Genomic DNA, 57671 nt, shown 5'->3' on the forward strand with positions numbered 1-57671 from the left:
GCTGTCAAGTGTATTTTATATTACGATGGTGCAGATTATTTATGTGGTAGATAAATTTTTACATTAAAATTTTGAATTACGATATGTGATTTTTGGTTAACTAATTTTTAACAATTATCTTTAAAATAAAATTCAACTCTTAAACATTAAAAAATTTCATGAAACAAACTTTAGACCAGGAATACAAACAAGCCAAAAGAAAGTCGGCAAAACCTATGTTATGGGTTTCAATGGTAAGCATGACTATGATGTTTGCCGGACTCACAAGTGCTTATGTGGTGAGTCGGAAACGCAGCGATTGGGTTTCCTTTGATTTGCCACAGGCTTTCTATATTAGTACCTTATTAATCATATTAAGCAGCATCACTTTTATACTGGCCAAATATTTTATCAAACAAAATAACCGACAATTCACAAGTGCCTTTTTGTTGTCAACCTTATTTTTGGGAATTGGTTTTATGTTTTTTCAGCTTCAAGGGTTTAAAGAATTAATTTATGCAGGATTGTTTTTTGCAGGTGAGCAAAGCACCGTAAAATCATCTTTTATTTATGGCATTAGCATCGCCCATTTATTGCATGTTGCGGCAGGAATTTTGGTATTACTGGTGGTGATTTTTAATCACTTCAATAAAAAATATTCTGCTAATGAGACACTTGGGATGGAATTAGGAGCTATTTTCTGGCATTTTGTGGATATTCTTTGGATATATTTGTTTTTATTTTTCTATTTTATTAGATAATAAAAAATATGTACTTTTGGCAACACTATAACTAAAAATCAAAACAAACTTTTATGGAAGTAACTATTCCTACTGAAAATAATGGATCATCTTGGGGCGGTGGAAACAATAATCCATTAGGCGCAAGTTATGGAAAAATGATGATGTGGTTTTTCATTTTATCCGATGCGCTAACTTTTTCCGGTTTTCTGGGCGCTTATGGTCTCATGCGTTTTAAATTTCATGATTCCTGGCCAATAGCAGATGAAGTTTTTACCCACTTTCCTTTTTTACACGGCGTACATGCACCAATGTACTACGTGGCATTAATGACTTTTATTTTGATATTTTCATCGGTAACTATGGTGTTGGCGGTTGACGCAGGCCATCAGATGAATAAAAAGAAAGTAACTTTTTATATGTTGCTTACCATTGTTGGCGGTGCTATTTTCTTGGGTTCACAAGCCTGGGAATGGAAAAACTTTATAAATGGTTCTTATGGTGCCGTGCAATTAAACGACGGAAAAATTATTCAGTTTGTTGATGCTACAGGAGAACAGATTACTTTAGAAAGTTTCGTGAAATCACAGCACTCAGAAAGAACGCAACTTGCCAGAAATAAAGGCCTATGGTATATGAAAGAAGCTGAAATAGCCCCTTTTACCCTAAGCGAAGTTGTTGAAAGTTTTAAAGCAAATCCGGCAATTTCCATAAGAACTGAGCAAATTAATCCGGAATTAAAAACAAAAATCATTGTTCCGCATCATGAAGCCTTAGGTTTTTTAAACGAAGCAAAAACAGTGGTTATGGGTGCCAATTTGCAGGTTAATGAGTACGGAAAAACATTATTTGCCAATTTCTTTTTCTTTATCACAGGTTTCCACGGATTCCACGTTTTATCGGGAGTTATTATCAATATCATCATCTTTTTTAATGTAATTGTTGGGACATATGAGCGAAGAGGACATTATGAAATGGTTGAAAAAGTGGGACTTTATTGGCACTTTGTAGATTTAGTTTGGGTATTTGTATTCACTTTCTTCTACTTGATTTAATTCATAAAACGATATTAAAATGACACAAGAACATATTTCACACACAAAATTAATTTGGAAAGTATTCGCAATACTTTCGGTAATTACTATTGCTGAAGTTGCTTTGGGAATTATAAAACCCGACGCGCTTTATTTAACCAAATTTTTGGGAACAAGTCCGCTAAATATTATTTTCTTGATTTTAACGCTGGTAAAAGCCTATTACATCACATGGTTTTTCATGCACATGGCCGATGAAAAAAAGGGTTTAAGAAGAGCTGTGGTTTGGACCGCAGTTTTCTTAATCATTTATTTAGCCACCTTATTGTTAATTGAAGGAAGCTATATCAATGATATTTTAGGTCCGCTTACAAAGTGGAACTACTAATATTTTAAATTAAAAAAGGTGGTTTTTAACCGCCTTTTTTGTTTAACTTTAATCACATGAAAAAATTCTGGGTTCTTTTTAGCCTATTCATATTGCCATTGGTATTTTACATATTTCTTTCGAAAGGAATCTACAAATATTCAAATTTACCAATTTTAACGGAAAAAGTAATTGACCTAAAACAGGCTGCTCCATCCACTGCGGCTTCTTTCTCTGAAAAACTTTCGATAGTTTGTTTTTTGGGAAGTGACATTAATAATGCCAAAGCAAGTCTTTTCAATTTAAACCAAACGATTTATAAAAGATATTATTCCAAACCATTTTTTCAGATGGTTGCCATTCTTCCGCAGGGATTGGAAAATGAATACAATGAAACCATCAAAGAGCTTTCTGCCTTTACCGATATCAGTAAATGGCATTTTATTTACGCCAGTCCAAAAAATAGCAACTTACTTTTTAATAGCTTTGAAACGCCTTTTACATTAAATGAAAATGGATATTCAGAATATGCATATATTGTGGATATGGAGTTGCGCTTGCGCGGAAGAAAAGATGACGAAGATACCAAAGGCGGAAAATTATATGGCTATAATATGAAGTCTGTTTCAATTTTGAAGAATAAAATGAAAGACGATATTGACATTATTTATTACCAATTGAAAAAATCAGCTGAAAAACAAGAAAGAAGAAAAAGGGAAATCTAATTACATGAAAAAATATTCATACATAGGCATTGCATTTATCATTTTAATCTTCGGAATTTACGCAATTCCAAAAATTGTAAATAAACTTAAAACTCCCAAATTGGTCACCATTGCCAAAGTTCCTGCATTTGAATTTACCAACCAGGACGGCAAACTAATTTCAAATTCTTTTTATGAGGAAAAAGTTTGGGTAGTGGAATTTTTCTTCACCACCTGCCCTACCATTTGTCCGATAATGACGGAAAGCATGCTGAAAATACAAAATGAATTTTATGGAAATGCCTATTTTGGCATTGCATCTTTCAGTATCAACCCAAAAAATGATACGCCCAAAATTTTAAAGGAATATGCCAAAACACATGGCGCAACTTTAAAAAATTGGAATTATTTAACTGGAGAACAAGCTAAAATTTATGAATTGGCAAATACCGGATTTACTTTATATGCCGGAGAAGACAGCAATGCCGAGGGCGGATTTGAACATTCTGGCATGTTTGCTTTGGTAGATAAAAAGGGAAACATTCGCTCGAGATTGGATGAGTATGGAAATCCGATTGCCTTTTACGACGGACTTGACCCTAAAGGAGTGCAACAAATTAAAGAGGACATTAAAATACTTTTAAAAGAATAATGGCTACAGCTTCAAAAAAATACAATACGTGGATCATCATTTTATCCATAGCAATTCCGCTGGTGGTTGCAGCTTTGTTCAGCGTTAAAATTGACGTGCAGCTTCCTGTTTTTTTACCTCCAATTTACGCAACAATAAATGCTTTTACCGCAGTATTTCTTATGCTGGCATTTTGGGCAATCAAAAACAAAAAAGTGAGATTACATGAAAACCTGATGAAAACTGCCATCATTTTTTCCGTATTGTTTTTAGTGCTTTACGTAGCTTACCATATGACCTCAAATTCCACTAAATTTGGAGGTGAAGGCGCCATAAAAACCGTTTATTTTGTAATTTTAATTACCCACATTTTATTATCGGTGGCGGTAATCCCCTTTGTGCTAATTACCTATGTAAGAGCCATCACATACCAAGTGGAACTGCATAAAAAAATAGCCCATTTTACTTTTCCGTTGTGGCTTTATGTTGCCGTATCCGGCGTGGTTGTTTATTTAATGATCTCACCATATTATATAATATGAAAAAGTTAACACTGCTCCTGTTTCTGTTTTTTACGCATTTTGTAAATGCACAATGCGCTATGTGCAGAGCAGTTGTAGAAAGCGGAAATCCTACTGAAGCTGAAGGCTTAAATTCAGGAATTTTATACTTAATGATCTTCCCTTATATTTTAATAGGTGTTTTATTTTTTTTCATTATTAAGTATAAAATAACAAAAAATAAAAACGAAGAAGTTTAACAGTTCCATAAGTGGATAAAAGTGTAACAAATGTTAATTTTAGTCGTCATATACAAAAGTTAACATCACTAATAAAACTCAGTCTTATATAATGAGAACAAAAATTGTTACTATTTTGGTATTCGTGCTATTTATAAACGCAAATGCGCAAGATAAAAAATGGACACTTCAAGAATGTGTCAGCTACGCTTTAGACCACAATATTTCAGTAAAACAACAGGAGTTAAGCAAAGAATTGGTTCAAGAAGACATAACCATGGCCAAAGGTAATTTTTATCCTTCACTAAACTCTTCGGCTTCACAAAGCTGGAATTTCGGTTCCTATATAGATAACTATGGCGGTCGGGTTTCCAGAGACAGCCGTTCCAATAGTTTCGGATTAAATTCAAATGTAATGCTGTACAACGGGAACAGAAATAAAAATAATTTATTGCAGGTTCAAAAAAGCCTGGAAACAGCCGGCTTTGATTTAGAAGAAAACAAAAATGGCATCATGTTATATGTTGTTAATTTTTATTTAAATGTTTTGCTGAACAAAGAAAGTTTAATCATTACCCAAGACCAGGTTGACATCAGCAAAAAACAGGTTGAAAAAGCAAAGACTTTGGTTGAAGCCGGCTCACAGCCAAAAGCAACACTTTTGGAAGCCGAAGCTACTTTGGCCAGCAATGAGCAACAATTAACCACGGCCCAGAATACGCTGGACCTTTCATTATTGAGTTTAGCGCAATTACTGCAGGTTTCTCATAAAGGATTTGACGTTCAGGATGTGGATTTAACCATTGATTCCAAGTCCTTAGTTTATAACGATACTGATGTTATTTATGAAACAGCGGTCTCTAATTTACCTGAAATTAAAAGCGCAGAAATAGCCGTTGAACGCTCCGGAATTGCCATTGAAATAGCAAAAGGCGCTTATTACCCATCGCTTTCTTTTGGCGCCGGAATAGGCACTTCATACCAGCACAATCAAGGAGATAAAGATGTTAGGCCAATTATAGATTCAAATAACAATGTTGTTTACGTACCTAACGGATTTGGAAAACAACTGGAAGACAATTTGGGATACAACTTCGGTTTCTCATTAAATATTCCGATTTTTAACCGATTTCAAACAAAATCAAGTGTAGCAAAAGCCCAGATAAACCAAGAAATAGCCACCCTGCAATTGCAAGACAAACAGGTCAAATTAAGGGAAACTATTGAAAAAGCCAATGCCGATGCAAAAGCAGCATTAAATCAATATATTTCAGCACAAAAATCGTTACTGGCCCAAAATGAATCCTTTAAAAACGCCCAGGTAAGTTATGACTCGGGTGTCATGACTTCATTTGATTTTGACCAAGTAAGAAACAGACAAGTGAATGCGCAATCGTCGTTGGCAAATGCAAAATACAATTTTGTTTTCAGAACTAAATTGTTAGAATATTATTTAGGAATTCCAATTGTCCTGGAATGATAATTGTTAATTTTTAATTCACGCAAACATCCAACGCAAAACGTTGGATGTTTTTTTATAAAAATGAAACGAGCATCATAAATTTTGATACACAAAGGAATGATTCATGGCGAACAGCATCTGTTACCACTAAAAAAATAAAATTTAAACAGATGAAATGAAGTATCTTTGTCTTTAAAAATCAAGAAATTGGCACTTATATTAAACATAGAAACTGCAACAAAAAATTGCTCTGTAAGCATCTCCGAAAATGGCGAAACCATTGCGTTAAAGGAATTAAATGACGGTAATTATTCGCATGCCGAAAAATTGCATGAGCTCATTAAGCAAGTTGTTTTAGAAGCAGGAATTGAATTATCAAATTTAAACGCCATAGCGGTAAGCAAGGGTCCTGGATCTTATACAGGATTGCGCATAGGCGTTTCAGCAGCAAAAGGACTCTGTTTTGCACTTGATCTTCCGTTAATTTCTGTTAATACGTTACAATCCTTAGCGCTTTCCGTTAACATTAACAAAGGCTATAAAATTCCGCTTTTAGATGCGAGAAGAATGGAAGTTTACAGCCAGGTTTTTAATGAAAAAACAGCAAAAATAAGGGAAGTCTATGCTGAAATTATTGATTCCAATTCCTTTTCTGATTATTTAAATGACCAAAAAGTTTATTTTTTGGGTGATGGTGCCGAAAAATGCAAGGAAATGATTGCCCATAAAAACGCTGTTTTTATCGACGGAAAATTTCCTTCAGCAAACGAAATGTCGGTTATTTCTTATGAAAAATATCTTAAAAACGATTTTGAGGATGTTGCCTATTTTGAGCCGTTTTATTTGAAAGAATTTATAGGAGGAATCTCAAAAAAGTAATTTAGTTTAAGGTATTATAATACCTAAATATCTGGATTAAATCTTCCTTTTTGTTTTTAAAACTAAGTTTATTTCTTTTAACAAAAGATTCAACTTCATTTGATTTGCTTGAGAATAATTTAAAGAAGTCTTTTTTATTTCTCGGCAACTCGGTTGAAGTATTGTTTTTGTAGCCAATAAAAAACGTGTCGATTGTGCGTTTTAAAGTAGGGGGCTTGTATTTATCTAATTCACTTTTAGCCTTTACTTCTTCATAAAAATTTATTTTTTCTTTTAACAGTAAAGAAATGTTTTTGCCCTTATTTAAAATCACAAAAAAACCAGAAGTAGTTTTATTATTTTCCTCATATGAAAATACTTGATATACTTTTTTGTCGCCAACAAAAGTAACGGGATATTCGAATTCTTTTGGCAAATAATAAAAAATTTCACCATCTCTTTCTACCTCAAACACATCTTTATATGCATTATATCTCATAGAATAAATTTCCTCACCATCTATGAGTTTAGCCGGAAGAAAATCATCATTAATATAACTTGTTCCAACTAAGCCTTCTGATTGTAGATTATATGAATTAATGGTTGTTCGTTCTAATATTTGATTAGAACCGGTTTGACTGAAACCTATAAAACTTACAAAAAATAGTAATGCTAACATGCAATTTTTAAAAGTTGTTTTCATTTGTTATAAAATTAGATTGAAAAGATAGTTTATTAAAATTAATTAATTGTTATATAAGTAAAGTGAGTTATAAAATTAGATTGAAAAGATAGTTTATTAAAATTAATTAATTGTTATATAAGTAAAGTGAGTTAGAAAAAGACTGAATCATTTAGACTTCAACTTGTGTTAAAATTAATAACAGTCCCATAATTGCCGGTACAGCCTGAACATAAAAAAGTTTTATTTTACGAGTGGTATAAGCCCCAAAAATACCTGCAATCATAATACAACTTAAAAAGAAAACAGCCAATTGCTCAAAATTAGTTTTATTGACAATGGCCCAAATAAGTCAGGCTGCCAAAAAACCATTATACAAACCCTGATTTTTAGCAAGTGTTTTACTGATTTTCGCTTCTTCTAACTTCATTTCAAATATTTTTAATCCTTTTGGTTTGTCCCAATAATACATCTCCAATATCATAAAATAAATATGTTCAAATGCCACCAAAGCAACCAAGAAAATTTGAATTGCTTTCATCTGTTAAAATTTTATTTTATAGCGGTAACAGCTGCTGTTCGCCATTAATCATTCCTTTGTGTATCAAAATTTGTAATGCTCGTTTCATTATTAGAATTTGATTTTTAATTGTGATAATGCGTTTTTGGTATTATTTTCCGGCAGCTGGCAAGCACCATCAACACAAACATAAATAAGCGTTTCATTTTCGTTAAAACGTCCTTCCATTAAGGGAATATTACTTTTTTTGGTACTTCCCGCAATTAATTTGTTAGGGATATAGTGCTGATTAATTTCTTTAAGTTGGTTTAAGGCATCTTTGCCGGAAATGGCAATTTCATAATAATCCCCAACAAAATTTGAAAGCAATTGTAACCAATTAGAATATCCAGAACCATTTTGTTGGGTTTTATCTTTTACATTCCGCAACATTTGTTCACTAACTTTCAGGTAATAACTATTGGAATAATAATGGCTCAGTTTAAATAAATTATTTGCCATAATAGAGTTTGAAGCCGGCATTACATTGTCTTCAATTTCCATTTTACGTGCAATTAAATTGGCATCCTGATTTGAAGCAAAGTAAAACATAGAACTTTCAATATCAAAAAAATGATCAAAAGTATAATCTGTTAATTGTTTGGCCATATTTAGCCAAGTTTCATTAAAAGTAGCTTCATACAAAGAAATATAGGCATCAATTACCGTGGCATAATCTTCCAAATATCCGTTTATCGTACTTTTGTCATTTTTATAACTGTGGTTTAAATTCCCCTCTTCCTGTAATTGTCTGGTATAAATAAATGTCGCATTTTTTATGGCAGCCTCTAAAAAACGAGGTTCATTAAAAACAGTGTAGGCGTCAACGTATCCTTTTAACATCAAGGCATTCCAGGAAGTTAATGATTTGTCATCGAGTCTTGGCCGTTCTTTTTTTGCGCGTTCCATCAGCAATATTTTTTGCCAGGAAACGACTTTATTTTCGAGTTCAGCTATTGAAATCACATGTTTTTTTGCAATTTCATCATCGCTGTTTTTTCTAATCAACACATAATTATCATGTTCCCAAAGTCCGTAGTAATTTACATTGTAATAGTCCGCAAACAAGTCATAATCCTTTCCTAAAATGGTTTTTAATTCATTTTGGGTCCAAACATAAAAAGCACCTTCTTCCAATTTGCCTTCGGAATTCAAGCTGTCGGCATCCAATGAAGAGTAAAAAGCACCTTCTTTGGTGGTAAGTTCCCTTTCAATAAATTCAAGTGTGTGGTATACCGTTTTTTTATACAATTCATTTTTGGTGGCTTGATAAGCTTCGGCATACAAACTCACCAATTGTCCGTTATCGTACAACATTTTCTCAAAATGCGGCACGTGCCATTTTGCATCAACCGAATATCGTGAAAATCCGCCCCCAATTTGATCGTAAATTCCACCATAAGCCATTTTTGTGAGGGAAGTATTCACATAATTTAAAATTTCATCATTCCCGGAACGAACCGCATAATTGAGTAAAAATTGGTAATTGTTTGGCATCGGGAATTTAGGCGCGCCTCTTCTTCCGCCCAAATCAACATCCATATATTGTTGCCATTCCTTTACTGATTTGTCTAAATCAACCAATGTAAAAGCTTCTTTTTTGGTGTTAAACGCCACCAAATCAGAATTTTTTACGCCTTCCGTTAATTTTTCGGCATATTCTATGGCTTTTCCCGGTGTTTCTTCATATAATTTTGCCAATTGCTCCAGTGCATTGATCCAATTGTCTTTGGGAAAATAAGTGCCGCCCCAAATTGGCCTCCCGTCTGGCAAAGCCACGCAGTTTAATGGCCACCCACCTCTGCCTGTAATTAATTGTATGGCATTCATGTACACCTGATCTATATCAGGACGTTCTTCTCTATCAACTTTAACACTGATGAAATATTTATTCATGACCGCAGCCACTTCCTCGTTTTCAAAACTTTCATGCTCCATCACATGGCACCAATGGCAGGAAGAATACCCAATGGAAATTAACAGCAATTTGTTTTCTTTTTTGGCAAGCGCGAGTGTTTCTTTATTCCAAGCGTGCCAATCTACAGGATTGTGTGCGTGTTGCAACAAGTACGGGCTTGTTTCATTAATAAGGCTATTGGTGAATTTATGTACAGGCATTTTAGTCGCGGTTTTATGATTACAATTCGTTAAAATGAGTAAAAAAAGAAAGTATATTCTATACATTCATTAATTTTTTTTATAAATATACTAAATTGTCAATTCATTAAGAAGCACCCAATTTTTGATATGGTTAAATTTAAGTCTTTTAGTAGTTAAATAAAAGGCAATACATGATATAGAAATACCGATAACCAGGTTTAAAATTGCTCCTCTATAAAATCAAATTTACTATATTTACATTGAAGCATCTTAAAGCATGAACTTCCTAATTTATTGTGAAAAGCTCCTTCCTTTTTTTATTTTTTTAATTCTCCTTTCAAATCACAAACCTAATATAAATGGACAACATTGAAATCAGAAAAGCTAACCAAACAGATATAGAACTCCTTCAAAATATTGGCAGACAAACTTTTTTTGAAAAATTTAAAGAAAACAATACTGAGGAAAATATGAACAAATATGCTGCGGAAGCATATAGTTTTGAAAAAACGGCAATTGAAATAAACAATGTGAACTCCCAATTTTATTTGGCAATTTTAAACACAAAAACAATCGGGTATCTGAAAATCAATTTTGGTGATGCCCAAACGGAATTGCAAGACCCAAAAGCGCTCGAATTAGAACGAATTTATGTACTCAAAGAATTTCAGGGGAAAAAGATTGGCCAGACACTTTTTGAGAAAACGCTTGAAATAGCAAAAAAGGCACAGGTTAGCTATGTTTGGTTAGGTGTTTGGGAAGAAAATTACAGAGCCATTAAATTTTATGAAAAAAATGGGTTGAAAGCATTTAGTAAACATATTTTTATGTTAGGTGACGATCCTCAAACTGACATTATGATGAAAATTGAACTCAACAGACCTAAAACAGTCTAAAAAAATATATTTTGGCATTCCCTGAAAGAAGTCCTTTTATATCTGTTAATCTCCTATATTTACCCCAAATTTAGGCAGGTCAGAGATATTAATAAGAATAACGGATGACAGATTTTTTTAACAATTTAATGCACGAATTTGAATTGCCGCTGGGAAATCCCGTGTTGGTATTCTCTTTAATTCTGCTTATAATTCTGCTTTCGCCTATTCTTCTAAGAAAATTAAATATTCCAGGAATTATTGGGTTAATTATCTCCGGAGTGATTGTGGGTCCTTATGGCTTAAATATCCTTGAAAAAAATTCGGCTGTCGACCTCTTTTCAACCATCGGTTTGCTTTATATCATGTTTATTGCCGGACTTGAACTGGACATGAACCAATTTAAAGCGAACAGAAACAAAAGTATTTTATTTGGTTTTTTTACGTTTATTTTTCCGTTAACCATCGGCTTCCCTGTTTGTTTTTATCTTTTGGGATATAACTTTAATGCAAGCTTGCTCACCGCCAGTATGTTTGCAACACATACGTTGGTTGCCTATCCTATTGTGAGCAGGTTAGGAATTTCTAAAAATCAGGCGGTTGCCATAACAGTTGGAGGAACCATCCTTACAGATACTGCCGTGCTAATTATTTTGGCGGTAATTGTTGGCAATAACGCCGGAAATTTGAACCAGGAATTTTGGATTAAATTAGGCGTTTCTCTGGCTATTTTTTCGGTCATTATGTTTTTTGTGATTCCTAAAATAGCAAAATGGTTTTTCAGCAAAATGGAAAGTGAAAAACATTCGCATTATATTTTTGTATTGGCTGTTGTTTTCTTTGCCGCATTTTTGGCCGAAGTTGCTGGAGTTGAACCCATCATAGGCGCTTTTGTTGCCGGATTGGCACTCAACAAATTGATTCCACATTCTTCGGCATTGATGAACAGAATTGAGTTTATAGGAAATTCACTTTTTATACCGTTTTTTCTGATTTCCGTTGGAATGATCGTTGATGTGAGTGTCATCACCAAAGGCACGGAAGCATTGATTGTGGCTGGAACGCTATCGGTTGTCGCCTTGTTTGGAAAATGGTTTGCTGCATTTTTTACGCAACAGGTTTTCAAATATTCAGCAGCGCAACGCCAACTTATTTTTGGGCTGAGCAGTTCTCATGCCGCTGCAACGCTTGCGGTGATATTGGTGGGTTTCAAAGCAGAAATTTTGGATGAAAATATCCTTAACGGAACCATCATTCTTATCTTAATCACCTGTATTGTGGCTTCTTTTGCAACGGAAAAGGCCGGCAAAAAAATCGTGATTGAAATGGACAATGATCCCTCCGATTTTAAAAGCACAAACAGCTTTAACAATGAACATATTCTCATTCCAATCGCCAATACAGAAAGTATAGAAAAGCTGCTCGAATTTTCAATTTTCATCAAAGAAAAAAAAGCAGCCAATCCTGTGTCCATTCTTTCCGTGGTTTCCAATAATGACGAAGCGGAAATTAACATTCTAAAAGCAAGAAAAATACTCGAAGAATTTGTGAAACAGGCTTCGGCATCAGAAACTAAAATTAATATCATAACCACCATAGACCATAATCCGGCAAGTGGCATCTCCCGCATTTCAAGAGAAATCATGGCAGATATCATTGTTTTGGGATGGCCAAAACATGCAGAATTGATAGATAAACTGATTGGCGAAAAAGTGGACAGTATCTTAAACAACACCAATAAAACCACCTTTATTTGCCATTTTGAAAAGCCTTTGGTTTGGCATAAAAGAATTGCGATTGTGGTGCCGCCTTTGGCTGAACATGAAAACGGATTTGATCTTTGGTTCACAAAAATGGCGAAACTGGCACAGGAACTCAGTATTCCCATTTTATTTTGTTGTAATGAAACGACCCAAAATTACACCTTTAAACTATTGAAAAAAGCGAAGTTAACGGTGTCAATTGCACCTTATTTATTTGAAAATTGGGACGACTTCTTTGTGATTTCCAAAACCATTCGCCAAGATGATTTGTTGGTCTTGGTTTGTGCACGAAAAGGAGCCGCTTCTTATATGAACCTGCTCGAAAACCTTCCGTCGAAACTAGAAACGCATTTTGAAAAAAACAGCCGTATCGTTATTTATCCGCAACAATTCAGCCAGCGCTTCAGCAATGTGCGTTATAATAATATTACGCCAGAACCATTGAGTAAGGGCATTGAAACCGTGCAAAAAATAGGACGCGGCATCGGAAACATATTTAAAAAAGATGACCACGGTGAAAGTTTGTAATCTGCTGGAAGTTAAATATTAAACAAAACATTAAAATGATAAAAAAAATATCACCCTTAAAAAAACAACTGGTTAAATTTACGCTTATTGGCCTTTTGGCAGTATCGATAGATTTATTGTTCTATTTCATTTTGTTGCACATGCTACCAGAAAAACTACTCCAAGTCGTAAGCAACGAAGCTGTTTCCAAAAGCATTTCGTTTATGTGTGGGATGACCGTAACCTATTTTCTCAATAAATTTTGGACCTGGAAAAAAAAGGACCGATCTGGAAAAAGAGTTTTTAAGTTTGCCGTTTTGTATGGCATCGCATTGCTTATAAACGTTGGCTCCAACTCGGCATTGTTATATGTTTTGTACCAATATAGAAATCTGGTCGATTTGCCTTTTAAATACTTTATTGCTTTTGTAGGCGCATCCGGCCTCAGTGCTTCAGTAAGTTTTATGGGACAAAAATTTTGGGTGTTTAAAACTTCCAATGCCATTTTAGTGCATTAAACCATTAAAGTAATTTTCTTAAAAACAAAAAAGCCAGGCAATTTGTCTGGCTTTTTGATATAAAATATAATAAGTTTTTAACTTAATGCATCTTTTATTCTTTTGATTGCTTCACGCAATTGCGCTTCTGAAGCGGCGTAAGATATTCTAATGCAAGTTGGAGCGCCAAAAGCATCACCTGTTACGGTTGCAACATTTGCTTCCGCCAACAAAAACATAGAAAAATCTGCGGCATTTGCTATTTTATAACCTTTTATTTCTCTTCCAAAGAAAGCAGAGACATCAGGAAACACATAAAACGCGCCTCCGGGTACATTTAATTTAAAACCATCAATTTCCTTAAGCAATGCAACAACAATATCTCTACGGTCACGAAATTCATCAACCATATATTTAATTTTAGAAACTGGCGCCTGTAAAGCGGCAATCGTTGCGCGTTGTGCAATGCTGTTAGCTCCAGAAGTAATTTGTCCTTGCATTTTTGTACATGCTTTGGCTATCCAATCTGGTGCTCCGATATAGCCAATTCGCCATCCGGTCATGGCAAACGCTTTTGCAACGCCATTAACGGTAATAGTCCTATCGTACATGTTCTCTATGGCCGCAAAACTAAAATTGGGCTCTCCGTAATTAATGTGTTCGTAAATTTCATCGGAAAGAATATAAATATTTGGGTGTTTTTCCAACACTTTTGCCAAAGCCCTGTACTCAGCTTCACTATAAATAGTGCCGCTTGGATTATTTGGCGAGTTGAAAAATATCATTTTTGTTTTAGGCGTAATAGCAGCTTCCAACTGTGTAGGCGTAATTTTAAAATCCGTTTCAACGGTGGAAGGGATTTCTACATAAGTCGCTTCCGCCAAAATAGAAATTGCCGAATAACTAACCCAATATGGCGCAGGCAACAATACCTCATCACCCGGATTTAACAACACCATGGCCACATTGGCAATAGATTGTTTCGCCCCGGTTGAAACCACAATTTGATTGGGCTGATAAGTTAAATGATTATCTCGTTTAAATTTTTCGCAAATCGCCATTTTTAAATCTACATAACCATCAACAGGACTATAAGAACTGTAATTGTCATGAATAGCCTGAATCGCGGCTTCCTTTATAAAATCGGGTGTATTGAAGTCGGGTTCTCCCAAACTTAAACTGATAATGTCTTTTCCTTGTTCTTTTAACTCTCTGGCTTTGGCAGCCATAGCTAAAGTTTCTGAAACCGGTAAGTTGTTAATTCTGTCTGATAGTTGGTTAGTCATAAAGAAAAATTTATGCGTACGCAGGTTTTTTACCCAGCGTTTTTAATTGATTAAAATGTTCTATAATTGCCTTTTGAAAAGTTTTATATTCGTTGTAAGGTAAATTAAATTCCAATGTGGTTTCCTTTACTATTTTTGCAATTTTTCCATAGTGAATATGGGAAATATGAGGGAAAATATGGTGTTCAACCTGATGATTTAACCCTCCTGTGTACCAAGAAATAAATTTATTTGTCGGCGCAAAGTTTGAAGTTGTGTACAATTGATGTACCGCCCAGGTATGCTCCAAATTACCTTCTTTATCGGGCAATGGCATTTCAGTTTTTGGAACCACATGCGCCAATTGAAAAACGACGCTTAAAATCATTCCTGCAGTGTAATGCATTACAAAAAACCCGATTAATACTTTCCACCAAGAAATGTCCAAAACCAATAGAGGCAAAACAATCCAGAGTAAATAATAAACCAGTTTGGTCACGATTAACGTGGTCCATTCCGCAGCTGGATTTGGAAATTTACCATAAGAAAGCTTGCGTTTCAAATATTTGCGCATTTGTTTAAAATCGGTTGTAATTGCCCAGTTAATGGTTAATAAACCATATAAAAAAATGGAATAATATTTTTGAAATTGATGTATTTTAAGCCATTTGGCATGTTTGGTAAAACGGATAATTCTGCCGGCATCAATGTCCTCATCGTGTCCTTGAATATTGGTAAACGAATGATGTAAAACATTGTGTTGCACTTTCCAATTGTAAACATTCCCAGCCAAAATGTAAATGCTGCTTCCCATTAATTTATTAACCCATTTTTTATTTGAAAAAGATTCGTGATTGCTATCGTGCATCACGTTCATTCCAACGCCAGCCATCCCAATTCCAATAACAACGGTTAATAAAAGTAGTGCCCATTGTGGCATGGAAACCGTTAATATTAAAATTAAAGGCACCAAAAATACACTAAACATGATGATGGCTTTGGTGTATAACCTCCAATTACCAGTACGTTGAATCTTATTTTCTTTAAAATAAGCATTCACTCTTTTATTTAGTGTCCTGAAAAAATTCGCGTTATCTGTTCGTGAAAAGCTGATAGTATTATTTGTCATAATTATATTTATCTGTCAATATATCTATTACATCTCCAAAATTACGCCATTTATGTTTTGTAAAAGAATTATTGTGAAAAATATAACATTTTTTCAAAAGATGTTAATTTAATTTTGGAAATAGTAATTTTGCACTCGCAATAGCACAAATATGGATATCATTTTAAAATATTTCCCCGAATTATCTGAAAATCAAATCTCACAATTTTCAAAATTGGAGGAATTGTATGCTTTTTGGAACGCCCAAATAAATGTAATCTCAAGAAAAGATATTGAGGAACTACATGTTCGGCACGTATTGCATTCCCTTGGAATTGCAAAAGTTCAGCCTTTTAAATCAGGCGCACAAATTTTAGATGTTGGAACAGGGGGTGGATTTCCCGGAATTCCATTGGCCATATTATTTCCTGAAGCCCGTTTCCATTTGGTTGACTCCATCGGAAAAAAAATTAAAGTGGTTAAGGAAGTTGCTGCTTCACTCGAATTAAAAAATGTAAAAGCTGAAGCTATTAGGGCTGAAGAAGTGAAAGGGGAATTCGATTTTATCGTGAGCCGAGCGGTTACCAATATGGATGAATTTGTAAAATGGACAAGAAATAAAATAGCAAAAAAACATCAACACGAACTTAAAAACGGAATTTTGTATTTAAAAGGAGGCGATTTAACGGAAGAGTTACAAAATTTCCCAAATGCCAAGCTATTTGATTTAACTAATTTCTTTGAAGATGATTTTTTTGAAACCAAAAAAGTGGTACATATTCCCTTAAAAAAGAAATGAGTTAATTAGCCAATTTGGCAATAAGCCAATGAGACGTTTTTTATTTTCAATTATAAAGATGACAAATGTTATGATTTATCCAAATAATAAAAGGTAAATTTGTCTGATATTAAATCGTAAAATTATGAGTCAAGAAAAAGCATGTTTGGTATGTAAAAAACCATCAACGGAAGTCCCGGTAACAAAATTTTATTATCAGGAAAGTGAATTTTACATCTGCCCGCAACACATCCCTATTTTAATACACCATCCTGAACAATTAAATGGTTTATTGGCTGGAGCCGACAAACTTCAGGGCGGATAAATCAAGGATTATTATAAATTATTACAAAAAAAAAAACGCGCCAATCGGCGCGTTTTTTTATTTAAAATTTATTACTTTTTAAATTTTGTGGAAATTTCCTTTCCAAATTCTCTCAATTTTTCAATGGCTGTTTCCACTTCTTTTTCCACAGTTTCAATCGTGCTTTCTTTCAAAAACGGATACTTGTAGTCTGTTGGCGGCACAAAAGTTTCTTTAATGGTACGGGTATTTACCCAACGCAATAAATTCCAAACAGAACCTGCTTTGTCATTTGTTCCCGATCCACGAGCGCCTCCAAAAGGCTGTTGTCCAACAACTGCACCTGTTGGTTTGTCGTTGATATAGAAATTTCCTGCGGCATTTTCCAATTTGTCGGTGGCAATGTCAATAACATATCGGTCACCACTAAAAATGGCGCCCGTTAATGCGTATTCACTGGTACTGTCAATAATATCCAAAGTTTCTTCCCATTTCTCATCTTCATAAATATAAATGGTCATTATTGGTCCGAACAACTCATTACACATTGTTTTGTATTTCGGGTTGGTGGTCACAATTACTGTTGGTTCAATAAAATAGCCAATTTCATCGCTATAACCGCCGCCAATGATAATTTCTGCGTCTGTATCTGCTTTCGCTTCTTCAATATAACCCGATAATTTTTTGAACGCTCGGTTATCGATTACTGCATTTATAAAGTTTGTAGTGTCCTCCGGAGATCCCATTTTAAAGGATTTTATATCTTTTTCGATGGAAGTTCTTATACTTCCCCACAAACTTTTTGGTAAATAAGCACGTGATGCGGCGGAACATTTTTGGCCTTGGTATTCAAAAGCACCTCTTGAAATTGCCGTGGCAACTTCTTGCGGATTCGAAGTTGGATGTGCCCAAATAAAATCTTTTCCTCCTGTTTCTCCAACAATTCTCGGATAAGATTTATAATTGCCAACATTCTTTCCTATGGTTTCCCAGAAACTATTAAATACAGGTGTAGAACCTGTAAAGTGAACACCCGCAAAATCGCGATTGTTTAAAACAACATCAGTAATCATCGCTGAATTGCCGGTTACCATATTGATAACTCCGTCTGGTAAACCTGCAGCTTTAAACAATTCCATAATTACCTGTGCAGAATATACTTGTGAACTTGCCGGTTTCCAAATCACCACATTTCCCATCAATGCCGGAGCCGAAGGTAAATTTCCTGCAATAGCCGTAAAGTTGAAAGGCGTAATTGCATATACAAAGCCTTCCAGCGCACGATATTCCATACGATTCCATATTCCTGTTGAAGATGTTGGCTGATTGCTGTAAATCTCTGTCATAAATTTTACGTTAAAACGTAAAAAATCGATCAATTCACAAGCGGCATCAATTTCAGCCTGAAACACATTTTTAGATTGCGCAATCATGGTTGCTGCATTCATTTTGTATCGAAAAGGCCCAGCCAATAAATCAGCGGCTTTTAAGAAAATGGCCGCTCTGTGTTCCCAGCTTGTTGCTGCCCATTTTACGCGTGCTTCCGCAGCTTTTTTAATGGCCAGTTCAATATGTTCTTTTTCGGCAGTATGGTATTTCCCCACACAGTGTTTGTGATCATGAGGAGGGTGAATATCTACAGTATTTCCTGTTCTGTATTCTTTTCCTCCAATATAAAACGGAATGTCAACCTGTTCGTTGAACATTTTTTTATAAGTGTCTATTAACGCTTTGCGTTCTGGAGTTCCTGGAGCATATGAATTTATAGGCTCATTAACTGTTTTTGGCACATTGTAAAATCCTGAAGCCATAGTGTCTGTTTTTAAGGTTTTTTAATTTAAATTTGTTTTGCAAAGTTACAAAATTGAATTTACTTTTTATATTAAGGCCTAATACTCAATAATCAAATTTTAATACCATGTGTACCGTTACTTTTTTGCCTTTATCCAACACCGATTTCATGCTGACTTCAAACAGGGATGAACAAAGGCTAAGAGAAACTTTACCTCCAAAAACATATAAAGAAAATGGCATTGAAATGCTGTTTCCAAAAGACAAAATTGCAGGTGGAACATGGATTGGAGTGAGTTCAAAAAAACGATTGGTTTGTGTATTGAATGGAGGTTTTACAAAACACAAAAGAAAGGACAGTTACAGCAAAAGCAGAGGATTGATTGCAAAAGAAATATTAAAAGAAAATGCCATTCAGCCTTACATTGAAAAACTTGATTTATTGGGCGTTGAGCCTTTTACCATAATTATTGCGGATTGGAATAACAATGAATTGAATTTGGTTGAACTGGTTTGGGATGAAAACCAAAAGCACATAACAAAACACAAAAACGAACCAAAAATATGGTCTTCCTCTTCTTTGTATACCGATGAAATTAAGAAATTACGCGAAAAACTGTTTCAAGAGTGGATTGCAGAAAATGATTTTACTTCATCTGCTGTTTTAAAATTTCATCATTCTGAAAATGGCGACAAAGAACAATCTATTTTAATGAAACGCGCTTATGTGGAAACCGTTAGTATCACATCAGTAAAAAAATCAGAAAATAAAATTGAAATGATTTACGAAGATTTAGCACATTCTCAAAAAACTTTAATCCGTTTTTAACCAACATTAAAAGACAATAAAACTTTTCTAAATAAAACTAAAATGCAAATTAATTTTTGTGATTTGGCAGCCATCTATAGTTTCCGCCATTGCGGATTTGGCTTTTAAAACCAATTGTGGTTTAATTATGGATACTGGAAACCATTAATTGAAAAGTGGGAATATAAACCTTAAAAGCGCTTGAGGTAGAAAAGTTTACCATATTGTAAAAACCTTTCATGGCACCAATAGGAGATGTTAGAAAGCAATTTGATTTATAGGTGTATTTTTCTGCCGGTTTTAATATTGGTTTTTTACCAATAACACCTGAGCCTTCAACAACTTCGTTATGGTTTAAAGAATCAAAAATTGTCCATTGACGTTCTAAAAGCTGAACGGTATCATTGCTTTGGTTCTCAATGGTAACTTCGTAGCTAAAAGCAAAATACAGTCTGAAATTTCGATAGCTTGTGCCTTCAAAATTAGAGGTTACTGAAATTTTAATGCCGTTTGTTACTTGTTGTACCATAGATACTTACTTTAATTTAAAAATTCAAAGATACTGAATTTTTAAAACAAATACTAGTTGTTTATTTTTTCTGAATTTCCAAAACCAACACCAATTACTTTTGTGTACCTGCTTCCAAATTTTTTAAAGTACACCAAAACTGTGTAATCATTTTCAGTTTGGTAAAAAGATCCGTCAATATCATGGTTGCTTATTGTTCCGTCAATTGATTTGGTTACGTATTGGTAATTGTAAAACCCCTGTTTCAAAAGGAGTTTGGTTTCATACAAGCCCAAAGTTTCATTGTATTCAAGTTTATTTGCATCGTTTAACTGCCAGTTGTTAAAATTTCCACTCACATAAATAGCCTTTCCATCAAGATTGTTAGAACATTTTAATGAAAAATATACCCAGCTGTAATCGGCATCCGTGTTATTATTTTCACCGGTTAATGTTCTAATTACAAAATTTCCGTTTACATCGGGATATAAAGTATAAGGCTGGTTTCTTTTTTCTTCATCAGTAAACAAATAGGTGTGGTATAATTCTTCGCCCAATTCAACATTGGCAATATTTAAGGAGGTATTTCTGATGGATTTGGAATCGAAATATAAAAATTCATTTCCTCCCCAAAAACTTGTTTCCTTATTGTATTTGTAAAGCAATTGGTTTCCTCTATAAAATTGGGGCTTTAAGCCTGTAATGGTATTTTGCCAATTGTTATTTTGAAGAATTACCGGAATAATTTCTTCACTAGGATTGTTAATCAGCATATTTGGTGTATTGATGGTAAATTCAACAGATTGTTTTGTGTCGATATAAAAAATATCCCTGCTTTTGTAAACAGCAACGCCAACGGTGACCTTGGGTTCATAAACCACAAAAAGACGTTTAAAAACCACTTCTTCCTCTTCATTTAAAACAGCAATTTCATAATTTCCCGAAATTTTAAGTTTCGTAGTTTCATTTGGGATTGCTAACCTGTAATTGGTATAGGGTTGCAAGGTGTTAAATGAATTTTCATAATCCCTAATTCTGTCTTCAGCGAACCCATCAATAAATTCGGATTCTACTAAGTTAGAGCTGCTCCAATCCAATTCACAATGCTCAATTTTATAGGAATATGTATGTTCATCGGCATTTAAATCGTCAAATGTCAACATTAATTTTTCTCCCAGCCGAACTATTGGCGCATAGGAATTTATGGCCGCCGGTTTTAATATGATGGTTTTAATATGTTCAGCATCCTTAAACTCATTTTGAGAAAACCCGAATTGGATCGAACACAAAAAATAAAAAAATATAAAGCTATTTTTAACCATAAAAATAAATTTTAACACAACCATTTTTACAAAATTGGTATTGTAAATTTAGTGCTAAAAGTACTAAAACTATACCATAATTGCCATGAACAAGTTTTTATATGAAAATATGATAAAAAACATAGAATACTAATGTATAAATTGTATTTTTGCTCCGTTTTTTAAAGACTATTAAATAAACTTAAGATATATGTCAAAGGACATTCATATTAAAAAAGGTCTAGATATTAAGCTAAAAGGTGAGGCTCAAAAAGTTACCGAAAAAGCAATAACTAGTGATGTTTACACATTAAAACCTGAAGATTTCCACAGTATTATCCCTAAATTATCCGTAAAAATTGGCGCAATTCTAAAAGCTGGAGAAGCCGTGTTTTATAATAAAGCTAATGAGGAAATGAAATTTCCATCACCGGTTAGCGGAGAAGTGGTGGATATTATTCGCGGGGAAAAAAGAAAAATATTGGCCATTAAAATTAAAGCCGATTTGGAGCAACAATTTGTTGATTTTGGCGTAAAAGATGCTAAAGCCATGGAAGCCGAAGAGATTAAAAGTCATTTATTGGCATCCGGTTGTTGGCCTTTTATCAAACAAAGACCTTATGACGTAATTGCGAATACGGCAAATACACCAAAAGCCATTTTTGTTTCTGCTTACGCCAGCGCTCCTTTAGCGGCCGATTACGATTATGTTTTGGCCGGAAAAGAAAAAGAGTTACAGGCAGCTATTACTGCCTTAAGCAAATTAACCACCGGTGAAGTCCATGTTTCTGTAGGTAAAAATGCAAACTCACCTTTGGCAGGACTGAATAATATAAACTTGCATAAAGTTTCAGGCCCGCATCCTTCCGGAAATGTAGGTACGCAAATTGCTAAAATCGATCCCATAAATAAAGGGGAAACAGTTTGGACAATCAATCCACAAGATTTAGTAATTATTGGAGAATTGCTTTTAACAGGTAAATTTAATGCCGAACGCACCATTGCATTGGCAGGTTCTTCCGTTGAAACGCCTAAATACTACAAAACAAAAATTGGCGCAACAATTACTTCTTTAGTTGACAAAAAACTAAAAGGAAATAACAACAGAATTATCAGTGGCAATGTTTTAACGGGCAAAGCCAAAAATATTAAAGAAAATTTAGGGTATTATGATAATCTAATAACCGTAATCCCTGAAGGAAACGACTACGAGTTATTTGGTTGGTCACTACCGGTATTCAATAAAATATCTACCTCAAGAGCCCTAACTTTTTCATGGTTATTCCCAAATAAAAAGTTTGATTTAAATACCAATACAAATGGCGAACACAGAGCCTTTGTAGTTACCGGAGCTTATGAAGAAGTTTTTCCGTTAGATATTTATCCTATGCAAATTTTAAAATCCTGTTTATATCAGGATTTAGACGAAATGGAACAATTGGGAATGTATGAAGTGGCGCCTGAAGATTTTGCCCTAACAGAATTTGTTTGTGTTTCTAAACAACCACATCAGGAAATTATAAGAAAAGGGTTAGACTTAATGTTAAAAGAAATAGGATAAGGTTATGGGATTAAAAGAAAAATTACATAATATAAAAGTAAAAGGTGAAGGCAAAAAGTGGTTGCCCGCTTTTGAAGCTGTTCATACTTTTTTATATACACCCAATGAGACTACGCACTCAGGTGGGCACATAAAAGGAGCCGATGATTTGAAGAGAACAATGAGCATGGTAGTGTTGGCACTAATACCTTGTTTGATATTTGGAATGTTCAATACAGGTTTTCAACACTTCAAAGCATTTGGCGAACCGGTAGCTTTTTTATCTATTGATGCCTTTTGGTTTGGTTTTTTAAAAGTACTGCCACTTGTTGTGGTTTCTTATGTTGTTGGGCTTGGAATTGAGGTTCTTTTTGCAATAATTAAAGGACATGAAGTTGAAGAAGGCTATTTTGTAACGGGAATGTTAGTTCCATTAATTGTTCCTATAGATATACCACTTTGGATGCTTTCTGTAGCTGTTATTTTTGGTGTAGTCATAGGAAAAGAAATATTCGGGGGAACCGGAATGAATATTTTAAATCCGGCATTAACCATTCGTGCATTTTTATTCTTCGCCTATCCAACTTGGATGAGTGGCGATAAAGTTTGGGTTTCAGGGGCTGTAGAAAGGGCTAATGAAATTATGGAAGGTGCAAATCTCGACGCTATCTCCGGTGAAACCATTTTGGGAAGTTTGGCACAAGGCAAAGAAGTTGTGTATTCTGTTTATGATATGTTTTTCGGATTTATTCCTGGTTCTGTAGGCGAAACTTCAACATTCTTAATATTATTGGCTGGTTTATTCTTGATTTTTACAAAAATTGCAAGTTGGAGAATTATGTTATCAGCTGCTTTAGGAGCTTTGGTAATGGGGCTTATTTTTAATACTGTTGTTGATACAGGGATTATTTCAGAAGGAAGTAAATTTTATGGATTAATGAGTACTGAATTTTGGCGCCACTTACTAATTGGTGGATTTGCATTTGGAGTTGTATTTATGGCTACAGATCCTGTTACAGGATCTCAAACAAACAAAGGAAAATGGATTTATGGATTTTTAATTGGTTTTATTTCTATTTTAATCCGTGTATTCAACCCTGCGTATCCAGAAGGTGTGATGTTAGCAATCTTATTAATGAACGTATTTGCACCTACCATTGATCACTATATTGTGCAAGGGAATATGAAGAGAAGATTAAAACGTTTAAAAGTAAAAACAGCATAACAAAATGGCAATAAATACAGATAAAAACTCGTATACAGTGCTTTTCGCAACAGCAATGGTAATTGTTGTTGGAACGTTACTTGCTTTTGTAGCTTCTTATTTTAAAGAGCAAATTACAGAAAATAAGCGTATTGAAAAGCAACAAAATATTTTATATGCCATGGGTGTAAATGAAAATGATGAAACTAGTGTTGAATTTGTTTCAAAAAGTGTTGTTGGACAAGAATTTTCAAAATATATAACCAAACAATATGTTGTAATAGGAACAGAAGCTGTTGAAGATTCAAAAGCATATTTAATAGATATTAAAAAAGAAGCAGCAGCGGCAAAAAACCCTACATACAAAAGAAGACTTCCTTTATTTGTTGGAGAAAAGGACAATGCTACATTTTACATTATTCCTGTTCGTGGGAAAGGTTTGTGGGATGCTATTTGGGGTTATGTTGCAATAGATAATCAATTGGTTGTACAAGGTGTGTTTTTTGACCACGCCGGTGAAACTCCTGGTTTAGGATCAAACATTAAGGAACGTTTTTTTATGGATGATTTTAAAGGCGAGCATTTTTTAGATGGTGAAACATTTAAAGGAATTACAGCTTCTAAAGGAAATTCTGATCCAAAAAACAAAGACAAGCTAGATTTTGAAGTTGATGCTATTGCAGGAGCTACAATTACTGGTGATGGAATTTCAGCAATGCTTAAAAAAGATTTGCAGTTGTATTTGCCATATTTAAAAACATTAAAACAATAATTTATGGGACTTTTATCAAAAAAAGACGCAAAATTAATTACCGACCCATTAGCAGATAATAACCCAATTACTATTCAGGTATTAGGTATTTGTTCTGCTTTAGCAATTACGGCCGATTTAAAAGCTTCAATTGTAATGTCAATTGCTGTATTATTTGTTCTTGCAATGGGAAATGTGTTAATTTCATTAATGAGAAATATTATACCCTCAAAAATCAGAATTATTGTTCAGTTAATTGTTGTTGCAACATTGGTAATTATAGTTGATTTAATTTTGAAAGCTTTTGCGTATGAATTAAGTAAAACATTATCGGTATTCGTTGGGTTAATTATTACAAACTGTATAATTATGGGGCGTTTTGAGGCGTTCGCATTAGCAAACGGTCCTTGGAGATCTTTTTTAGATGGAATTGGAAACTCGTTAGGTTATGGGGTGATATTAGTAATTGTAGGTTTCTTTAGAGAATTATTAGGTTCTGGAACTTTACTTGGAATTAAAGTTTTAGGTGATCCAATTGAAAAAACAGGTGTTTATGCTTATGGTTATGAAAATAACGGATTTATGTTATTGGCACCAATGGCTTTAATTACATTAGGAGTGATCATTTGGGTTCAACGTTCAAGAAACACTGCATTAATAGAAAATTAATATAATTAGTTTTCTGTATTAATAAAACAGGAACTAAATACTAAAATATATGGAACATTTAGAATTATTTTTTAAAGCAATATTCATAGACAATATGGTATTTGCAACATTCTTAGGAATGTGTTCGTACTTAGCCGTTTCTAAAAAAGTAGCAACAGCTGTTGGTTTAGGTGCTGCTGTAATTTTTGTAATGGCTATAACTGTGCCGTTAAACTGGTTATTGGATCAATATTTATTACAAGAAGGTGCTTTAAGTTGGTTAGGTGAAGAGTATGCTGAGTACGACTTAAGTTTCTTATCATTTATCATGTTTATTGCAACAATAGCAACAATGGTACAACTGGTTGAAATCATTGTTGAGAAATTTTCTCCTGCATTGTACAATTCTTTGGGAATCTTTTTGCCTTTAATTGCTGTAAACTGTGCCATTTTGGGAGGTTCATTATTTATGCAATCTCGTGAAATTGAAACCTTAGGATTGGCTTTTAATTACGGTATAAGTTCAGGTATTGGTTGGTTTCTAGCAATTTTAGCTATTGCAGCAATTCGTGAAAAAATTAGATACTCAAATGTACCAGGACCATTAAGAGGTTTGGGAATTACCTTTATTATTACTGGTTTAATGGCCATTGGATTTATGAGTTTTGGAGGAATGTTAACTGGAGGTGATGAAGTGGAACAAACTACAGAACAAACAGCGGTTGTTGCACCTAGTATAAATAAGGTAGAGGTTACAAAAGAAGCTATTGACATAGCTAAGAACGAAAAAGAAATTATAGAATAATGATCATATTAGCAGTAAATACAGTAAATACAATTTTAGCAACAGTAATAGCTTTTTTAGTTATAACACTATTATTGGTTGCATTATTATTGTTTGTAAAACAAAAGTTATCGCCTTCAGGCCCCGTAAAAATTAGAATTAACGGCGAAAAAGAAATTGAAGTAGCTTCAGGAAGTTCATTATTATCAACTTTAGGAAACGCTAAAATTTTTTTACCATCAGCTTGTGGAGGTGGTGGAACTTGTGTTCAATGTGAATGTCACGTTCATTCTGGGGGAGGTGAAGCTTTACCAACTGAAACACCACATTTTACCCGAAAAGAATTAAAGGACGGAATCCGTTTAGCTTGTCAAGTAAAAGTTAAACAGGATATGGATATTTCAATTCCTGAAGAAGTATTTGGGATTAAAAAATGGGAAGGAACGGTTGTCCGTAATTATAACGTTGCATCATTTATAAAAGAATTTGTTGTTGAAATCCCGGAAGATATGGGCTATAAAGCCGGCGGATATATTCAAATTGAAATTCCTCCTTGCGAAGTCAATTTTTCAGACATGGACATTACAGCGCATCCGGAAGAACATGAAACACCGGATAAGTTTAAAGAGGAATGGGACAAATTTGCCCTATGGCCTTTAAAAATGGTAAATAAAGAAACTGTTATTCGCGCCTATTCCATGGCTTCTTACCCTGCAGAAGGAAAAGAAATTATGTTGAATGTGCGTATAGCCACACCCCCTTTTGACAGGGCTAAAAATGGATGGATGACTGTAAACCCAGGTATTGCATCATCTTATATTTTCTCTCGTAAAGCAGGTGATAAAGTAGTGATTTCAGGACCTTATGGTGAGTTCTTTATCAATGAATCTGATTCTGAAATGTTATATGTGGGCGGTGGTGCCGGTATGGCCCCAATGCGTTCCCATTTATATCACCTTTTCAAAACACTTAGAACAGGAAGAAAAGTAACTTATTGGTATGGAGGTAGATCCAAACGTGAATTATTCTACACAAATCACTTTCGTGAACTAGAAAAAGAGTTCCCTAACTTTAAATTTTATCTGGTACTTTCTGAACCAATGCCAGTAGACAATTGGGTGACTAAAAAAGACATAAACGATCTTGAAGGAGACGGTTTTACAGGTTTCGTGCACAATGCGGTTATCAATGAATACTTATCTAAACATGAGTCGCCTGAAGATATTGAATTGTATTTTTGCGGACCGCCATTAATGAATCAGGCAGTTCAAAAAATGGGTCAGGATTTCGGTTTGGCTGATGAAAATATTAGATTTGACGACTTTGGAGGTTAATCCAAGAAATCAAAAAATAAGAAAACTAAATCCGATACCTTTGTGTCGGATTTTTTTATGTTACCCGTTTTAAAAATGAGCAGACCACTTACAACTCAGGAATTACATAATTTGGGAATGAATATCGTTGGAAAAGATTTAGAAGCAAAAGGATACGAATTTATAGCCATTAACAGCCAATTAAAAATGAACCCACAGTTTGTGTGCATTGATAAAAATAGCGTCCGTTATTTTGTGGTTATAAAAGTAGTTGCCATTTCTCAATACCACATCCCCTATGACGTTATTTGGATGGAAACCATAAAACTCCACGCGCAAAAAAATAAGGCGAAAGTGCTGTTTGCAAATGTAGGATTGGGGAACGCAACCAATAAAGAGGAAACGCCTCATTTAAATTCAGCGTACTTGATGCAATATGAAGGTTTACAACTATTGGATGTGGAATTAAACTAAACTTCTCCATTAAAAATTAAACAAAAAAAACACGCCATCGGCGTGTTTTTAGTAAAAGTTTATATAATCAATTACTCAACTTTATTTTCCAATAATTTAAAGAATTGATCTAATTTAGGCATTAAAACAATACGAGTTCTTCTGTTTCTGGCTCTTCCATCAACAGTGGCGTTAGATTCTAATGGCATATATTCACTTCTACCTGCAGCAATTAAACGACTTGGTTTAATATTAAAATCATTTTGTAAAACTCTAATAACAGAAGTTGAACGTTTAACACTCAAATCCCAGTTGTCTTTCATATCTGAAGTGCTGATTGGCATGTTGTCGGTATATCCTTCAACCATAACCTCTAAATCAGGTTGGGCAGCAATAACATCAGCAACTTTTTTCAAGACTCTTTTTGCATCATTAGAAATCACATGGCTTCCACTTTTAAATAACAATCTGTCGGCAATTGAAATATATACCACAGTTTTTTCTACATCAATTTGAATGTCTTCATCAGTAAAACCATCTTTAAGAACACTTTTCAATTTAAATCCTAATGCCAAATTCAAAGAGTCTCTTTTGGTAATCGCTTTCTGAATATATTGGATATATTCATCTTTTTTTCCCATTTGGGTTAAAGTTTCTTTAATGTTATCTGAAGCTGATTTAGATAAAACAGTTAAATTTTCAACATATTCCAATGTTTTTTCTTTGTCCTTTCTCAAATCCGCTACTTGCTGATTTAAAGCAGAAATTCTGCTTTCACTTTCAATTCTGCATTTCATCAAATCAGCTTTGGTGTCAACCAATTCTGAACTTGTTTTGTTGTAGTTGTTTTCCAAATCAGTGTATTTCTTTTGCGAAACACAAGAAGTTAAAAAAATGGATGCTACAAGCATCAAAATTCCAATTTTCTTCATAATTTATATTGTTTTTAGTGTGAAACAAAAGTAAATAAAACTAAGTACCGTTTCTTAAATTATAGTTAATTTGTGATATTTTTAAGAAAAAATAAAACTTTATATTTACCATTCACTTTCGTTAATAATCTAATAACAACTGAAGTTATGAAAAATTGTCTGCTTACCCTATTTTTATTGATATTTCTTTCTTGTGGGAATCATGAAAGCGACCTAAAAATAATAACAGGAAACGCCATAGGAACCACCTTCACAGTTCGTTATCTTGATGCTGGAGGCAACAATTATGAAACCAAAATCGACAGTTTAATTGCCGTAATTAACAAATCTGCTTCCACTTATATTCCAACTTCGGATCTTTCAAAAATAAATAAAGGAGACACCACTGTTTTGGTTGATGCCAATTTAAAGGAGGTTTTTACAAAATCAGAAAAAATTTTTAAAGAAACTGAAGGTGCTTTTGATCCAACCATTGGTATATTAGTGAATGCTTGGGGATTTGGCCCTGAAAAACCAATTGAAAATCTGGATTCCCTAAAAGTTACAGCACTTTTAAAATATGTTGGTTATGAAAAAGTTCAGCTCGAAAACGGTAAAATAAAAAAATTATACCCCGAAATTTATCTGGATTTCAATGCGATTGCCAAAGGCTATTTGGTTGATATGGTTAGTCGAATGTTTGAAAAAAACGGTGTTGCAAATTATATGGTTGAAATTGGCGGTGAAATTAGGGCAAGAGGCCAAAATGAAAAAGGAACACTTTGGAAAATAGCCATTGAAAATCCAAATACCGACGGAAGTCGTTCTTTTGCAACCGTTATTGAACTTAGAGATGAATCCATTGCTACTTCAGGAAATTACAGAAAATTCAAGATTAAAGAAGACGGAACTAAATATGTGCACACTATAAATCCAAAAACAGGGTACGCCAAAGAAAGCAATTTGCTGAGTGCATCAGTAATTTCAAAATCGGATTGTGCAGATGTTGATGGCTATGCCACTGCTTTTCTGGAAATGGGGTTTTATAAATCGAAAGATTTTTTAAAAAACCATCCTGAATTAAAAGCGTTTCTGATTTTTATTAACGAAAAAGGAGAAATGCAAACTTACAAAACCGACAATTTTGAGAATTAACTTATTTAAAGCAAACGGGTAAAATTTCACCTTTTGTTAAACAATATTTCTCTACGAGTTCTGAAGAAATTTTTTCTGAATAATTCACTTCGTCAACATTAAACCCAACAGCCCGTAAGCGATCAAAATAATCTTTTCCATAAACACGAACGTGATCATATTGTCCAAAATGTTTGGTGCGCTCTTCAGGATTAGTGATTGAAAAATCTTCGTAGGTTTTTTCTCGTTCCAAATCTTGCGGAATTTGAAAAATGCCCAATCCGCCAGGTTTTAAAACCCTGAATAATTCACTCATTGCCTTTTTATCATCTTCAATATGCTCTAATACATGATTGCAAAAAACAACATCAAAAGAATTTTCTTCAAAAGGCAAATCGCATATATCTGCTTTTATATCAGCAATTGGGGAATATAAATCGGCTGTTAAATAATCTAAATTTTTAAGGTTTTTAAACCGTTTTAAAAAACATTGTTCAGGAGCAATATGCAATACTTTTTTAGAAGCCGTAAAAAAATCGGTTTCATTTTTTAAATACAACCAAAGCAATCTATGTCTCTCCAAGGAAAGTGTGCCTGGCGCTAAAGCGTTTTTTCGCTGCTTTCCATAGCCATAAGGCAAGAAACTTCTAAAACCTTTGCCGTCAATCGGGTCAGTATAGCGAGAGCCCCGCAAATATCTTGACAATAACGGACTAACCCAATAACTAACTTTAATGAGTATTGGGCGAGGTATTTTGTTGAGTATTAATTTGAATAATCCTTCCACTTATTTAAAATCTTCTCTGGTTGGGGAAAATACATCTGTTACTTTACAATTTGTTAACGCCTTTCCACTATGAATAACATTTGAAGGAATATTGGCAATCATTCCGGGTGCCAAAATTGTTGAAATATTGCCAATAACCATTTCCAATTTTCCTTCAATCACTTGAGTCGATTGTTCATGGATATGTGAATGTTCAGGTAAAATGGCACCTTCTTCAATCTCCCAAAAAGCAATTGTAAAACTATTGGTGTGAAAAAATCGGCCTTTAAAACCTTTTTGAATTTCTTTCTGTTCAATGTTGGAAATATTCTGAATCATTTTTTTATGGTTTACTGTCTGAATTCCTTTTCTTCATCACTTACTATTCCCAAGGCTTCATAAATATAGCTAAATGTCGAAAGTAATTCGGGTTTTCCGTTTACAATGGCAACATCATGCTCAAAATGCGCACTTGGTTTGCCGTCTTTTGTTAAAATAGTCCAGCCATCATTCAGTTGATTAATTTGATGCGTCCCTAAATTTACCATAGGCTCAATGGCAACCACCATTCCTTCAGTAAATTTTTTTCCTCTTCCTCTGAACCCATAATTTGGCATCTCAGGATCTTCATGCATTTCCTTTCCCAAACCGTGCCCAACCAATTCACGAACAATTCCAAAGCCCTGTTTTTCACAATAACGCTGAATGGCATAACCAACATCTCCAACCCTATTGCCTGCTCTAAACTCTCGGATTCCCACATATAGGCTTTCTTTGGTGACTTTCAACAATTTTTTGATTTCCTCATCAACTTCCCCAACTTCAAAAGTATAGGCATGATCTCCATAAAATCCGTTTTTTAAAGCACCGCAATCGATCGAAATAATATCGCCTTCCTGCAAAGGTTTGTTGTTTGGAATGCCGTGAACAATTTGAGCGTTCGGGCTCATACACAAGGTATTTGGAAAATCATACAATCCCAAAAAGCCCGGTATAGCACCTTGATCTCTAATAAATTCTTCTGCCAATTTATCTAAATACAACGTAGTAACACCTGGTTTTACTTCTTTCGCAATAACCCCTAAAGTTTTTGAAACAATTAGGGCACTTTCGCGCATCAATTCAATTTCAGCTCTCGTTTTAAGTTTAATCATTCTATCATAAAATTTATGTTGCAAAGGTACTTCAAAAAAATATTTTTTAGGCTTGCTTTTTCTGAAAATACCCTTCGTTAAAAAATAGCCCAAAAAATGATTTAAAACAGTTTTTTTGCCCAAAATCAGTTGTACATTTGAAAAATAATTATTTGATTGATATCTATGTATAAAGCAGTTAGTGCAGCAGAGGCTGTGAAAATTATTAAATCGCACGACCGAATATATATTCAGGCAGCAGCAGCAGCACCCCAAGAATTGATAAACGCCATGTCTGCGCGTCACGAAGAACTCAGGGGCGTAGAAGTTTGCCATTTACACACCGAAGGAGATGCTCCTTATTCCGATCCAAAGTACAGAGACAGTTTTCATGTTAATTCGCTGTTTATTGGTAAAAACGTGCGTCATACGCTTAAAGCCGGAAACGGTTCATATACACCGGTATTTTTAAGTGAAGTGCCCAATTTATTTAAACGAAATATTCTTCCTGTTGATGTTGCCCTTATTCAGGTTTCTACGCCCGATAAGCACGGCTATTGTTCTCTTGGCGTTTCCGTAGAAGCCATTTTGGCGGTCATAGACAATGCAAAGCACGTAATTGCGCAAATAAACGAGCAAATGCCTAGGGTTCACGGTGAAGGTATTATTCATATTTCTGAACTGGATACTTTTGTTGAAGTGAATATGCCCATTCATGAACATTCTATGGCAGAACCAACACCTATAGAAAATAAAATTGGTGGTTTTATTGCTGAATTAATTGAAGACAGAAGTACATTGCAAATGGGCATTGGAAACATTCCAAATGCTGTTTTGCACCAGTTAGGCAATCATAAAGATTTAGGGTTGCACACCGAAATGTTTTCTGACGGAGTCATTGATTTAATTTTAAAAGATGTGATTAACGGGAATTATAAAGGTGTAAATGCCGGTAGGGCTTTAGCTACATTTTTAATGGGGTCAAAACGCTTGTATGATTATGTAGATGACAATCCGTTTGTTGAATTGCGGTCTTGTGATTATGTGAATGATGTTTCTGTTATCAGACAAAACCCCAAAATGATCTCTATAAATTCAGCTATTCAAGTTGATTTAACCGGACAGGTTTGTGCGGATTCTATTGGAACAAGATTGTATTCGGGCGTTGGCGGACAAATGGATTTTATTAGAGGTGCCGGTTTAAGTGAAGGTGGAAAAGCCATTATTGCCATACCTTCAGTCACTGAAAAAGGAATCAGCAGAATTGTGCCTTTTTTAAATAAAGGCGCAGGAGTTGTAACCACAAGAGCTCATGTTGAATATATTGTTACCGAATATGGTGTTGCCAATTTATATGGAAAAACAATTAAACAAAGAATAAGTGAACTGGTTAAAATAGCGCATCCTTCGCATAGAGAGGCAATTGACAGAGAATATTTTGAAGCAACAAGAATATAAAAAATAACCCAAAGATGAAAAAGTCGGAATTTCAACAGTTGAAATTCCGACTTTTATTTTAGTTGAAATGAGATTTTAAATCACGCTAAAAATCGAAATACCAATTGAAAACATCGGTTTTTAAACCGAAGGATATCCAAGTTGAATTTGATTTTAGAAAACCATTAGCCGGCGCTATCGGATCAAACTTTCGATAAATTAAACCGCCAAATAATTTTAAATTGGTAGCTGGATTAACCAAATAACCCAATTGAAAATCTCCTATAAAAACATTGGCAGTATTTCCCTGACCTATTTTATTTCCGTAATCCGAAACTCTGTTATCATTGTCTGCATAAACATCCCCGCCGTAACTTTTAGTATCTGTTACATCAGCGAAATCAAATCCTTTTTTTCCGATTACTATTTTTGTGTTTGCAAACCAGCGATTTTTAGTGTAATTCAAAATTCCGATGGCTTCCCTAAAATTGGCACCCCATAAATGCGCCAACGGTTCGTTGTTATGTCCGAAATTAAGATTTAATTCATCGTGGGAATAAGTATATGGACGTACCGCATTAAATTCGGCTTGTAAAAATAAATTTTCAATATGAAAAGCATTGTAATATTTTGCGCCAAACTGAAATCCGAATTTATTAGCCCACCATCCGTTGCTACTTGTCATTTCACCAACTCTAAAATCGTCCAACAGCAATTGGGAATATAAGGTAATCACTTTCATCTTATATTTTAAGCTTAATCCGAGCGTTGTATTACCCGCTCTTGAACCTGTCGCAAACTCCACAGCAGAATAAAAAATAAGCGGATTTATATAATTGATGTCGAAACCTCTGTTGTTCGCATCATCCCAAATAACGCTTTCAAACAATCCAATATTAAATTTTTTCGTAACATTCCAGTCCAAATAATGCATGGCCATATATTTTTGCTTGTAAGCGCCATCAACTGTCAATTCCGGTCTTACATCCTGCATCCACATAAAAAAATTGGTGTATTTTATTTTCCAAAAATTGGTTGAAATTTTAAAATAAGGATAAGGTGAAGCTACATCAGATAAAAATAAGGAACGATAACCATCACCAATAAAATTTTTGCCTCTTCCAAACTGAAAATTAAAATGTTTGCTTGGCGCATAGGAAATATAGGCTTCTGCTACAGGATAGTCGTAAGCATCTTCCTGAAATGGTTTCGCAATGCCACGTCCCGGAATAATGGCAGGATTTCCTCCGGCAGGTTTTATGGATTGTGCATAATCATTTACGTAAGATGCAAATCGGCCCTGACTTTCATAAAAACTTGTCGAAAAACTAAAATTCTTGCCAATTCCTCCATTTACCTGAATGGCGCGTGTATTGTTATACGTTTTTAGGCCTTCACTGTCTTTTCCTAGTTGTAAATCAACTAAAGGGTCTACGGTAAACCAAAAGTCTTTCCCTTGAACATATGCCATATGTTCATTGAACAATTTCCTGCCGAACCAAGTTGATTTTGGTGTGATTAATTTGTTTTTCAAGGCATCCAAATCAACATATTCACGTACTTCATTATATAAATAAGGTTTTACCGCGGTGTGGGAATTGCTGGCATTATTTAAATAGGCATCGTATGCGTTGTAAGTTGCGTGTGTGAAAGGAATATTCAGTTCACTTTTGTGTTCGGGAAATAAAGTGGTTTTGGGCTCATCAAAAGTTAATTCTTCATGAGGTATTGCAAATTCTGCAACAACTTCTTTTTTGGTAATTACCTCTTCTTCATTATCTTGCAAAGGAATTTTTAAAGGAAGTACAAACTGCATTTCAATAGCATGATTGTTATATTTTGCAGGCGTTATTTTTGGCAGCGTATCAAAAACGCGTTCAATTTCTTCTTTCAATTCCTTGTAAGGGGAATTCACATAGATGACTTTAAAATTTCCCGAAGCATCCACTAAAAAAATAATATTGGTGGTTGCTTTAAAATTATCCCTTTTTAAGTTTTCAGGAACTTTAAATTCCGATATCACTGCAGTTTTAATATGATTTCTGAAGCAAGTCGCCAATTCAGAAATGTCAACATCATCACATTCTTTAAAAACCGGGTACTTTTCTATTTGAGAAAATACTGAAATGGATGAAAAAAGCAGTAGAAAACTTAAAAATATCTTGTTCATTGTAAATTATTTCGAGATTTTTATAACTTTATTGTTTAGTAATTGGTACATCTCGCCACTTTCAACACAAGTTGCGAATCCAATTTTATCAAAATTTAACCGATGTCCATATTCACTGATCCAGCCAATTTGTTTTGAAGGGTTTCCAACAACCAAGGCGAAAGGCAATACGGGTTTTGTAACAACCGCACCGGCACCAATTAAAGCGTGTTCACCAATTTCATTGCCACAAATAATGGTGGCATTTGCACCAATGCTCGCGCCTTTTTTTACCAAGGTTTCCTGATATTCATCTTTTCGTACTATAGCGCTTCTCGGATTTATGACATTCGTAAATACCATACTCGGCCCCAAAAAAACATCATCCTCGCAAATAACGCCTGAATAAATGGAAACATTGTTTTGGACTTTTACATTATTCCCTAAAACTACATTTGGTGAAACAACAACATTCTGACCAATATTGCAATTTTCACCAATTTTTGAATTGGGCATAATATGACTGAAATGCCAAATTTTAGTTCCTTCTCCAATTTCACAACCTTCATCAATGACGGCTGTTTCATGTGCGAAATAATTTCCCATTTTAATATTCTTCATTGTTTTTCCCTCCATCTGCAATTGTTTTTGCCGCTGACGTCCCAATGCGTGTAACACCCATTTTTACCATTTTTACCGCATCTTCATAATTTCTTACACCTCCGGCAGCTTTTGCCTGCAAAGGTTTTGAATTTTCAACAATAAGTTCCATCGCTTCAAAAGTTGCCCCGTTTGGTTTGCCTTCTTCAGTTTTAAAAAAACCTGTAGATGATTTCACAAATACGTTTTGCGCATTTTCCATACCAAAATTATCAAGTACCACATCACGAATCAATTGTGACAAACCCACAATTTCATCATTTGTTAACGCAGCAATTTCAATAATCCACTTAACAACTTTATGGTTATCCAGACCCAATTTTGTTCCCTTAAAAACTTCAGATTTAATCAAATTTATTTTTCCTTCTTTAAACGCCTGATAATTTACCACATAATCCAATTCATCTGCGCCATCATCAATCACTTGTTGCGCTTCTGTCAATTTTTGGGCGGTTTCAAAAGTTCCTTCATGAAATCCGATCACAGTACCAATTAAAGTTTCTGATTTTGCTTCTTTCACCATTTTATGAGCCATCGCAACAAATTTTGGACGAATCATGGCAAGCTTAAAATTATTTTCGATGGCCTCAGTCACAAGTTCTTTTACTTTATTTTCAGTTTCACTTTCAGAAATACCTGCTTGTTGCGCTGTTTTTAAATACGTTGAATCTAAATATTGATTGATGTTCATTTTTTTATTTTATTTTACGAAAATACTAATTTACTTAATAACTCAGCCCTTATGTTAATCATTACTTACAAAAAATCCCGCAATTGCGGGATTTTAGAACCAACACTAAATTTATTCTACCTTAAATACAATTGGCAGTCCATATTTTACGCCAACGGGTCTTCCACGCTGCCTTCCAGGAGTCATTTTTGGAAGTAAATTAATAACCCTAATGGCTTCGTCCTGTAATTTTTTATGAGGAGCCCTTGCGTTTATATCGGTAATATTGCCGTTTTTGTCAATTTTAAATATTACAAATATTTTTTGAATACTTCCATGCGTTAAACCTAATTCAGAGGCCAGTCCTATATTAAATTTTTTCGCAACAAATTTCGCAATTTGATCAGAAAAACAGGCTCTCAGTTCAGCATTATTCCCTGCACACCCAGGAAAAATAGGGACATCTTCAATCACTACAAATGCAACATCTTCAACCACTTCCTCTTCTTCTACAACTTCAATAATTTGTTTATTCATAGTTATAGTTACGGCATCAAATTCATTGCTTTCGGTAGATTCTATAACGGTTTCTTTGATGTCAACATCATCCTCCACCTTTAATATTTTTTCAGGAAGTGCCACTTTTGTTTCTGGTGGTGCTTCTACCTCTATCTGTTTAACTTCAATCAAGTTTTCAATATTTTCAACATTTAATAAAGGACCTCTCATTTCTTTAACTTCTCTTGGGTACGATTTCATGGTTAAAAACTCATAGACTAGGAATAGCGACAATACTAAACCCAATTGAATTAACATTTTACTGTAATTTTCAAGTGATGCATTTGGATATTTTTTGACTTGCATGGGAACGTTGTTATAGTGAGACTAGAACAATTATTTAAAACTGTTGTTTTAACAGTATAATTTATAATGCAAGAAATTTAACACAAGAAATCTTTATAGCAGCAATATCTTGCAAGGTATTTATCATATTAAAGTTACATCTTTTTTAACTTATAAACAATGTTTTAGGCATAAAAAGTTAGTCCAAAAACAGAAGAAAAATGCCCAAAAAAATATGGGCGTTCCCGCTGAAAAAGCGGGCGTGTTTTCCGCCCAATCTGTCATTGCTTCGTTTCTCGCGATGACAGGATTTTCGCTGCAATCACTAACGCAAGTTGAACGAATAATTAGAAATGACGATATATTCCCATTAAAATTGCAACCAATTCAATAATCAATCTTTAAAAAGAACTGTAACCCAATTTTGTTTCTGAAAACTAAATTTTCTCTCTTTCAAACTTTGTTTACTTTTGTATCATGATAATTACAGACACACATACCCATTTATACAGTGAACAATTTGATGATGACAGAAGTGACATGATTCAGCGTTCCTTGGATGCTGGCGTTTCCCGTTTTTTTATTCCTGCAATTGATTCAACTTATTTCAATTCAATGTTAGCTCTGGAAAAATCTTATCCGGAAAATATTTTTTTGATGATGGGTCTGCATCCAACACATGTAAAAGAAAATTTTGAAGATGAATTGACTTTTGTAAAACATTGGCTGGATAAACGAAATTTTTATGCCGTTGGTGAAATTGGCATTGATTTGTATTGGGACAAAACACTATTAAAGCAACAACAAATTGCTTTTAAAACCCAGATTGCATGGGCCAAAGAAAAAAATATGCCCATTATAATCCATTGCCGAGATGCTTTTGATGAAATTTTCGAGATCTTGGAAGAAGTGAAAGACGATCAGCTTTTTGGTATTTTTCATTGCTTTACCGGCAATTTTGAACAGGCGAAAAAAGCCATTTCCTATAATATGAAATTGGGTATTGGCGGCGTGGTAACCTTTAAAAATGGAAAAATAGACCAGTTTTTACATGAAATCCCCCTAGAGCATATTGTTTTGGAAACAGACGCTCCTTATTTGGCACCAACACCCTTCAGGGGAAAAAGAAATGAAAGCAGTTATATTACAAAAGTTTTGGATAAATTGGCCGAAATTTATAAATTGACTCCGCAAGAAATTGCGAAAATAACCACTCAAAACTCAAAAAACGTTTTTGGAATCTAATCAAACTACCTATTATAAAACACCCCTTGGAACAGCAAAAATTATGGGTGATAAAAACGGCATCAGTGCGGTTACCGTAATTGATAACTCGTTCGAAACTTCATCAGAAATCCCTGAAAGTTTAAAAGATTGTGTGCAGCAATTGTCCGAATATTTTAATGGTACGCGCAAAGAATTTAATTTAAAACTGAATCCGCAAGGAACAGAATTTCAAAAACGTGTTTGGAATGAATTGTTGTTGGTTCCTTATGGAAAAACGAGAACTTATTCAGAACAATCAAAAAAGTTGGGCAATATAAAAGCCATTAGGGCTGTAGCTTCTGCAAATGGCAAAAATCCCATTTGGATTATTATTCCCTGTCATCGAATAATTGGAACCGATGGTTCGTTAACAGGCTATGCTGGTGGAATATGGCGTAAAAAATGGTTATTGGAGCACGAAAATCCATCAAACCAACAGTCCTTATTTTAAAATATAAAAAAACTCCATAATTATTTTAACTATGGAGTTTTTTTACAACTATTATTTTTCAGCTTACATTTTCATCAACCATTTTTTAACGTCAACCTCTTCTTTAATGATGTCGCGAAGTTCCGAAATTTTCACGCGATTTTGCGCCATCGTATCTCGGTAACGAATGGTAACGGTGTCGTTTGTTAAGGTTTCATGGTCAACGGTAATGCAAAATGGCGTTCCAACCGCATCCTGTCTTCTGTATCTTCTGCCCACTGCATCCTTTTCATCATAATCCACATTAAAATCCCATTTTAAATCCTCCATAATTTTACGCGCAATCTCTGGCAAACCATCTTTTTTTACCAGTGGTAAAATAGCCGCTTTTGTTGGTGCTAAAACTGCCGGAAGTCTCAAAACGGTTCGTGTGGTTCCGTTTTCCAGTTCTTCTTCCTGCAAAGATTGTGAGAATACTGCCAAAAACATACGGTCTAATCCAATAGAAGTTTCTACTACATAAGGAATATAATGTTCATTTATTTCTGGGTCAAAATACTGTAATTTTCTACCTGAAAACTTTTCATGACTTGCTAAATCAAAATCGGTCCGAGAATGAATCCCTTCTAATTCTTTAAATCCGAAAGGAAATTTAAACTCTATATCAGCTGCAGCATCCGCATAATGCGCTAATTTATCGTGGTCGTGAAAACGGTAATTCTCCGCTCCCAATCCCAAGGATAAATGCCATTTTAATCGCGTTTGTTTCCATTCTTCATACCACTCCTTTTGAGTGCCCGGACGCACAAAATATTGCATTTCCATTTGTTCAAATTCTCGCATTCGGAAAATAAACTGACGCGCCACTATTTCATTTCTAAATGCTTTTCCTGTTTGTGCAATTCCGAATGGAATTTTCATTCTGCCCGATTTTTGCACGTTAGAAAAATTCACAAAAATTCCTTGAGCGGTTTCCGGACGTAAATATAAGTCCATCGAAGTATCAGCAGAAGCGCCTATTTTTGTTCCAAACATTAAGTTGAACTGCTTTACCTCTGTCCAATTTCTTGAGCCAGTTAATGGGCATGCTATTTCCAATTCTTCTATAAGGGCTTTTACATCAGCTAAATTTTCATCACCCAACGATCTTCCCATTCGTTTTAAAATGGTTTCCCCTTTTTCTTTATAGCCTAAAACTCTTGGGTTGGTTGCCAAAAATTGTTCTTTATCAAAAGAATCTCCAAAACGCTTTGCCGCTTTTCCAACCTCTTTTTCAATTTTATCATCTAATTTCGCAACGTAATCTTCAATTAAAACATCGGCTCTGTATCTTTTTTTAGAATCCTTATTGTCAATTAAAGGATCATTAAAAGCATCGACATGGCCAGAGGCTTTCCAAGTGGTTGGGTGCATAAAAATTGCAGCATCCAATCCAACAATGTTTTCATGCATCTGTACCATGGCCTTCCACCAATATTCCCTTATATTTTTCTTTAATTCTACACCGTTTTGAGCATAATCGTAAACTGCGCTCAAACCATCATAAATTTCACTGGATTGAAATACAAAACCATATTCCTTTGCGTGTGAAACTACTTTTTTAAATTGATCATCTTGATTTGCCATGTTGCAAAAATAGTAAAGCTTTTAGTACTAAAAAACAAAAAAGTGGAAATAGCTTAAACTATTTCCACTCATTAAATATTAAATAATATTAATTTGGAGTTGCTTTTTTACTTCAATGTAATTTTAGTTGCTCCAACAAATTTGTTATCAATATAAATATTAACGGTATAAACCCCAGTTTTCATGATATCCCTATTAACCTCAACCAATGAAATTACATCAATAGCCTCATTTAAATAATTCACCATTGAAAGGTCGCTGTAACTTGCCATAGTGTTGTCAAAAAGCATAAACTCCCCTTTTGGCGACACAGTTGTTCCATTGGCGTCAACTATTTGGATGTAAATCTGATGATCACCTTGTTCAGCAATTTCATTTTTAACAATTGTAAGATTAATTCTTAAGGCATCTGTATTACTCGCTCTTGAAGTTTCCACCAATTTCCCATTATTCCGCTCCTTCATCGCAATAACTTTCGCAGTGCTTACTTTTAGTTCAGATCCAATTGCTACTTTTTGGGCCAACGTTAAATTTTGCACTGTTAACGTATCGTTTTTAGCTATTTGTCTTGTAATTTTAACATTGGCACTGTCTAAATTGGTTGTTAAAAGTTGATTGGAACTTGTTAAGGACTCATTCAATAAAAATAATTTTTTGTTAGACGCCTCCAATTTAGATATTTCACCTTTATAACGACGCAACATACTGTAATTGACAACTTTCAAATCTTTAATAGAATCTCTTAAAGCGATAATTCTGTCTCTTTCAACAGTCAATTCACCAGATATTGATGTTTTTTCAGCAATAGCATCTTCATATCTTACGATCATGCTGTCTAAATTTTGCTCTATTTCAAGTTTTTCGACTTCAATAGCGTCAGTTAACTTTTTATGTTCTGAGTTGGTATAAAAAGTGTACGCCAAAACGCCCAATAACAAAACCGCTAACGATATGATTATCAGTTTGTTGTTTGATTTTTTATTTTCTTCCATTTTTTTAAATATTAAATTATTCTAATGAAACGCCAAATTAAGAAATAAATTACACGTAAATCTCTTTTTTTGAATCGATTAGTGATTAGGACACCCAAAAATGCTAATAAACAAATTGATTTCTCCTTCTTTTTTATACAACTTAATTTTATTTAAATTAAAAATGTACTTTTAAAAAAAGTTCTTGCTATGAAAATTTTAAAAGACATGTTTGCTGTTTTTTTTCCTGAAGTTTGTTTGTGCTGCAAGGAATATTTGGGAACCAATGAGTCTGTTATTTGTTTAACCTGCCGACATGATTTACCAATAACAAATTTTAGTTTTGAAGAAAATAATTTAATTGAAAAATCATTTTACGGAAGGATTCCTCTCGAAAAGGCAACTTCATTATTCTATTTCTTCAAAAAAGGAAACGTGCAGCATTTAATTCACGAACTTAAATACAACAAACAACAGCAGGTTGGAACCTTAATTGGAGATTGGCTAGGTGAACAACTTATTGAAAGCAATAGATTTAAAACTGTAGATTGTATAATACCCGTGCCTCTTCACCCCAAAAAACTTAAAAAACGAGGATACAATCAAGTAACCACTTTTGGAGAAAGTCTGGCTAAAAATCTGGAAATCCCCTATTATGAGGATATTTTGATCAGGGTTTCTTCAACAAATACACAAACTAAAAAAATGCGTTTTGATCGTTGGAAAAATGTACAGGAATTATTTCATGTCCAAAATAATTTTACCTTAGAAAACAAACATATTTTATTAATTGACGATGTAATTACTACAGGAGCAACTCTTGAGGCTTGTTACGATGCACTTAATAAGACGAAAAATTTAAAAATAAGTATCGCTTGCATGGCTTACACAAAATAAAATAGTTAATATTATACGACTGCCCATTTTAATGCGTTTTTCTAATAAAATAATTGTTATTTTGTATTTTCAATAATATAATATGAGGAATTCTTTAGTTAAGTTTTTATTACTCTTAATGATTACAGGTGTGTTTTTTGATTGCGCCAGAAGAGGCACCCCAACCGGCGGGGCAAAAGACACCATTCCGCCAGTCTTAGTTAAAGCCATTCCTGCAGTTGAATCCATCAATTTTAAGGAAGAAAGAATAAAATTATATTTTGATGAATATATTAAACTAAAAGATGCCAAAAAGAATTTGGTAATTTCTCCTCCCCAAAAAACAGATCCAATTATCACGCCGGTTGGTACAGCCAGCAAATTCATCTCCATAAAAATTCTCGATACTTTAGATCCAAATACTACCTACTCTTTTAATTTCGGAAACAGCATTGTTGACAATAATGAAGAAAATGAATTGGGAAACTTTAAATATGTCTTTTCAACAGGAACTTATATAGACTCTTTAAGTGTTGTTGGTGAAGTAACTGACCCTTTAATAAAAAAAACAGTCAAAGGTCTTGATGTTATGCTTTATGAATATAACGCTTCCTTTACAGATTCCGTTATTTATAAACAAAAACCAAGATATATTGCCAATACTTTAGACAGTACGCTGTTTGAAATAACCAATTTACGTGCCGGCAAATATTTATTGATTGCGCTAAAAGATGCCAATAGCAATAAAATTTACAATCCGGAAATTGATAAAATTGGCTTTATAAAAGATTCCATAACATTGCCAACAGACAAAAAATATAATTTTACGATTTTTAAAGAAATCCCTGAATTAAAAGTCTTTAGGCCAAAAGAAGTTAAAAAAGGGCATCTAATATTTGGATTTGAAGGCAATGCGAAAGATTTGAATATTGAACTTTTGTCAGAAAAAACAGCCGATTTTAGAGCCGAAACTGTTTTTGAAAAAAACAAAGACACCATTAATTATTGGTATACGCCTTTTGAAGCGGACTCTTTAAACTTCTTGGTTTCAAAAGATAATTATTCTGAAGCGTTTTCTGTCAAAATTAGAAGTTCAACTATAGATTCCTTGAAAGTTTCCAATAGCGCATCGGGAGTTTTACATTTAATAGATACTTTTTCAATTGCCACGAATACACCCATTATAAATTTTGACAGATCAAAGATTAAAATAACGGATAAAGACTCAACAGTTATTGATTTTAGAGAAACATTGTCAAAATCTAAAACGAAATTATATCTGGATTTTGAAAAAAAATACAGTACGGAATACCATTTTGAGTTATTGCCTAAAACAATTACAGATATTTTTGGAATGTCAAACGATTCATTGTCTTTTAAATTAAAAACAAAAACACCTGAAGATTACGGCATAATTACCATTGATTTGGTCAGTGCAAAAAACACGTCTTTTATTGTGGAATTGTTAAGCGATAAAAACGTTTTAATAAGAGTCGTAAAAATAGACAAGCCTCAAAAAGTAAGCTTTAATTTACTATCTCCAGGAAATTATGGGATTAGGATTACCATAGATGAAAATAATAATGGCATTTGGGACACTGGAAGCTTTTTAAACAGGAGACAACCTGAGGTTATTAAATATTTTGACAAAATAATTGAATTAAGGGCGAACTGGGACGTGAATGAAACGTTTAATCTGGATTAAATTTATTTAATATTACGATTACTGAAGTTTTTATTACATTTGAAACAACTAATATTTTATTTTTTTGAATAAATTTATAAAAATAACAACCACTATACTTCTTTTGATTGCTTCTTTAAACTTGAATGCCCAAAGTGAAAAGAGTCATGAAATTGGTATTATTTCCGGTTCGGCATCTTTTACAACCGACTACGGTGCACGAAATAATTTCAAGGCCAATGTTGGTGGAAATGTTGGAATGGGTATTGGTATTGTCTATTATTTAAATTTTACCGATTATCGATATCGTTGGAACCAACGTACAGGCTATTTTGCAGAACATTTTCGTGTTCGTGCAGAATTATCTTATATGTCGGCTAAACTAGATCACTTTGGAAAATATGCAGAAAGTAGGGAAACACAATGGGCAGAACGCTTAAGAGCACATCATGGTAAAACATATTTGGTAAATTTAGGCGCACAAATGGAGTTTCATTGGGTTGACATTGTTGATTTCGGCTCCAGAAGAATTCCCGATTTACATTGGTCACCATACATAAGCGCCGGAGCTTTTGTTGATTTTTATGATCCTTCTATTTCTTCAGAACTGGGAGATTGGAGAGACCCAGAAGTTTTATACCCAAAATGGGATAATAATATATATCCAGATGGTTCCCCAGATGCTGCCAGAGACACTCCTGGAGTTACCATGTCAGCAACGTTTGGAATTGGTACACGCTATAAGTTTGGCGAATACTCAGATTTATTAATAGAATCTCGCTGGCAGTATTTCTTTTCTAACTATGTTGATGGCTTGAACGCCAAGGCAGATCCAGCCAATAACATTCGAGATCCAAACAATAAATTTAATGACTGGCTATTATGGGTACATATTGGTTATGTTTATTACCTAAATTAAACGCAACGCATGGTCTAAATCGGCCAATAAATCATCTATATCTTCAATTCCAACACTTAAACGTATCAAAGAATCTACAACACCTGTTTTTTCGCGTTCAGCTTTTGGGATGGATGCGTGCGTCATACTTGCCGGATGGCCCGATAAAGATTCAACGCCGCCCAATGATTCGGCCAAAGTGAATAATTTTAAGTTTTCCAATATTTTAAAAGCATCTTTAATGTTGTTTCCTTTGGTTACAAAAGAAACCATTCCTCCAAAATCCTTCATTTGTTTTTTGGCAATCTCGTGGTTTGGATGACTTGTAAATCCTGGCCAATATACTTTTACAATTTTTGGATGATTTGCCAAATATTCAGCAACCGCTTTTCCATTTTCACAATGGCGTTGCATACGCACGTGTAAGGTCTTTATACCTCTCAACACCAAAAAACTATCCATTGGTCCGCAAACGGCACCACAAGAGTTTTGAATAAAATACAATTTATCGGCAAGTTCTTTATCGTTCACAACTAAAGCACCCATCACCACATCTGAATGTCCGCCTAAATATTTTGTAGCAGAATGCATCACAATATCGGCACCTAAATCCAAAGGATTTTGCAAATAAGGTGTTGCAAAAGTATTATCTACCGCCAATAAAATTTTATGTTTTTTGGCGACTTTTGAAACAGCTACAATATCAATGATATTCATCATTGGATTGGTTGGCGTTTCAACCCAAATCAATTTTGTTTTTTCAGAAATATATTGTTCAATATTCCCTGCATTTTCCATTCCTATGAAATGAAATTTAATACCATAATTCTCAAATATTTTTGTGAATATTCTATAAGAGCCTCCATATAAATCGTTGGTAGAAATCACCTCATCTCCTGGACTCAATAACTTCATCACGCAATCAATGGCCGCCAATCCCGAACCAAATGCAAGTCCGAATTTCCCGTTCTCAATACTGGCAAACGCATTTTCCACCGCCGTGCGCGTTGGATTTGCTGATCTTGAATATTCGTAGCCTTTATGAACTCCCGGAGAAGTTTGCGCGTAGGTAGAAGTTTGATATATTGGTGGCATTACCGCTCCGGTTGAAGGATCGTGCTGCTGATTTCCGTGTATGGTTTTTGTGTTAAATTTCATCTATTTAAGTTTAATTTTATTATTCCGTTATGATTCCCATAATACTGTTCAGGTTCCTGACCAAGCATCACCATAACCTCATTTCATGTTACAAAAGTATGCAATTTCAGCATACTTCAAGCTAAAGCAACTTATTGCTTGGTTAATTTTTTAATTAAACCGCCTACAGTTAACCCCTGACCAATAATTGAAAAAACAACGATGATATACGTAATTGTTAAAATTAACGATTTGTAAACTTAAGACGTATAAAATTTATGCTTAAATTTGAAATAGAACAAACAGACAAACATTCAACAAACGATTTGCTATAACCGAAAAATCTCCGATTTTTAAGTAGCACAAATCATATACAAAACCATTAACAGCAAGGCAAAAAAATGAAACGACACAGATAAAATGACTTTATGATTGCACTGATAATTATAATATTTGTTTTAGGTTATGCTGCAATCGCATTAGAACATTCTATAAAAATAAATAAGGCAGCTACTGCTTTAGTGACAGGTGTTCTTTGCTGGACAGTTTATATTCTTTTTTCTCCTGACAAACATATTGTGTCAGATGAACTCACCCATCATTTAGGTGAATTTTCTGGCATTTTGTTTTTTCTGATTGGCGCAATGACAATTGTTGAACTTATTGACTTACATGACGGGTTTGACATCATTACCAAACGAATTAGCCAGACAGACATTCGAAAACTGCTCTGGATTATTGCTTTTATCACTTTTTTCCTTTCTGCCATTTTAGACAACCTTACGTCCACCATTGTAATTATTTCACTTCTACGAAAATTAATTCAAAACCAAAAAGACAGATTATTTTTTGCAGGTATTGTGGTGGTTGCTGCAAATGCAGGCGGCGCATGGTCGCCTATTGGTGATGTCACAACAACAATGCTCTGGATTGGCGGACAAATTACAGCTGTTAATATAATTGCCAAATTAATCCTTCCGAGTTTAATTTGTATTGCTGTACCCTTAATTTTTCTTTCATTTAAGCTAAAAGGAAAAATTGAACGTCCTGTAATTGATATTAACGATAAACCAATCTCTGGAAAGCAGCAATCAATTGTTTTCTTTTCCGGAGTTATAATTCTTGTTTTAGTTCCTGTTTTTAAAACTCTAACCCATCTTCCCCCATATATGGGTATACTTATCGGTCTTGGAATACTTTGGATAATTACTGAAATAATACACGGGAAAAAAGACGAAGAAGATAAAAATAATTTATCGGTTGTGAGTGCACTTCGCAAGATTGATACACCGAGCATTTTATTTTTCCTTGGTATCTTGATGAGTATTTCAGCACTTCAATCAATAGGCATATTAAATCAACTTTCACTCTGGTTGACAGTAACATTTCATAATGACAATATGGTTATAATTTTAATCGGTTTGCTTTCATCAATTGTAGATAATGTTCCTTTAGTTGCAGCAGTACAAGGCATGTACGACCTAAACCAATACCCAACAGACCATTACTTTTGGGAGTTCCTTGCTTATTGCGCAGGAACAGGTGGGAGTGTTTTAATTATTGGTTCAGCAGCAGGTGTCGCAGCAATGGGTATGGAGAAAATCAATTTCTTTTGGTATCTTAGAAAAATCAGTTTTCTTGCATTACTCGGATACTTAGCAGGAGCTATCACTTACATTTTACAACATCAAATACTCGGACTATGACAGAGTACGACAAGATTACCCAGCCGCTAAAAACATGTAGCTTCAATTGCCGAGACAGCGCGAGATTTAGCGTTTCTGCATTTAATAAATCAAAAAAACCAAGCAAATTGCTTGGTTTTTTTTGTAGTGTGATCCAAAATTAAACTGGAGACTTCCGGCTTATGAACTCAGTGCTAAAATAAGCAAGGTAAAAGCTATGATTATAACCTTTAAACCAATTGAGGTTGGCAATTTTAAAAACCGTGCGTTCAAATAGCCAAATAAAGAGCTAAAACTATTAATACGAATATTGCAACAAATAAGCTCATCTTAAATAAATTTCATCAATTGAAGAATGATTCCAAGGTGAATTCCTTCATGATACGTATTAAACATGATTGCGTCTTCAATAGAATTTAAAGTAATGTTAACACTTGTTGTGTATTCATTATAATTTTTAAAGATTCCTTTATCGTAATCTTCTTTCAAATTCAAAGGCAGTTGTAAAAATTGTTCTTTTATCATTTCAAATTCTTCTTTAGAAACAGTATAATTTGGCGCTGTCCCTTTTTGAAAATCAGCAATCATTTCTTCGGATACCAGACAATTTAAACCTGATAATTTGTAACATAAAAGCTGTTGGGTAACTGCTAAATGAGCGATATTCCAGGCAATATTATTTTTAAATCCCATGGGGATTTTATTTAATTGATCGGTTGTAAGATTTTCAATAAGTTTTAAAACTAATTGTCTGGTTTTTAAAAGTGTCTCAAGTTGTTTTTGCATTTTAGTTGATTTTTATTAAAAGTATTCAAATTTAAAACAAAAACACATTAATTTTACTCAAATACCAATTTTTGAAAATATGAAAAAAATATATTACTTAAAAACTTGTGATACTTGCAGAAGAGTTTTAAAAGAAATGGACACTTCCGACTTCATTTTACAGGAAATTAAAATGGAACCAATCACCGTAAAGCAGTTGGATGAGTTGTTTTCGCTTACAAAAAGCTACGAGGTGTTATTTAGTCGAATGGCTAAAAAATACAAACAAATGGGCTTAAAAAGTCAACAATTGACCGAAAATGACTACCGACAATTCATATTGGACGAATATACCTTCTTAAAACGACCAGTTATTATTATCGGAAGTGAAGTTTATGTTGGGAATACTAAAAAAAGAGTGACATAAATTAATTATTGCGCAATTTATAAGCTTCTGAAATGCATTAATCATATTAATGACATGAGAGCAGAATAAGGTAACAATAGAGGCACAATAATCTCATCTAAAATATAAATTTGTTTCTAATTCAAACAACTTTATATTTATGAAAAAACACATATTATTATTGATTACTTTGGCAATCGCAACAAGTGCAAATGCACAATTCTATGTTTCAGGAAGTAGTGGTTATTCCGTAGGGAGTGCCGGCATGAAATTAGGAACAGAAATTACAACAACAACTGGAGAAATTAATTCTTATGGTAGTTACGGTGAAGGTGTAAACTTTCAATTTAAGGGGGGATATTTTTTTAATAATACTTTTGGTCTTGAACTAGGACTTGGATATGTACATGGAACAGACCAAACTATAACAAAAATAAATTCACCTTCTCAAGAGGTTGAAGCAATTGCTAGAGCCAGAGCGTTAGGATTTACTACTTCTTTAGTTTACAACTTTACTGATAATTTATATGGTCGTTTTGGAGCTTTAATAAAAGTTGGTGGCAAAACTGAAGCTTTGGTTTATAGTAAAACGGCAAACGGAGACGGCACATTTGCTGAGACAAATTATACTGAAGATTATCACGGTCAATTGCCATTAGGATTTGTAGGTGCATTTGGATTCAAACACAATATTGGCAGCAATCTTGATTTATTTGTGGAAGCTGAATATATGGGTGTTAGTGTAAAAAGAAAAGATTCTGAAATTCAAAAATTCAACACTGATATAATATTAGCAGATGGAACAGTTGCTGTTGCAGGATTTTATTCTTTAGATAATTTACCTCCTGGATATGTTATAAAATCAAATTATGAAGATGAAGTTTCACTCCAAAATACCGATCCTTCAGTGAAATTATCTCAAAAAGTTCCTTATTCTTCATTTGGATTAAACTTTGGGATCACTTATACTTTTTCAAAAAAAGAAGCTAAATAAATAAGTAGTCACCATTAAACTTATTTATACTGAAAAACCCGTTTAAAATTAAATTTTAAACGGGTTTTTTTTATTCTTTGACTTTTTATACCCATTGAATGTTTAAATGTTGTATTAAAAATTTGAATTATTTTTAGTTCAGTTTAGAAATAAAATTTAAACATAGCCTAAGATACGGTTCCATTTTATGACAACAAATGAGCTAAAAAGAAACGAATTTTATGCGACATTTGAAGGTTTAATTGGTATTAGTTACCAGAAATCCTATTGTCTGAATTTTCAATAATTTTATTGAAATCACTTTCCAATATATTCGTTTTTAATCCGAGAACCACAAAATCATTGTCGCTTTTAATTTTTAACACAATTTCCCTGATTGCATTTTTATGCTGTAAAAAGTATAGTTGAACTTTATCGCCATGCTGATTTATGCTGAAAATTGTTTCATATTTTCTTTGCTTAATAAATCGCTCAAACTTTCTGTCTAAGGAAGTTGACGCATCAGAAAAGATCATCACTTTATAATGTTTTACTTTTTTAAACAATGCTTTATATTCCCCAACATCCTCTTTTGGTATAAATAAATTCGCAATTAATGCCGGCGAACTTATTGAAAACTCACATTCCTCTTTATTTTCTTCATAAAAAGAATTAAAAGATGATTTCGACGCACAAGAAGCTAATAATAATGCAGTTACTAAAATTAAGAGACTATTTTTCATAAAAAAGGTATTTAATTAATGACGATTAAATACCTTTTTTGTAACATTTTATGACATTTTAATTTTATTCATTTGAATTGTTTTCTTGACTGGGCTCTCCATTAGAAAAATAAAATGTTCATCAAACAATTCAATTATTGTTTTCAGTCAACATGCCGTGTGTTTTTAAATAAGATTCTACGCGTAAAGAAGCGTTTTCCCTGATGTCTTCCCAAAATAAATTAATGTCGCCTGCGTGATATCTCTTTTTGCCCAAAACCAACAGTCTATATGGAAAATGCGGCAAGCTAATCCACAATAAACCATCTTTTACATAAACTTGTAATGCCTGGGTATATAATTTATCGTCGGTAAATAAAAATCCCTTGTGGTCTGAGCGATCAGATTCATTGCTCTTGTCCCAATCAACAGGATTTGAGACTTCTTTTCCTTTAAACCATTTATCATAAGTTTTCGGATAATAATTCTTTTTGAAGGTATTCCAACTTACAAAACCACCGGTTTGAGTTGGATCAGTCATCAATTTTAAATAATCAAACTCATTTTTTTTAATGGCAATCCCTGGAATATAAGCTGCAACAAGCTGATTTTGTAATGGTTTCCCGTCAAAAAATTCTTTTAAAAGTTGAACCGCGTGAGTGGTTCCCTGACTATGTGATGCAATAATTATTGGTCGGCCATTATTGTACTTAATCAAATAGGTTTTAAAAGCTTCTTTAACATCGCTGTAGGCTAAATTTAAGGCTTCTTTTCCACCTTTTTCATACTGTGTATAAGATCTTAAATGTGCTTGCCGGTAATAAGGAACATACAATTTCCCGGCGTTCAAAAATGCAGATGCCTGAAAATAAACAGCTTTTTCAATCACCTTAACATTTTGAATGGAGTCAGCTACCGGCACATTCCATCTTAAATCCTTTTTTTCGATATTTAAGGTCGGATAAATATAGAAGATATCTGCCTCTAAAGCTGTTGTGGTTGTTTGCCAGCGTTTTAAATTTTCGGGATAAGAATCGGGTAAAACCGCCCAAGTTGAAGCATTCTCATAATTTGGAGATACAGGCGGCCGCTGAGATGTAAAAGATGGAATCACAGCACTTTTACAGCTGCTTAAAACAACAAACGCTAAAAAAAGCAATGTTATTTTAATGCCAGTCAGGCGCCTTTTAACAAGCCTGTTATTTTTTATATAACATAGGATTTGTATCTGCATCATTATACATTTTCATTTGTTTATATACTTTAACGTATTTTTCTCCCGTGGCAAAATCATGCAATAAATCATCAATTGCCGTAGATAAATCAACTCTTTGTTCCAATAAAACGTTCAATTTCTTCTGACATTTCGCTCTATGTTCATCGGAAGCCGTTTTACGTGTGGCTTCTTCTTTCATGTGGTAAATTTTTAATGCTAAAATAGAGAGTCGGTCAATTGCCCATGCTGGCGTTTCAGAATTAATTTTAGCGCCTTCTTTAACCTTTACATTTTTGAATTTATCCAAAAAATAACTGTCTACATACTCAACCATATCGGTTCTATCCTGATTTGATGCATCAATTTTTCGTTTTAAAACCAACGCCTCAACCGGGTCAATATTAGGCAAACGAATAATATCTTCATAATGCCATTGAACGGTATCTATCCAGTTTTTTCTGTACAATAAATGTTCAAAAGATTTGGAGTCAAACGGATTTTCAAATACTTGGTCAACATCATCAATCACATGATATTTTTTTATTACTTCATCAAAAAGTTTGTTGTATTGGGCTGCTTTCATCATTGTTTTTTTAAAATGTGTAAATATTCAACTGTTGAAGTTGCTTTGTGGTTTCTGCTTTCTGTTTTATCGGCTTTAAAACGCTGATAATTGGTTGTTTTTAGGCTGTAATGCCCATAGGTGGCCATAATGTTCTTTACTTCATTTTCATTCATTAAACCTTCGTTATTGTAGCTTAAAAATATATACTTAAAATTAGCATTTTTAATCAATTCCTCGAAAGAATTTTTAGCTTCGTTTTTTTTGCAATAATCGGAACGATAATAGGCCCGCAGACCTGTTTTTCCCTGAGGCTCAAACAAATCATATTTTGCTATGGTGTTTAATAAATGATAATTTGACCCATATTGCCGCTCATTGTAAGGCGGATCTAAATATAAAATATCTCCTTTTATTTTTTTGATTAATGTATTGCTTTCTGCATTAAAAACCAGATGTTTATTGCTGTTTATCGTAAATAACGCAGGTTTTAAAATCATTTCTTTTTGGGCCGATTTTTTTATATTTTTTAAATAAGCCCCATATACCGAAGCTGTATTTGCCACTTTATCGGCACTTTCAATCAAGGACGCCAATAAAAAATAATAGTCGTCTTCCGTAATTTCATCAGTGTTTTTCCATATTTCAATTTGCTGCCTTATCGCATCAATTTTTTTTCCATTTTCTGCGGAAAAATACAATCGTCCTTCATTGCCGTTTTCACTGTAATTTTGAAATATAAACCCTTCCGATTCCTTTAAGTCATTTAAGAAACTGAGATGTTCTTTATACATCAAAGATTGGTGATTTCCAATATAATTTCTATTTAAAACGTAGCTATAAAATTCAATATCATTGGCTATAACCTGTTTTACAAGCGGTTTAAAAGTTCGTCCGACACTTCCGGTTCCCGCAAACAAATCACAAAATACCAGATTCGACAAATCCTTCCCAACTGTGTCAATGATGGCATCTTTTAAAAAAGAGGATAGCTTATGTTTTGACCCGATATAATTCACAGTTTAAATTTATGATGTATAATTTACGATTTTTTGAATAAGCAATGAGCAGATTTTAATTTTAGATTTTAAACTTATGATTTTCTATTTAAATTTTCACAACGCAATAATTAAACGTTTAAACGATTACGCAATTTTACTTTATTGCCCAAATAACATCCACTTTTATTGTTTTATCTTCTATAGAAAAACTGTGAAGTTTTGTCTGGTCAAAATTAAGCAAATAAACTGAGATTAGTTCTTTGAGCCAATGAATTTCCTGTTTTAATTTCCAGTGTTCGCTTTCATTTTGATAATTTACCAAAACAATAAAAGGCCGATTTTATGATGTTTTCTTTTTTGCTGACTTTGATTTTCATACAACCATTCGACAAGTTCTTTTTTGTCCAATATTGCATGAGCAACTGATTTATTTAAATCTTTTTAGAAAACAGTAGTTTTATGGTCGAAGGAAATATTTCAGATATAAAAATCGGTGAATTTGTTGAAAGAATCAATAGGAGATTTTACGTTTTCGTGTTCGCAAAAAACACTTTCAACGCCTTTTGCCGAACAAAAATAATCGGGTATTGTTCATTTTTTAAGTTCATCTTCCCGCGTTTTTTAATCCATAGGAATTATAAAAATTTACGCTCAATTAAATTGATTAATCGTTGTTCAAATTCATCTTTGGCACTCCAGTCATAATCTGGTTTTACAAACTCAAAAATGAAATTTTTGGCCTCGTCTTCCGTTTTAAAAGAGTTTAGCTGTGAAATTACCCTGTTAAAATCCTGCTGACTTCCATCGAACAATTGGTTCACAAAAGCGATGCGGTCATTTAAGCCAACCTGAATGTTATTTTTAAATAAAGCATCGTTTAAAGAACGCTGTTTATTCTCTTGTTTTTCTGTTATTATTTCTTCAATTACTGGATTTTCCTTTGTTGCTCTTTCAAACAGATTGGTTGCAATATCTGCAGAAATAGCATCTTTAAATTCATCTTCCAAAGAGACTTGAAGCGAATAACTTTTTTTTTCGGTCTCTTTTACTATGGTGTCTCCCTCGTTAAATAGTTCTTCTACTTTAGCTTCCAAAAAGGCCTCCTTTTCTACTTCTTCTTCGCTGATTTCAACAGCCACCGAACTTTCAAATTTAATTTCTTCAACCCAGGAATTTTGAATGCTGTCCAAAGTTTCTTCCTCGGTTTGGGATATGCTTGGTGTTTTTTCAATATAATCTTCCACAAATCGCAATACCGTCAATTTTTCAAAAATATCTCGTGCTTTTTTATGCAATGCATTTACATCATCCATGTTTTTCATTAGCAAAATGCTGTTTGCCAGACTAACCAGTTCGGCTTCTAATTTTTTGTGCATAAGTTGACGTTTTAAATGAGTATTGGTGTGTAATTTTTAATAAATTTGTATCAAATCGAAATCGTAAAAATACAAAGTGGTTTTATAAAAACGAATGTAAAAAAATATTACCATACTTTTATTTTAAAAATAAAAAAATTACAATAACCTTTCAAGCGTGAAATTACAAAATGTTTCTTGAAAATACAGTAAATCATAACGAACAATTTGGCTGGATTGAAGTAATTTGCGGCTCTATGTTTTCCGGAAAAACGGAAGAATTGATTCGCAGGCTAAAAAGAGCCCAATTCGCAAAACAAAAAGTGGAAATTTTTAAACCCGCCATTGATGTTAGGTATGACTTAGAAAAAGTAGTTTCGCACGATGCCAATGAAATCAGATCAACTCCAGTGCCTTCTTCCGCAAACATAAGACTTTTAGCCAGTGATTGTGATGTTGTAGGAATAGACGAAGCTCAGTTTTTTGATGATGAAATTGTAGCTGTTTGCAACGACTTGGCAAATCGTGGCGTTCGTGTTATTGTTGCAGGCTTGGATATGGATTTTAAAGGAAATCCATTTGGCCCAATGCCTGCGCTTATGGCAACTGCGGAATATGTTACTAAAGTTCATGCAGTTTGCACAAGAACTGGGAATTTGGCGCATTACAGTCATAGAACCGCCGCCAGCGAAGAACTTGTTTTATTGGGCGAAACCCAAGAATATGAACCTTTAAGCCGATCGGCTTATTTTAAAGCCATTGCTGCAGAAAAACTCAAAAAAGCCAAAGAAAATAATGGGAAATAACCACGTTACGGTGCTTGAAATAGATTTAAATGCCATTGAACATAATTTAAATGCGTTTAAATCAAAACTAAATCCTGAAACAAAAGTCTTGGCAGTGGTGAAAGCTTTTGGTTATGGGAGCAGCGCTGTTAAAATTGCTAAGTTTCTGGCCCCAAAAGTTGCTTATTTTGCCGTTGCTTATTTAGATGAAGGCATCGCTTTGAGAAACGCCGGAATTAAAACACCTATTTTGGTATTGCATCCACAAAAAATTAATTTGGAGCAAATTATAAAATTCAATCTGGAACCTAACGTTTATTCCATTACTTTACTAAAAGCCGTTATTGAAGAGGCTAAAAGTTTAAAAGTTCAAAATTATCCAATTCATATAAAATTTAACACAGGCTTAAATCGTTTGGGATTTACAAAAAAAGACATTCCTGAAATTTTATCATTGCTTAAAAATCAAAATGAGATCATTGTTGCCTCCGTTTTTTCGCATATCGCTGCCAGTGAAGATTTAAATGAACGCGAGTTCACTTTAGCGCAAATAAATAACTTCAAAGAGATTTCGGCACAATTTATTAGCCAACTTTCATCAAGGCCCTTTAGGCATATGTTAAATACTTCGGGAATCATAAATTATGCTTCCGAAGGACAATTCGACATGGTGCGTTTGGGAATTGGACTGTATGGTTTTGCGAATGAAGAAGCTGAAACTGCAAAACTGAAAAATGTGATTATCTTAAAATCGGTTATTTCACAAATCAACACTATAGAAAAAGGAGATACTGTCGGTTATAACCGCGCATTTAAAGCTACTGAAACCGTAAGAACTGCAACCATTCCTATTGGCCATGCCGACGGGATTTCACGACAATTTGGAAATGGTATCGGATATGTTTATATCAACAGCAAAAAAGCGCCAATTGTAGGCAATGTTTGTATGGATATGATCATGGTCAATGTCACAGATATAGACTGCACTGAAGGCGATGAAGTTCTTGTTTTCAAAGACCAACGTCATATTGAAGAATTGGCAAAACGAACAAACACCATTCCTTATGAATTGCTAACCGCTATTTCACAGCGCGTAAATAGGTCCCTGAAATAGCCCATTTGTTGAACCTATTATTTTTTCATTAAATTAGCTACACTAATCATTAATTAAAAAATAATAAAATGGGAATGCTAAAAGAATTTAAAGAATTTGCAATGAAGGGAAGCCTTATTGACATTGCAGTTGGTTTTGTAATGGGTGCAGCTTTTAATAAAATTGTATCTTCATTTACTGCAGGTATTGTTTCTCCTCTTGTTGGATTATTGTTCAAATCAGACTTAAAGGATCTAAAATACATAATAGATCAGGGAGTTATGGATGAAGCGGGAGCAGTCACTGGAGAAGTTGCAGTACTTTATGGGGATTTTTTAACAAACCTTATTGATTTTATTATTGTGGCGGCTGTAATGTTTATGATGATAAAAGCTATTAACAAAACTAAAAAGAAAGAAGTTCCTGCACCTGTTGCTCCAAAAGGTCCATCTCAAGAAGAATTA

The 57671-nt window shown here is 33.9% G+C and carries 59 protein-coding genes and 2 pseudogenes (2 of these 61 running past the window's edge); 36 read left to right on the top strand and 25 right to left on the bottom strand.

Translation table 11 applies throughout. The annotated features are described in order from the left end of the window. The 10 genes from cyoE to tsaB all read left to right on the top strand — a co-directional run. Window positions 1–67: the 3' end of a heme o synthase gene (cyoE, locus tag ABY285_RS00300; protein WP_372765814.1), read on the top strand. 839 nt of this gene lie to the left of the window's left edge; the window shows 67 of its 906 coding nt (coding positions 840–906); its start codon lies off the left edge, out of view; the stop codon is at window positions 65–67. 91 nt (window positions 68–158) lie between these two features. Then, complete coding sequence (locus ABY285_RS00305; protein ID WP_372765816.1) at window positions 159–740, top strand: heme-copper oxidase subunit III; 582 nt, start codon at window positions 159–161, stop codon at window positions 738–740. A 53-nt stretch (window positions 741–793) separates the two neighbouring features. Further along, the gene (locus ABY285_RS00310; protein WP_372765818.1) at window positions 794–1774 is read left to right on the top strand and encodes a cytochrome c oxidase subunit 3; all 981 of its coding nucleotides are present in this window, start codon (window positions 794–796) and stop codon (window positions 1772–1774) included. A gap of 19 nt (window positions 1775–1793) precedes the next feature. Beyond that, window positions 1794–2141 (top strand): cytochrome C oxidase subunit IV family protein, encoded by a 348-nt coding sequence (locus ABY285_RS00315; protein ID WP_372765820.1) that lies wholly within the window; start codon window positions 1794–1796, stop codon window positions 2139–2141. Window positions 2142–2197: 56 nt separating this feature from the next. Further along, the gene (locus tag ABY285_RS00320) at window positions 2198–2845 is read left to right on the top strand and encodes a hypothetical protein (protein WP_372765822.1); all 648 of its coding nucleotides are present in this window, start codon (window positions 2198–2200) and stop codon (window positions 2843–2845) included. 4 nt (window positions 2846–2849) lie between these two features. Next, entirely contained in the window at window positions 2850–3476 is a 627-nt protein-coding gene (locus ABY285_RS00325) for an SCO family protein (protein ID WP_372765824.1), read from the top strand. Further along, window positions 3476–3997 carry a DUF420 domain-containing protein gene (locus ABY285_RS00330; RefSeq protein WP_372765826.1) on the top strand — a complete coding sequence of 174 codons (522 nt, stop codon included), beginning with the start codon at window positions 3476–3478 and terminating at the stop codon, window positions 3995–3997. The genes ABY285_RS00325 and ABY285_RS00330 overlap by 1 nt, the downstream gene beginning before the upstream one ends. Then, complete coding sequence (locus tag ABY285_RS00335; RefSeq protein ID WP_372765828.1) at window positions 3994–4215, top strand: hypothetical protein; 222 nt, start codon at window positions 3994–3996, stop codon at window positions 4213–4215. The genes ABY285_RS00330 and ABY285_RS00335 overlap by 4 nt, the downstream gene beginning before the upstream one ends. A gap of 91 nt (window positions 4216–4306) precedes the next feature. After that, entirely contained in the window at window positions 4307–5674 is a 1368-nt protein-coding gene (locus tag ABY285_RS00340) for a TolC family protein (RefSeq protein ID WP_372765830.1), read from the top strand. Between the two features lie 189 nt (window positions 5675–5863). Then, window positions 5864–6535, top strand: a complete 672-nt coding sequence (tsaB, locus tag ABY285_RS00345) for a tRNA (adenosine(37)-N6)-threonylcarbamoyltransferase complex dimerization subunit type 1 TsaB (RefSeq protein ID WP_372765832.1) — start codon at window positions 5864–5866, stop codon at window positions 6533–6535. Between the two features lies 1 nt (window position 6536). On the opposite strand, the gene ABY285_RS00350 is transcribed toward tsaB, so the two are convergent. The 3 genes and pseudogenes from ABY285_RS00350 to ABY285_RS00360 form a co-directional block, all read right to left on the bottom strand. Then, window positions 6537–7217 (bottom strand): hypothetical protein, encoded by a 681-nt coding sequence (locus ABY285_RS00350; protein WP_372765834.1) that lies wholly within the window; start codon window positions 7215–7217, stop codon window positions 6537–6539. Window positions 7218–7368: 151 nt separating this feature from the next. Next, a pseudogene (locus ABY285_RS00355) lies at window positions 7369–7737 on the bottom strand (DUF1304 domain-containing protein). A gap of 90 nt (window positions 7738–7827) precedes the next feature. Continuing rightward, window positions 7828–9873 carry a thioredoxin domain-containing protein gene (locus tag ABY285_RS00360; RefSeq protein WP_372765836.1) on the bottom strand — a complete coding sequence of 682 codons (2046 nt, stop codon included), beginning with the start codon at window positions 9871–9873 and terminating at the stop codon, window positions 7828–7830. A 341-nt stretch (window positions 9874–10214) separates the two neighbouring features. On the opposite strand from ABY285_RS00360, the gene ABY285_RS00365 reads away from it, so the two are divergent. The 3 genes from ABY285_RS00365 to ABY285_RS00375 all read left to right on the top strand — a co-directional run bounded on the left by ABY285_RS00365 (window position 10215) and on the right by ABY285_RS00375 (window position 13518). Continuing rightward, window positions 10215–10751 (top strand): GNAT family N-acetyltransferase, encoded by a 537-nt coding sequence (locus ABY285_RS00365; RefSeq protein WP_372765838.1) that lies wholly within the window; start codon window positions 10215–10217, stop codon window positions 10749–10751. Between the two features lie 104 nt (window positions 10752–10855). Beyond that, complete coding sequence (locus tag ABY285_RS00370; protein WP_372765840.1) at window positions 10856–13021, top strand: cation:proton antiporter; 2166 nt, start codon at window positions 10856–10858, stop codon at window positions 13019–13021. 35 nt (window positions 13022–13056) lie between these two features. Continuing rightward, on the top strand, window positions 13057–13518 hold the full coding sequence (locus tag ABY285_RS00375; RefSeq protein ID WP_372765842.1) for a GtrA family protein: 462 nt from the start codon (window positions 13057–13059) through the stop codon (window positions 13516–13518). A gap of 77 nt (window positions 13519–13595) precedes the next feature. Here the strand turns inward: ABY285_RS00375 and ABY285_RS00380 are convergent, their stop codons facing one another. Both ABY285_RS00380 and ABY285_RS00385 read right to left on the bottom strand, forming a co-directional pair. Further along, the gene (locus ABY285_RS00380; protein ID WP_372765844.1) at window positions 13596–14783 is read right to left on the bottom strand and encodes a pyridoxal phosphate-dependent aminotransferase; all 1188 of its coding nucleotides are present in this window, start codon (window positions 14781–14783) and stop codon (window positions 13596–13598) included. A gap of 10 nt (window positions 14784–14793) precedes the next feature. Next, a complete protein-coding gene (locus ABY285_RS00385) occupies window positions 14794–15891 on the bottom strand; it encodes a fatty acid desaturase (protein WP_372765846.1) in 1098 nt (365 codons plus the stop codon). Window positions 15892–16042: 151 nt separating this feature from the next. On the opposite strand from ABY285_RS00385, the gene rsmG reads away from it, so the two are divergent. Then, on the top strand, window positions 16043–16669 hold the full coding sequence (gene rsmG / locus ABY285_RS00390; protein ID WP_372765848.1) for a 16S rRNA (guanine(527)-N(7))-methyltransferase RsmG: 627 nt from the start codon (window positions 16043–16045) through the stop codon (window positions 16667–16669). Between the two features lie 124 nt (window positions 16670–16793). Next, entirely contained in the window at window positions 16794–16973 is a 180-nt protein-coding gene (locus ABY285_RS00395) for a hypothetical protein (RefSeq protein ID WP_372765850.1), read from the top strand. A 170-nt stretch (window positions 16974–17143) separates the two neighbouring features. On the opposite strand, the pseudogene pruA reads toward ABY285_RS00395, so the two are convergent. Beyond that, a pseudogene (pruA, locus tag ABY285_RS00400) lies at window positions 17144–18763 on the bottom strand (L-glutamate gamma-semialdehyde dehydrogenase); the annotation flags it as partial. A gap of 107 nt (window positions 18764–18870) precedes the next feature. On the opposite strand from pruA, the gene ABY285_RS00405 reads away from it, so the two are divergent. Next, on the top strand, window positions 18871–19572 hold the full coding sequence (locus tag ABY285_RS00405) for an NRDE family protein (protein ID WP_372765852.1): 702 nt from the start codon (window positions 18871–18873) through the stop codon (window positions 19570–19572). Between the two features lie 121 nt (window positions 19573–19693). On the opposite strand, the gene apaG is transcribed toward ABY285_RS00405, so the two are convergent. Then, window positions 19694–20080 carry a Co2+/Mg2+ efflux protein ApaG gene (gene apaG, locus ABY285_RS00410; RefSeq protein ID WP_372765854.1) on the bottom strand — a complete coding sequence of 129 codons (387 nt, stop codon included), beginning with the start codon at window positions 20078–20080 and terminating at the stop codon, window positions 19694–19696. 53 nt (window positions 20081–20133) lie between these two features. Continuing rightward, a complete protein-coding gene (locus ABY285_RS00415) occupies window positions 20134–21348 on the bottom strand; it encodes a type IX secretion system plug protein domain-containing protein (RefSeq protein WP_372765856.1) in 1215 nt (404 codons plus the stop codon). Between the two features lie 223 nt (window positions 21349–21571). Between ABY285_RS00415 and ABY285_RS00420 the strand changes: the two genes are divergently transcribed. The 7 genes from ABY285_RS00420 (at window position 21572) to ABY285_RS00450 (ending at window position 28074) form a co-directional block, all read left to right on the top strand. Beyond that, window positions 21572–22921, top strand: a complete 1350-nt coding sequence (locus ABY285_RS00420; RefSeq protein WP_372765858.1) for a Na(+)-translocating NADH-quinone reductase subunit A — start codon at window positions 21572–21574, stop codon at window positions 22919–22921. A gap of 4 nt (window positions 22922–22925) precedes the next feature. Beyond that, window positions 22926–24125: an NADH:ubiquinone reductase (Na(+)-transporting) subunit B gene (locus ABY285_RS00425; protein WP_372765860.1), complete on the top strand. Its 1200-nt coding sequence runs from the start codon at window positions 22926–22928 to the stop codon at window positions 24123–24125. 4 nt (window positions 24126–24129) lie between these two features. Then, the gene (locus ABY285_RS00430) at window positions 24130–24876 is read left to right on the top strand and encodes a Na(+)-translocating NADH-quinone reductase subunit C (protein ID WP_372765862.1); all 747 of its coding nucleotides are present in this window, start codon (window positions 24130–24132) and stop codon (window positions 24874–24876) included. Window positions 24877–24879: 3 nt separating this feature from the next. Next, window positions 24880–25524, top strand: a complete 645-nt coding sequence (locus ABY285_RS00435) for an NADH:ubiquinone reductase (Na(+)-transporting) subunit D (protein ID WP_372765864.1) — start codon at window positions 24880–24882, stop codon at window positions 25522–25524. 49 nt (window positions 25525–25573) lie between these two features. Beyond that, window positions 25574–26308, top strand: a complete 735-nt coding sequence (gene nqrE, locus ABY285_RS00440; RefSeq protein ID WP_372765866.1) for an NADH:ubiquinone reductase (Na(+)-transporting) subunit E — start codon at window positions 25574–25576, stop codon at window positions 26306–26308. A gap of 2 nt (window positions 26309–26310) precedes the next feature. Further along, on the top strand, window positions 26311–27621 hold the full coding sequence (gene nqrF, locus ABY285_RS00445; protein WP_372765970.1) for an NADH:ubiquinone reductase (Na(+)-transporting) subunit F: 1311 nt from the start codon (window positions 26311–26313) through the stop codon (window positions 27619–27621). A 75-nt stretch (window positions 27622–27696) separates the two neighbouring features. Next, complete coding sequence (locus tag ABY285_RS00450; RefSeq protein WP_372765868.1) at window positions 27697–28074, top strand: Na(+)-translocating NADH-quinone reductase subunit F; 378 nt, start codon at window positions 27697–27699, stop codon at window positions 28072–28074. 71 nt (window positions 28075–28145) lie between these two features. On the opposite strand, the gene ABY285_RS00455 is transcribed toward ABY285_RS00450, so the two are convergent. After that, entirely contained in the window at window positions 28146–28985 is an 840-nt protein-coding gene (locus ABY285_RS00455) for a flagellar motor protein MotB (RefSeq protein WP_372765870.1), read from the bottom strand. Between the two features lie 147 nt (window positions 28986–29132). Here ABY285_RS00455 and ABY285_RS00460 point away from each other — a divergent pair, with 147 nt between their 5' ends. Then, a complete protein-coding gene (locus ABY285_RS00460) occupies window positions 29133–30119 on the top strand; it encodes an FAD:protein FMN transferase (RefSeq protein ID WP_372765872.1) in 987 nt (328 codons plus the stop codon). A gap of 1 nt (window position 30120) precedes the next feature. Here ABY285_RS00460 and ABY285_RS00465 read toward each other — a convergent pair whose 3' ends face one another. The 3 genes from ABY285_RS00465 to map are packed head-to-tail and all read right to left on the bottom strand — an operon-like array spanning window position 30121 to window position 32018. Next, window positions 30121–30885, bottom strand: coding sequence for a class I SAM-dependent methyltransferase (locus ABY285_RS00465; RefSeq protein WP_372765874.1), 765 nt, complete (start codon window positions 30883–30885; stop codon window positions 30121–30123). Further along, the gene (locus ABY285_RS00470; RefSeq protein ID WP_372765876.1) at window positions 30886–31203 is read right to left on the bottom strand and encodes a cupin domain-containing protein; all 318 of its coding nucleotides are present in this window, start codon (window positions 31201–31203) and stop codon (window positions 30886–30888) included. Between the two features lie 11 nt (window positions 31204–31214). After that, window positions 31215–32018: a type I methionyl aminopeptidase gene (gene map, locus ABY285_RS00475; RefSeq protein ID WP_372765878.1), complete on the bottom strand. Its 804-nt coding sequence runs from the start codon at window positions 32016–32018 to the stop codon at window positions 31215–31217. Between the two features lie 165 nt (window positions 32019–32183). Between map and ABY285_RS00480 the strand changes: the two genes are divergently transcribed. Further along, window positions 32184–33455 carry an acetyl-CoA hydrolase/transferase family protein gene (locus ABY285_RS00480; RefSeq protein ID WP_372765880.1) on the top strand — a complete coding sequence of 424 codons (1272 nt, stop codon included), beginning with the start codon at window positions 32184–32186 and terminating at the stop codon, window positions 33453–33455. 85 nt (window positions 33456–33540) lie between these two features. Here ABY285_RS00480 and ABY285_RS00485 read toward each other — a convergent pair whose 3' ends face one another. From ABY285_RS00485 to ABY285_RS00500, 4 genes are all read right to left on the bottom strand, one after another. After that, window positions 33541–35604: a gliding motility protein RemB gene (locus ABY285_RS00485; protein ID WP_372765882.1), complete on the bottom strand. Its 2064-nt coding sequence runs from the start codon at window positions 35602–35604 to the stop codon at window positions 33541–33543. 6 nt (window positions 35605–35610) lie between these two features. Next, a complete protein-coding gene (locus ABY285_RS00490) occupies window positions 35611–36189 on the bottom strand; it encodes a DapH/DapD/GlmU-related protein (protein WP_372765972.1) in 579 nt (192 codons plus the stop codon). Window position 36190: 1 nt separating this feature from the next. Beyond that, entirely contained in the window at window positions 36191–36934 is a 744-nt protein-coding gene (gene deoC / locus ABY285_RS00495) for a deoxyribose-phosphate aldolase (protein WP_372765884.1), read from the bottom strand. A gap of 111 nt (window positions 36935–37045) precedes the next feature. Then, window positions 37046–37777, bottom strand: coding sequence for an energy transducer TonB (locus ABY285_RS00500; RefSeq protein WP_372765886.1), 732 nt, complete (start codon window positions 37775–37777; stop codon window positions 37046–37048). Window positions 37778–38233: 456 nt separating this feature from the next. Here ABY285_RS00500 and ABY285_RS00505 point away from each other — a divergent pair, with 456 nt between their 5' ends. After that, window positions 38234–39001, top strand: a complete 768-nt coding sequence (locus ABY285_RS00505; protein WP_372765888.1) for a TatD family hydrolase — start codon at window positions 38234–38236, stop codon at window positions 38999–39001. Then, on the top strand, window positions 38991–39473 hold the full coding sequence (locus ABY285_RS00510; RefSeq protein ID WP_372765890.1) for a methylated-DNA--[protein]-cysteine S-methyltransferase: 483 nt from the start codon (window positions 38991–38993) through the stop codon (window positions 39471–39473). The genes ABY285_RS00505 and ABY285_RS00510 overlap by 11 nt, the downstream gene beginning before the upstream one ends. Before the next feature lie 63 nt (window positions 39474–39536). Here ABY285_RS00510 and ABY285_RS00515 read toward each other — a convergent pair whose 3' ends face one another. Further along, window positions 39537–41078: a glycine--tRNA ligase gene (locus ABY285_RS00515; protein WP_372765892.1), complete on the bottom strand. Its 1542-nt coding sequence runs from the start codon at window positions 41076–41078 to the stop codon at window positions 39537–39539. Window positions 41079–41185: 107 nt separating this feature from the next. Beyond that, window positions 41186–42070, bottom strand: coding sequence for a hypothetical protein (locus ABY285_RS00520; RefSeq protein ID WP_372765894.1), 885 nt, complete (start codon window positions 42068–42070; stop codon window positions 41186–41188). A gap of 189 nt (window positions 42071–42259) precedes the next feature. On the opposite strand from ABY285_RS00520, the gene ABY285_RS00525 reads away from it, so the two are divergent. The 3 genes from ABY285_RS00525 to ABY285_RS00535 all read left to right on the top strand — a co-directional run bounded on the left by ABY285_RS00525 (window position 42260) and on the right by ABY285_RS00535 (window position 45528). After that, on the top strand, window positions 42260–42946 hold the full coding sequence (locus ABY285_RS00525) for a ComF family protein (RefSeq protein WP_372765896.1): 687 nt from the start codon (window positions 42260–42262) through the stop codon (window positions 42944–42946). A gap of 82 nt (window positions 42947–43028) precedes the next feature. Next, entirely contained in the window at window positions 43029–44630 is a 1602-nt protein-coding gene (locus tag ABY285_RS00530; RefSeq protein ID WP_372765898.1) for an Ig-like domain-containing protein, read from the top strand. 64 nt (window positions 44631–44694) lie between these two features. Further along, window positions 44695–45528 (top strand): glutamate dehydrogenase, encoded by an 834-nt coding sequence (locus ABY285_RS00535; protein ID WP_372765900.1) that lies wholly within the window; start codon window positions 44695–44697, stop codon window positions 45526–45528. Here ABY285_RS00535 and ABY285_RS00540 read toward each other — a convergent pair. Next, complete coding sequence (locus ABY285_RS00540; RefSeq protein ID WP_372765902.1) at window positions 45520–46665, bottom strand: cystathionine gamma-synthase; 1146 nt, start codon at window positions 46663–46665, stop codon at window positions 45520–45522. The two genes, ABY285_RS00535 and ABY285_RS00540, sit on opposite strands and share 9 nt — an antisense overlap. Window positions 46666–47072: 407 nt before the next feature. Here ABY285_RS00540 and nhaD point away from each other — a divergent pair, with 407 nt between their 5' ends. Beyond that, on the top strand, window positions 47073–48350 hold the full coding sequence (nhaD, locus tag ABY285_RS00545; protein WP_372765904.1) for a sodium:proton antiporter NhaD: 1278 nt from the start codon (window positions 47073–47075) through the stop codon (window positions 48348–48350). 309 nt (window positions 48351–48659) lie between these two features. On the opposite strand, the gene ABY285_RS00550 is transcribed toward nhaD, so the two are convergent. Then, window positions 48660–49115 (bottom strand): DinB family protein, encoded by a 456-nt coding sequence (locus tag ABY285_RS00550; RefSeq protein ID WP_372765906.1) that lies wholly within the window; start codon window positions 49113–49115, stop codon window positions 48660–48662. Between the two features lie 79 nt (window positions 49116–49194). On the opposite strand from ABY285_RS00550, the gene ABY285_RS00555 reads away from it, so the two are divergent. Together ABY285_RS00555 and ABY285_RS00560 are read left to right on the top strand one after the other, a co-directional pair. Continuing rightward, entirely contained in the window at window positions 49195–49521 is a 327-nt protein-coding gene (locus tag ABY285_RS00555; RefSeq protein WP_372765908.1) for an arsenate reductase family protein, read from the top strand. 139 nt (window positions 49522–49660) lie between these two features. Beyond that, window positions 49661–50494 carry an outer membrane beta-barrel protein gene (locus ABY285_RS00560; RefSeq protein WP_372765910.1) on the top strand — a complete coding sequence of 278 codons (834 nt, stop codon included), beginning with the start codon at window positions 49661–49663 and terminating at the stop codon, window positions 50492–50494. A 248-nt stretch (window positions 50495–50742) separates the two neighbouring features. Here the strand turns inward: ABY285_RS00560 and ABY285_RS00565 are convergent, their stop codons facing one another. The 5 genes from ABY285_RS00565 to ABY285_RS00585 all read right to left on the bottom strand — a co-directional run bounded on the left by ABY285_RS00565 (window position 50743) and on the right by ABY285_RS00585 (window position 55350). Further along, entirely contained in the window at window positions 50743–51216 is a 474-nt protein-coding gene (locus ABY285_RS00565; protein WP_372765912.1) for a DUF4252 domain-containing protein, read from the bottom strand. Between the two features lie 130 nt (window positions 51217–51346). Then, window positions 51347–52354, bottom strand: coding sequence for a DUF3089 domain-containing protein (locus ABY285_RS00570; RefSeq protein ID WP_372765914.1), 1008 nt, complete (start codon window positions 52352–52354; stop codon window positions 51347–51349). A gap of 40 nt (window positions 52355–52394) precedes the next feature. Next, complete coding sequence (locus ABY285_RS00575) at window positions 52395–52994, bottom strand: DUF4254 domain-containing protein (protein ID WP_372765974.1); 600 nt, start codon at window positions 52992–52994, stop codon at window positions 52395–52397. Then, on the bottom strand, window positions 52994–53992 hold the full coding sequence (locus ABY285_RS00580; protein WP_372765916.1) for a DNA adenine methylase: 999 nt from the start codon (window positions 53990–53992) through the stop codon (window positions 52994–52996). The genes ABY285_RS00575 and ABY285_RS00580 overlap by 1 nt, the downstream gene beginning before the upstream one ends. A gap of 617 nt (window positions 53993–54609) precedes the next feature. After that, entirely contained in the window at window positions 54610–55350 is a 741-nt protein-coding gene (locus ABY285_RS00585; protein ID WP_372765918.1) for a hypothetical protein, read from the bottom strand. Window positions 55351–55520: 170 nt separating this feature from the next. Between ABY285_RS00585 and ABY285_RS00590 the strand changes: the two genes are divergently transcribed. The 3 genes from ABY285_RS00590 to mscL all read left to right on the top strand — a co-directional run. Next, window positions 55521–56135 carry a thymidine kinase gene (locus ABY285_RS00590; RefSeq protein ID WP_372765920.1) on the top strand — a complete coding sequence of 205 codons (615 nt, stop codon included), beginning with the start codon at window positions 55521–55523 and terminating at the stop codon, window positions 56133–56135. Continuing rightward, window positions 56125–57228, top strand: coding sequence for an alanine racemase (alr, locus tag ABY285_RS00595; protein ID WP_372765922.1), 1104 nt, complete (start codon window positions 56125–56127; stop codon window positions 57226–57228). The genes ABY285_RS00590 and alr overlap by 11 nt, the downstream gene beginning before the upstream one ends. A 68-nt stretch (window positions 57229–57296) precedes the next feature. Next, window positions 57297–57671 carry the 5' portion of a large conductance mechanosensitive channel protein MscL gene (gene mscL, locus ABY285_RS00600; RefSeq protein WP_372765924.1) on the top strand. It continues 36 nt past the right edge of the window, so only the first 375 of its 411 coding nucleotides appear in the window; the start codon lies at window positions 57297–57299; the stop codon falls past the right edge of the window.

The organism is Lutibacter sp., from assembly GCF_041555395.1.
GTDB lineage: Bacteria > Bacteroidota > Bacteroidia > Flavobacteriales > Flavobacteriaceae > Lutibacter.

Bases quoted from the DNA above. Each gene is read 5' to 3' on its own strand.
- ABY285_RS00305 (WP_372765816.1), top strand. From the start codon at position 159: ATGAAACAAACTTTAGACCAGGAATACAAACAAGCCAAAAGAAAGTCG.
- ABY285_RS00310 (WP_372765818.1), top strand. From the start codon at position 794: ATGGAAGTAACTATTCCTACTGAAAATAATGGATCATCTTGGGGCGGT.
- ABY285_RS00315 (WP_372765820.1), top strand. From the start codon at position 1,794: ATGACACAAGAACATATTTCACACACAAAATTAATTTGGAAAGTATTC.
- ABY285_RS00320 (WP_372765822.1), top strand. From the start codon at position 2,198: ATGAAAAAATTCTGGGTTCTTTTTAGCCTATTCATATTGCCATTGGTA.
- ABY285_RS00325 (WP_372765824.1), top strand. From the start codon at position 2,850: ATGAAAAAATATTCATACATAGGCATTGCATTTATCATTTTAATCTTC.
- ABY285_RS00330 (WP_372765826.1), top strand. From the start codon at position 3,476: ATGGCTACAGCTTCAAAAAAATACAATACGTGGATCATCATTTTATCC.
- ABY285_RS00335 (WP_372765828.1), top strand. From the start codon at position 3,994: ATGAAAAAGTTAACACTGCTCCTGTTTCTGTTTTTTACGCATTTTGTA.
- ABY285_RS00340 (WP_372765830.1), top strand. From the start codon at position 4,307: ATGAGAACAAAAATTGTTACTATTTTGGTATTCGTGCTATTTATAAAC.
- ABY285_RS00350 (WP_372765834.1), bottom strand. From the start codon at position 7,217: ATGAAAACAACTTTTAAAAATTGCATGTTAGCATTACTATTTTTTGTA.
- ABY285_RS00360 (WP_372765836.1), bottom strand. From the start codon at position 9,873: ATGCCTGTACATAAATTCACCAATAGCCTTATTAATGAAACAAGCCCG.
- ABY285_RS00365 (WP_372765838.1), top strand. From the start codon at position 10,215: ATGGACAACATTGAAATCAGAAAAGCTAACCAAACAGATATAGAACTC.
- ABY285_RS00370 (WP_372765840.1), top strand. From the start codon at position 10,856: ATGACAGATTTTTTTAACAATTTAATGCACGAATTTGAATTGCCGCTG.
- ABY285_RS00375 (WP_372765842.1), top strand. From the start codon at position 13,057: ATGATAAAAAAAATATCACCCTTAAAAAAACAACTGGTTAAATTTACG.
- ABY285_RS00380 (WP_372765844.1), bottom strand. From the start codon at position 14,783: ATGACTAACCAACTATCAGACAGAATTAACAACTTACCGGTTTCAGAA.
- ABY285_RS00385 (WP_372765846.1), bottom strand. From the start codon at position 15,891: ATGACAAATAATACTATCAGCTTTTCACGAACAGATAACGCGAATTTT.
- rsmG (WP_372765848.1), top strand. From the start codon at position 16,043: ATGGATATCATTTTAAAATATTTCCCCGAATTATCTGAAAATCAAATC.
- ABY285_RS00395 (WP_372765850.1), top strand. From the start codon at position 16,794: ATGAGTCAAGAAAAAGCATGTTTGGTATGTAAAAAACCATCAACGGAA.
- ABY285_RS00405 (WP_372765852.1), top strand. From the start codon at position 18,871: ATGTGTACCGTTACTTTTTTGCCTTTATCCAACACCGATTTCATGCTG.
- apaG (WP_372765854.1), bottom strand. From the start codon at position 20,080: ATGGTACAACAAGTAACAAACGGCATTAAAATTTCAGTAACCTCTAAT.
- ABY285_RS00420 (WP_372765858.1), top strand. From the start codon at position 21,572: ATGTCAAAGGACATTCATATTAAAAAAGGTCTAGATATTAAGCTAAAA.
- ABY285_RS00425 (WP_372765860.1), top strand. From the start codon at position 22,926: ATGGGATTAAAAGAAAAATTACATAATATAAAAGTAAAAGGTGAAGGC.
- ABY285_RS00430 (WP_372765862.1), top strand. From the start codon at position 24,130: ATGGCAATAAATACAGATAAAAACTCGTATACAGTGCTTTTCGCAACA.
- ABY285_RS00435 (WP_372765864.1), top strand. From the start codon at position 24,880: ATGGGACTTTTATCAAAAAAAGACGCAAAATTAATTACCGACCCATTA.
- nqrE (WP_372765866.1), top strand. From the start codon at position 25,574: ATGGAACATTTAGAATTATTTTTTAAAGCAATATTCATAGACAATATG.
- ABY285_RS00450 (WP_372765868.1), top strand. From the start codon at position 27,697: ATGAGCAGACCACTTACAACTCAGGAATTACATAATTTGGGAATGAAT.
- ABY285_RS00455 (WP_372765870.1), bottom strand. From the start codon at position 28,985: ATGAAGAAAATTGGAATTTTGATGCTTGTAGCATCCATTTTTTTAACT.
- ABY285_RS00460 (WP_372765872.1), top strand. From the start codon at position 29,133: ATGAAAAATTGTCTGCTTACCCTATTTTTATTGATATTTCTTTCTTGT.
- ABY285_RS00470 (WP_372765876.1), bottom strand. From the start codon at position 31,203: ATGATTCAGAATATTTCCAACATTGAACAGAAAGAAATTCAAAAAGGT.
- map (WP_372765878.1), bottom strand. From the start codon at position 32,018: ATGATTAAACTTAAAACGAGAGCTGAAATTGAATTGATGCGCGAAAGT.
- ABY285_RS00480 (WP_372765880.1), top strand. From the start codon at position 32,184: ATGTATAAAGCAGTTAGTGCAGCAGAGGCTGTGAAAATTATTAAATCG.
- ABY285_RS00485 (WP_372765882.1), bottom strand. From the start codon at position 35,604: ATGAACAAGATATTTTTAAGTTTTCTACTGCTTTTTTCATCCATTTCA.
- ABY285_RS00490 (WP_372765972.1), bottom strand. From the start codon at position 36,189: ATGGGAAATTATTTCGCACATGAAACAGCCGTCATTGATGAAGGTTGT.
- deoC (WP_372765884.1), bottom strand. From the start codon at position 36,934: ATGAACATCAATCAATATTTAGATTCAACGTATTTAAAAACAGCGCAA.
- ABY285_RS00500 (WP_372765886.1), bottom strand. From the start codon at position 37,777: ATGCAAGTCAAAAAATATCCAAATGCATCACTTGAAAATTACAGTAAA.
- ABY285_RS00505 (WP_372765888.1), top strand. From the start codon at position 38,234: ATGATAATTACAGACACACATACCCATTTATACAGTGAACAATTTGAT.
- ABY285_RS00515 (WP_372765892.1), bottom strand. From the start codon at position 41,078: ATGGCAAATCAAGATGATCAATTTAAAAAAGTAGTTTCACACGCAAAG.
- ABY285_RS00520 (WP_372765894.1), bottom strand. From the start codon at position 42,070: ATGGAAGAAAATAAAAAATCAAACAACAAACTGATAATCATATCGTTA.
- ABY285_RS00525 (WP_372765896.1), top strand. From the start codon at position 42,260: ATGAAAATTTTAAAAGACATGTTTGCTGTTTTTTTTCCTGAAGTTTGT.
- ABY285_RS00530 (WP_372765898.1), top strand. From the start codon at position 43,029: ATGAGGAATTCTTTAGTTAAGTTTTTATTACTCTTAATGATTACAGGT.
- ABY285_RS00540 (WP_372765902.1), bottom strand. From the start codon at position 46,665: ATGAAATTTAACACAAAAACCATACACGGAAATCAGCAGCACGATCCT.
- nhaD (WP_372765904.1), top strand. From the start codon at position 47,073: ATGATTGCACTGATAATTATAATATTTGTTTTAGGTTATGCTGCAATC.
- ABY285_RS00550 (WP_372765906.1), bottom strand. From the start codon at position 49,115: ATGCAAAAACAACTTGAGACACTTTTAAAAACCAGACAATTAGTTTTA.
- ABY285_RS00555 (WP_372765908.1), top strand. From the start codon at position 49,195: ATGAAAAAAATATATTACTTAAAAACTTGTGATACTTGCAGAAGAGTT.
- ABY285_RS00560 (WP_372765910.1), top strand. From the start codon at position 49,661: ATGAAAAAACACATATTATTATTGATTACTTTGGCAATCGCAACAAGT.
- ABY285_RS00565 (WP_372765912.1), bottom strand. From the start codon at position 51,216: ATGAAAAATAGTCTCTTAATTTTAGTAACTGCATTATTATTAGCTTCT.
- ABY285_RS00575 (WP_372765974.1), bottom strand. From the start codon at position 52,994: ATGAAAGCAGCCCAATACAACAAACTTTTTGATGAAGTAATAAAAAAA.
- ABY285_RS00585 (WP_372765918.1), bottom strand. From the start codon at position 55,350: ATGCACAAAAAATTAGAAGCCGAACTGGTTAGTCTGGCAAACAGCATT.
- ABY285_RS00590 (WP_372765920.1), top strand. From the start codon at position 55,521: ATGTTTCTTGAAAATACAGTAAATCATAACGAACAATTTGGCTGGATT.
- alr (WP_372765922.1), top strand. From the start codon at position 56,125: ATGGGAAATAACCACGTTACGGTGCTTGAAATAGATTTAAATGCCATT.